Genomic DNA, 54,871 nt, shown 5'->3' on the forward strand with positions numbered 1-54,871 from the left:
CACGGGACCACCTTCATTCGCGACTGCGGGGCTCGCAAACCCGGCTCACTCCTCGCGCTCATCGAGCCACCTTCATTCGCGACTGCGGGGCTCGCAAACCCGGCTCACTCCTCGCGCTCATCGAGCCACCTTCATTCGCGACTGCGGGGCTCGCAAACCCGGCTCACTCCTCGCGCTCATCGAGCCACCTTCATTCGCGACTGCGGGGCTCGCAAACCCGGCTCACTCCTCGCGCTCATCGAGCCACCTTCATTCGCGACTGCGGGGCTCGCAAACCCGGCTCACTCCTCGCGCTCATCGGGTCCGGCCCAGCAGTCGGATGGCCTGCTTGAGCAGGACCGGCACCGGTGGGACCTCACCGTCGATGGACTCCGCCACCGCGGCCACCGCCTGGTCGGCCTGCCCCGCCGTCCACCCGAGCCCGACCAGCGCCTGCCGGACCTGCTCCGGCCAGCCGCCCCCGGTCACCCCGGCCGCGCCGTCGGCACCCACCGGAACCGGACCGATCCGGTCCCGCAGCTCCAGCACCAGACGCTCGGCGCCCTTCTTGCCGATCCCCGGCACCCGGGTCAGCGCCGCCGTGTCGGCGTTCGCGATCGCCTTGCGGACCGCGTCCGGGGTGTGCACGGCGAGCACCGCCTGGGCCAGCCGCGGGCCGACCCCGCTGGCGGTCTGCAACAACTCGAAGAGCTGCTTGGCGTCGTCGTCGGCGAAGCCGTAGAGGGTGAGCGAGTCTTCCCGGACCACCAGGCTGGTGGCGAGCCGGGCCGGCTGCCCGACCCGCAGGTCGGCGAGCGTCCCCGGAGCGCACTGCACCGCCAGGCCCACCCCGCCGACCTCGACCACGGCATGGTCGGGGCCGGTCGCGGTCACCACGCCGCGCACGCTGGCGATCATCGGACTCCTCCTCGTCGTACCCGGTCCGCCGCGGCGGCCAGCTTGGAGCGCGTGCCGCCGCGCCACACGTGGCAGATGGCCAGGGCCAGGGCGTCGGCGGCGTCGGCCGGGCGGGGCGGCTCCGCCAGGCGCAGCAGCCGGGTGACCATCGCCGTCATCTGCTTCTTGTCCGCCTGACCGGAGCCGGTGACGGCCGCCTTCACCTCGCTCGGCGTGTACGTCTGCACGGGCAGCCCGGCGCGGGCCCCGGCGAGCACCGCGATCCCGCTCGCCTGGGCGGTGCCCATCACGGTGCGGACGTTGTGCTGGCTGAACACCCGCTCGACGGCGACGCTGTCCGGACGGTGCTCGGCCACCAGTTCGGTGAGGGTGCGGTCCAGGTGCAGCAGGCGCACCGGCAGGTCGTCGCCGGGGTCGGTGTAGACCACGTAGTAGGCGACCAGCGTGCAGGGGCGGCCCGGCACGCCCTCGACCACGCCGACCCCGCACCGGGTCAGCCCCGGGTCGACGCCCAGCACGCGCACGCCGCCTCCTCCCCACCCGTCGGCAGTACGTGTGTTCGACACCCTACTGGTGCCCCGGAACGCCCGTCGTCCGGGACACGCCGTACCCGCGCGGTCCGAAGGCAGGTCGCAGCCGGCCACACACGCTGAGGGTCGAGTATGTGTCGCCGCCCCATGTGCCTCCGGCCACACAGCTCGTAACTTCTTGCGCCATGACGGCAGAACCCGTGGGGGTCCCCCACGTCGTGCATGTCGACCTCGCAGGTCGTACCGCCCTGGTGACCGGGGGCGGCAGTGGCATCGGCCGGGCGTGCGCCCTACGGCTGGCCGCCGCCGGGGCCGAGGTCCTGGTGGTGGACCGCAACACCGAGGCCGCCAAGGTGGTGGCGGCCGAGGCCGGCGGGCGGGCCGAGGGTGTCGACCTCGCCGACCCGGCGGCGGTGGACCGGCTCGACGCCGACATCGACATCGTGGTGAACAACGCCGGGCTCCAGCACGTGGCACCGGTGCAGGACTTCTCCCCGGAGCGGTTCTCCTACATCCACCGGGTGATGGTGGAGGCACCGTTCCTCATCGTCCGCCGGGCGCTGCCGCACATGTACGCGCGGGGCTGGGGCCGCGTCGTCAACATCTCCTCCGTGCACGGGCTGCGTGCCTCGCCGTACAAGGCGGCGTACGTGTCGGCGAAGCACGCCCTGGAGGGTCTGTCCAAGGTGATCGCGCTGGAGGGTGCCGCGCACGGGGTGACGGCCAACTGCATCAACCCGGCGTACGTGCGCACCGCGCTGGTGGAGAGCCAGATCGCCGACCAGGCGGCCACCCACGGCATCCCGGAGAGCGAGGTGGTCGAGAAGATCATGCTCGCCCGGGCCGCGATCAAGCGCCTGATCGAGCCGGAGGAGGTGGCGGAGCTGCTCGCGTACCTCTGCTCCCCGCCGGCGGCGTTCATCACCGGCGCCTCGATCGCCCTCGACGGGGGCTGGACGGCGAACTAGTGGCACCCCGCACAATGTCGGTCATGTCGTCGCCGGTGGAGTTCCTGGAACTGCTCGCCCGCGAGGCGGCGGCGGTGGAGTTCGAGGGACCCCTGGTGGCCGCCCGCGCCGCCGGCCTGCCCGCGGACCGCCTGGCGGAGCTGGAGCAGGCGAAGACGGTGGCGCTGCGGGTCCGCGCGCTGCTGGAGCGCCGCCGCCGCCGGGAGACCGAGCTGTCCGGCCTGTACGACACGGTCAGCGACCTGGCCGGGCTGCGCGACGTGGACGACGTGCTGCGTGCGATCGTGCACCGGGCGCGCACCCTGCTCGGGGCCGACGTCGCCTACATGACCCTCAACGACGACGAGCGCGGCGACACGTACATGCGGGTGACCGACGGCTCGGTCTCGGCGCGGTTCCAGCGGCTGCGGCTGCCGATGGGCGCCGGTCTCGGCGGTCTGGTGGCCCAGTCCGGCGCCCCGTACGTCACCGCGAACTACCCGGAGGACGACCGGTTCCACCACACCCGGGAGATCGACGCGGGGGTCGGCGAGGAGGGCCTGGTGGCGATCCTCGGGGTGCCGCTGCGGCTGGGCTCCACGTCGATCGGCGTGCTGTACGCGGCGAACCGCTCGGCGCGGCCGTTCGCCCGCGAGGAGGTGGCCCTGCTGGTCTCCCTCGCCGCGCACGCCGCGGTCGCCATCGACACCGCCCGGCTGCTGGCCGAGACCCGCGCGGCGCTGGAGGAGCTGTCCGCCGCCAACACCACCATCCGGGCGCACAGCACGTCGGTGGAGCGGGCGGCGGCGGCGCACGACCGGATGACCGCGCTGGTGCTGCGCGGTGGCGGCGCGGAGGACGTGGCCGCCGCAGTGACCGAGGTCCTCGGCGGTGCGCTGCTGGCGCTGGACGCGGACGGGCGGCTGCTGGCCCGGGTCGGGGAGATCGACGAACCGGACCGGGCGGACATCGTGGAGGCGGTGGCCGCGTCGCGTACCGAGGGGCGCAGCGTCCGCCGGGGTCACCTCTGGTACGCGGCGGTGGTGGCCGGCGCCGAGAACCTGGGCGCGCTGGTGCTGCGCCCCGACGACGAACTGGTCGACGCCGACCAGCGGATCCTGGAGCGCGCGTCGTTCGTGACCGCGCTGCTGCTGCTGTTCCGTCGTACCGTCGCCGAGGCGGAGGGGCGGGTCCGGGGCGAACTGCTGGACGACCTGATCGCCCGTCCGCTGCGGGACACCGACGCGCTGCGCAGCCGCGCCCGGCGCCTCGGCGTGGACCTGGACGCCCCGCACGTCCTGGTGGCGGTGGGCGACGACGCGATCGCCGCGACCGGTTCGGCCCGGCTGCGGGTGCTGTCGTGGGCCACGACGTACGCCTTGACCCGGGGCGGTCTGGCCGCGGCGCGGGACGGCCGGGTGGTGCTGATGCTGCCGGGCCGGGACGCGGGCGGCAGCGCCCGCGCGGTGGCCCGGGACCTGTCGCGGATCACCGGGCGGCCGGTGACGGCCGGCGCGAGTGGGCCGTCGACCGGGCCGGCGTCGCTGGCCGCGACGTTCCAGGAGGCCGACCGGTGCCTCACCGCGCTGGGCGCGCTGGGCCGGGCCGGGCAGGGCGCCAGCACCGCCGAGCTGGGCTTCGTCGGCCTGCTGCTCGGGGCGGTGGGCGACGGCGGGGACCGGGACGTGGCCCGGTTCCTGACCGCGACCGTCGGTCCGGTGGTGGACTACGACGCCCGGCGGGGCACCGCGCTGGTGCGGACGCTGGAGTCGTACTTCGGGGTGGGCGGCAGCCTGGCCCGGGCGGCCGAGCAGCTGCACGTGCACGTCAACACGGTCACCCAGCGGCTGGAGCGGGTCGGGCACCTGCTCGGCGCGGACTGGCAGAAGCCCGAGCGGGCGCTGGAGGTGCAGTTGGCGCTGCGCCTGCACCGGCTGCGGACACCGCAGGGCTGACCGCGGCCGGCCCGCGCCTCAGTCGGGTGCGCGGATCCCGGCGAGGACGGTGTCGACGACCCTCTCGGGCATGGTCGCCTCGTCCAGGCCCGGGTGCCACCGCAGCACGCGTTGCAGGAGCATCGGGCCGGTGAGCAGCGCCATGACCAGCTCGACGTCGAGGTCGGCGCGCAGCTCGCCGCTGCGCATCCCACGCCGGAGGACGTCGCGCATCAGCTGCCGTCGCGGCTCGACGATGTCCTGGTAGAGCTCGTACTGCTCCGGGCTGCGGTTCACCTCCGGCACCAGGCAGGGCATGATGCGGGCCGCCCGGGGGTCGATGTGGTGCCCGACCGCGCCGACCAGCAGCGCCAGGTCGTCGCGGACCGACCGGCCGACCGGCGTCGGCGGGGTGCCCTTGAGCGTACGCAGGGCGTCGCGCAGCAGCGCGTCCTTGCCGGGCCAACGGCGGTAGATGGTGGCCTTGCCGACTCCCGCCCGGCTCGCGATGGCCTCGATGGAGATCGCCTCCACCGTGCTGCCCTCGGCGAGCAGGTCGAGCGTGGCGTCGACGATCGCCTCGTCCGCGCGGACGCTCCGCGGCCGGCCGGGCGACCGCGGAGCGTCGGCGGTGGAAGTCATGTCGCTATTCTCCCCGACGTCAGGCCGTACCGGCCAACTCGGGTTCAGCCACTGGGGGAACGACCACCGGGGTGGCGGGACGGCCGGGCATCCAGCGCAGCACGACGAGGACGCCGAGTCCGGCGACCACCGCGGCGACGACCGCCGCCGTGTGCATCGCCGAGACGAACGCCTCGTTGGCCACCGCGATCAGCTGCGGGCCCGCCGGGCCGAGCTGTCCGGCCGCGGCGTACGCCCCGGACACCGACTCGCCCGCCGCCTCGCGCGCCCCGGCGGGCAGGTCGCGCAGCGCACCCTCGACGTCGGCGCGGTACACCGCGGACAGCACCGAGCCGAGCACCGCCACACCGAGCGCCCCGGCCACCTGCCGGACGGTGTTGCTGACCGCCGAGCCGACCCCGGCCTTCTCCCGGGGCACCGCCGACATGATCGACTCCATGGCCGGCGGCATGATGTTCGCCATCCCGACGCCCTGCACGAAGAAGGCCACCAGGATCACCCAGATCGCGGTGGTCTGGTCGACCACGGCGAACACCGCGAGGGCAGCCGTGGTCAACGCCAGGCCGACCGCCGAGACGGCCTTGCCGCCGTACCGCTGGACCATCCGGGCGCTGCGCGGCGCGAACGCGAGCTGCGCCACGGCGAACGGCAGGAAGAGCAGACCGGTCTCCAGCGGGCTGTAGCCGCGCACCAGTTGCAGGTAGAACGAGCTGAAGAACATCACGCCCATCGCCGCGAAGAACACCAGCCCGATCATCGCCACCGGCGCGGCGAAGCGGGGCACCCGGAACAGCCGCACGTCCAGTGACGGGTGGTCGCTGCGCCGCTCGTGCACGACGAACCAGGTCAGCACCGCCAGGCCCCCGACGATCGCGCCCCACACCACCGGCCGACCGAAGCCGTGCTCGCCGCCGTCGATGATGCCGTAGGAGAGGGCGACCAGGCCGACCACGGACAGCACCACGCCCGGCACGTCGACGCGCCCCGGCTTCGGGTCACGCGACTCGGGCACCAGCAGGGTCACCAGGATCAGGCCGGCCACGACCACCGGCACGTTGATCAGGAAGACCGACCCCCACCAGAAGGTCTCCAGCAGCGCGCCGCCGAGCACCGGACCGATCGCCACCGCCAGGCCCACCGCTCCGGCCCACACACCGATGGCACGGCCCCGCTCCCGCGGGTCGAAGACGTTCGAGATGATCGACAGGGTCACCGGCATGATGGCCGCGCCACCCACACCCATCAGCGCGCGGGCCGCGATGAGCTGCGCGGGGCTCTGCGCGTACGCCGAGAGCAGCGACGCCAGACCGAACAGCGCCAGGCCGACCAGCAGGAACCGCTTGCGCCCGGCCCGGTCCCCGAGCACACCGAAGGTGAAGAGCAGCCCGGCGAACACCAGCGTGTAGGAGTTGATCGACCATTCCAGCTCGGCCTGGCTGGCCCCGAGTCCGTGCACCGGGTCGGCGAGGGTCCGGAGGGCGACGTTGAGGATCGTGTTGTCGAGGACGACCACGAGGAGGCTGATCACCAGCACTCCCAGGATCGCCCACCGCCTCGGATGTCCGGTGTTCTCGTACGGTTGCATGTCGACGCCCCGGCTCCCATTTCGATACGACTCAGACTCGTTATCTCGGGCCGAGCGTAGACTGCCTATTAACGATACGGAACCGATCCGTATCTAATGTGGTGGCGGTCACGCAGCCTCCGGCCAGACCTGCGCCGCCTGTCCGGATCGCCGCCCTGTCCGGGTCGCTGATTGATCGACTCGATGTCGGTGACATCGGGGTGTCCGGGTGGGCGGGATGACCCGATGTCGCCGACACGGAGTGGATCTCGGCCCCGGTGACCTGGGCGCGGCGTCCGGGAGTGGACACGATGTCCGGTTTCGGGGTGTGACCGGGGGCATCCCGGTGGCGGAATCGTGGCCGCCCGGGGGTCGTTACATCGTTACATCAGGTGGACGATCGAGCAGGACGCGCCGCCCCCGGCGCGGGTCGTAGCCCCGGAATGATGGTGGCCGGCCGGTCGTTACACCCTCCGGCACCGCAGACGAGCACCCCCCTGCTCGGTTGTGCCGATCCCCCGAAAGTCTTTCCAGCGCCTGATGGTGCCGCGCACCCCTTGTGTCGCCGATCCCCCTCGGCGTGGTGGTGCTGACCCCCGAAGGAGCTTCGTGATGAACACGATCCTGCGTAAGAGCGTTCTCGGTATCGCTGGGCTGGCCTTCGCCGGTGGCATCTACGCCGGCCCCGCCACCGCCACCCCGACCGTGGAGACCACCCCGGTCACCGTCGCGGTCCAGGCCGACAACAAGGCCGACAAGGCCGACCGCAGCACGCTGATTCCGCACGGTGTGCAGGGCAAGCAGTCCCGCATCGACCTGAACGACGAGCAGACCGCCAACGTCAAGGCCATCATCGCCGCGACGAAAAAGGCCGACATGGACCAGCGCGCCGCCGTGGTGGCGATCGCCACCGCGTTGCAGGAGTCGAAGCTGGAGAACCTGGGTCACCTGGGTGAGCGCAACGACCACGACTCGCAGGGCCTGTTCCAGCAGCGCCCCAGCTCGGGTTGGGGCACGGTCGAGCAGATCACCGACCCGGAGTACTCCACGATGGCGTTCCTGAAGGGCCTCAAGCAGGTCGACGGCTGGCAGGACATGCCGCTGACCAAGGCCGCCCAGACCGTCCAGGTCTCCGCCTACCCCTTCCACTACGCCCAGTGGGAGCAGCAGGCCGCCGACCTGGTGGCCGAGCACTGGAACAGCTGACAATCACAGACCTTCCTCCAAGGGGGAACCAAGCCGCTGGCCGGCACCCGAACACCGGGTGCCGGCCAGCGGCGTCTCAGCGACGGGCTGAGGTCAGGCACGTCGTGACGGCGCCGGGGAGGCTCCCCAGGTGGGTCGCCGGAGCGATCAGCGGCTCGATCCAACCGGGCCCCGCGCCGTACACCCGCACCGACGGGAAGTCCCGGGCGAACCGCACCAGCCGGTACGCGCGGCCGGTGACCGGCGTCTGCGACCAGACCACGACGGTGTGCGGGCGCGCGCGGCGTACGGCGCTGGCCAGCGCCACCCAGGGCAGGGCCGGCCCGAGCAGCAGACTGCCCCGGCCGCGCTCCCGCAGCGCGGCGGCGAGGGCGTGCAGGCCGAGGCAGTGTGTCTCGTGCTCGGCACCGGCGAGCAGCACACCGTCGGCGGGCAGTGGTCGGACCGGCTCGCGCAGGTGCACGTCGAGGCCCACCCGTACGCCCTCGGAGAGCGCGTGTTCGACGGCGATCTCGGTGGCGGTGTGGCCGGACAGGCCGGCGAGCATCGGGACGCAGACCCGCTCCCACAGCGCGGGCACGCCCCACTGCCCGGCGAAGTCGGCGATCAGCGCGGCGACCCGGTCGCCGTCCAGGTCCTCCGCGGCGAGCGAGAGACGTTTGCGCACGATCTCGACGGCGTCGGCCGGAGCCCCTTCTGTCAACACCAGACGTACCCCCGGGTAGACAATCACTACCAGGGGGTTCGCCGGAAGGGTGCGTCCCGGATGCGCCCCGGGTGGGATTGCCTGCGGCGGGATGTCCACCAGCGCAGCGCGAGGGCGGACGGGGCGCCCCGGACTCAGGAGGTCAGCGCGTCGAGCGCCAGGTCGACGTCGGCCTCGGTGGAGTAGACGTGGAACGAGGCCCGGACCCGACCCGCGCGGACCGCCGCCCGCACCCCGGCCCGTTCCAGCCGCTCCTGCGCACCGGGCACCTCCACCGTGACGATCGCGCTGTCCCCCGGTGGCCGGCCCAGCCCGACCAGGAACCGGTTGGCCAGCGCGACGTCGTGGGCGTGGATGGCCGACAGCCCGATCTCGGCGACCAGTTCCAGGGCGGGGGCCGCGCCCACGTAACTGAACCAGGCCGGCGAGATGTCGAACCGCCGGGCGTCCTCGGCCAGCCGCAGCGGCGGGCCGTAGTAGGAGGTGTGCGGGTCCACGCCCGCGTACCAGTTGGCGGCGTCCGGGCGCAGCCGGTCGCGCAGCGCCGGGGCCAGGTAGGCGAACGAGGCGCCGCGCGGCGCCATCAACCACTTGTACGCCCCGACCACGACCACGTCGGCCCGTGTCCCGTCGAAGGGCAGCCAGCCGCAGGCCTGGGTGGCATCCACCGCCACGAGAGCGCCGTGGGCCCGGGCCGCCGCGACGATCTCCTCGTACGCGGCGACGGTGCCGTCGGACGACTGCACGAGGCTGAACGCGACCAGGTCCGTGTCGGCGTCGACCGAGTCCGCCAGCTTGTCCAACGGAACGGTACGGACGTGCACGCCGCGCGGCTCCTGGGCCAGCCACGGAAACAGGTTGGAGGTGAACTCGACCTCGGGCACCACCACCGTGGCGCCGGCCGGCAGGGCGGCGGCGACCGGGGCGAGCAACTGCGAGGCGGTCGCACCGATCGTCACGTCGGCGACCGGTACCCCGATCAGCCGGGCGAATGCCGCCCGGGACCGCTGGGTCGCCCCGTCCCAGCTCTCCCAGGACGTACGCCCGACCCGCCAGTCGGCGAGTGCCGCCTGCAACGCCGTCCACGCCGGTTCCGGCGGCAGCCCGTACGAGGCGGTGTTCAACCAGCCGGGCTCGGGCTGCCACAACGTCTGTGCCTGCTCAATGTCCACGCCGCCGACGCTAACCGCGCCGGCCCGATGGCCGGCACAGCCAATCCCGCACTCGCGGCCCGGCAGCCTTGGGTGCCGCTGAGGACTGTCGGGCTGATGTCGTCGACGAGTCAGCTCGACAGCGCCGTCGACCTTCTGCACCTCGTCGTCACTATGCGCAACGGGCGCGCCGGAACCACCCCGGGCCGTGGCCGCGGTCAGGTCACGTTGGCGGGGCCGAGGACGCTCTTCAGGTCGCCCATCAGTGCCGTGGTGGCGGCCACCCGGAACGGGCCGAGCCGCAGCGTGGTCACCTTGCCGCCGTTGAGCAGCTTGACGTGCACCTCGGTGTCACCGGGGTGCAGCACCAGGGTCTCCTTGAGGCGTTCCACCAGCGGCGGCGTGCAGCGGTGCACCGGGATGGTCAACGTGATCGGCTTGGTGCCCGGGTTGCTGCTGACGTCCGGCATCGACATGTCCATCGCCATGATGCGCGGGGTGTCGTCGCGCCGGTCGACCCGCCCCTTGACCACCACGATGGCGTCCTCGGCGATGTACTGCCCGATGACCTCGTAGGTGTTGGGGAAGAACAGCGTCTCCACCCCACCGGCCAGGTCCTCCAGGGTGGCCGACGCCCAGGCCCGGCCCTGCTTGGTGACCCGGCGCTGCACGCCGGAGAGGATGCCGGCGAGGGTGACCACCGCCCCGTCCGGGACGGTCCCCTCCTCGGAGAGCGCGGCGATGGTGCAGTCGGCGGCCGCGCCGAGCACGTGCTCCAGGCCGAACAGCGGGTGGTCGGAGACGTAGAGGCCGAGCATCTCCCGTTCGAAGGCGAGCTTGTCGCGCTTGTCCCACTCCCCCTCGCCGATCACCGGCATGACGGTGGTGCTGCCGCCGGTGTCCGCCTCGCCGAAGCCGGCACCGAAGAGGTCGTACTGACCGACGGCCTCCTTGCGCTTGACGTCGGCGTACGCGTCGATGGCGTCGGCGTGCACGGTGAGCAGGCCCTTGCGGCTGTGCTGGAGCGAGTCGAACGCCCCGGCCTTGATCAGCGATTCGATGGTCTTCTTGTTGCAGACGACCGCGTCCACCTTGGACAGGAAGTCGTAGAAGTCGGTGTAGCCGCCCTTCTCCTCGCGGCACCGCATGATGGCGGCGACCACGTTCGCGCCGACGTTGCGGATCGCGCCCAGGCCGAAGCGGATCTCCCGGCCCACCGGGGTGAACGGCCCGGCGGAGATGTTCACGTCCGGCGGCAGCACCTGGATGCCCATCCGCCGGCACTCCGACAGGTAGAGCGCCATCTTGTCCTTGTCGTCGCCGACGGAGGTGAGCAGCGCCGCCATGTACTCGGCCGGGTAGTGCGCCTTCAGGTACGCGGTCCAGTACGACACGAGCCCGTACGCGGCCGAGTGCGCCTTGTTGAAGGCGTACCCGGCGAACGGCACCAGGACGTCCCACACCGCCTGGATCGCCTCGTCGGAGTAGCCGCGCTCGCGGCAGCCGTCCCGGAACGGGATGAACTCCTTGTCGAGGATCTCCTTCTTCTTCTTGCCCATCGCCCGGCGCAGCAGGTCCGCCTGGCCGAGGGTGTAGCCGGCGAGGATCTGCGCGGCGCGCTGCACCTGCTCCTGATAGACGATCAGGCCGTGGGTGGGGGCCAGGATCTCCCGCAGCGGCTCCTCCAGCTCCGGGTGGATCGGGGTGATCTCCTGGAGGCCGTTCTTGCGCAGCGCGTAGTTGGTGTGCGAGTCCACGCCCATCGGGCCGGGCCGGTACAGGGCCAGGACCGCCGAGATGTCCTCGAAGTTGTCCGGCTTCATCAGCCGCAGCAGCGAGCGCATCGGCCCGCCGTCGAGCTGGAACACGCCGAGCGTGTCACCGCGGGCCAACAGGTCGTACGCCGCCTTGTCGTCCAGCGACAGCCCCAGCAGGTCGAGGTCCTTGCCGTGGTTGAGCTTGATGTTCTTGACCGCGTCGTCGATGATCGTCAGGTTGCGGAGGCCGAGGAAGTCCATCTTCAGCAGCCCGAGCGACTCGCACGTCGGGTAGTCGAACTGGGTGATGATCACGCCGTCGGAGTCGCGGCGCATCAGCGGGATGTGCTCGATGATCGGCTCGGCGGACATGATGACGCCGGCGGCGTGCACGCCGGTCTGCCGGATCAACCCCTCGATGCCCTTCGCGGTGTCGATCACCTTGCGCACGTCGGGGTCGGACTCGTACAGGCCACGGATCTCACCGGCCTCGGCGTACCGGGGGTGCTGGGGATCGAAGATGCCGGTGAGCGGGATGTCCTTGCCCATCACGGCCGGAGGCATGGCCTTGGTGATCCGGTCGCCGACCGCGTACGGGTAGCCGAGGACCCGGGCCGAGTCCTTGATCGCGGCCTTCGCCTTGATCGTGCCGAACGTCGCGATCTGGGCAACCTTGTCCTCGCCCCACTTGTCGGTCACGTACTTGATGACCTCGCCGCGCCGACGCTCGTCGAAGTCGATGTCGACGTCGGGCATGGAGACCCGCTCGGGGTTGAGGAACCGCTCGAAGATCAGCCCGTGCGGGATCGGGTCCAGGTCGGTGATGCCCAGCGCGTACGCGACGAGGGAGCCGGCGGCCGAGCCACGGCCCGGACCCACCGCGATGCCCTGGTTCTTCGCCCACTGGATGAAGTCGGCGACCACGAGGAAGTACGACGGGAAGCCCATCTGGATGATGACGCCCAGCTCGTACTCGGCCTGGACGACGTGGCCCTCGGGGATGCCCCCGGGGAACCGCCGGGCGAGGCCCTTGAAGGTCTCCTTGCGGAACCAGGACTCCTCGGTCTCCCCGTCGGGCACCGGGAAGCGCGGCATCAGGTTGTGGAACTCGAACATCCCGGTCGGGTCGACCCGCTCGGCGACCAGCAGGGTGTTGCGGCAGCCCTCCAGCCAGACGTCCGAGCCGTCGACGGCGCGCATCTCGTCGGCGGACTTGATGTAGTAGCCGCTGCCGCCGAACCGGAACCGGTTGGGGTCGGCGACGTTGCTGCCGGTCTGCACGCACAGCAGCACGTCGTGCGACTCGGACTGCGCCTCGTGCGTGTAGTGCGAATCGTTGGTGACCACCGGCGGGATGCCGAGCTTGCGGCCGATCTCCAGCAGCCCGTCGCGGACCCGCTTCTCGATGTCGAGGCCGTGGTCCATCAGCTCCAGGAAGTAGTTCTCCCGGCCGAAGATCTCCTGGTACTTCGCCGCGGCCTCCCGGGCCTGCGCGTCCTGGCCCAGCCGCAGCCGGGTCTGCACCTCGCCGGACGGGCAGCCGGTGGTGGCCATCAGGCCGTCGGAGTACTCCGCGAGCAGCTCGGTGTCCATCCGGGGCCACTTGACGAAGAAGCCGTCGGTGTACGCCTTGGAGGTGAGCGTGAACAGGTTGTGCAGGCCGGTCTTGTTGCGCGCCCAGATCGTCTTGTGGGTGTAACCGCCGCTGCCGGAGACGTCGTCGCTCTTCTGCTCCGGCCGGCCCCAGCGCACCCGAGACTTGTGGAACCGCGACTCCGGCGCCACGTACGCCTCGATGCCGAGGATCGGGGTGACCCCGGCGGCCATGGCCTGCTTGTAGAAGTCGTTCGCGCCGTGCATGTTGCCGTGGTCGGTCATCGCCACCGCCGGCATCCCCTGCCGCTTGACCTCGGCGAAGAGGTCCTTGAGGCGGGCCGCACCGTCGAGCATCGAGTACTCCGTGTGCACGTGCAGATGCGCGAACGAATCGCCCATGCGGTGGCCCCCCCGGGTCGGATCATGGGATGGTCGAGGTCGGTCGGCCTACCCTATCCCCGCCCTCGGCGGCGCCTCCAGCAGCCGCGCGGAGGACCCGCGACGGGTGGTGTGGATCTCCTCCGCCCGGCGCGCGGCGCCGGCGGTCGGCAGTCGGCTGCCGGACTCGCCCGCCGCGGCGGGGCGTCGGCGACCGTAGCCTGGAGCCAGGGAACACCGGCGAGCATGGGACGACCTGATGCCCCTTCCGGACGGCACCGACGAGCTGGCCCGTTCCGCCTCCCACGGCGACGCCGCCGCACTCGACGCGCTGCTGGCCGTGGTGCGGCCGGAGGTGCTGCGGCTCTGCGCCCGCCTGCTGCCGCACCGCGAGGACGCCGAGGAGGCCTGCCAGGACGCGCTGCTCGCACTGGCGGTGGGCATCACCCGGTTCGAGGGCCGGTCGTCGTTCCACACCTGGCTCTACCGGCTCACCGCGAACCGCGCCCGGTCCACCTACCGGGTGCTGCGCCGGCGCTGGCTGGTGGAGGCCGCCGGCGTGCCGCTGCCGGAGGTGCCCGACCCCCGGCGCACCAGCGTGGTCGCCGGCACCCGGCTCGACCTGCTCGACGCGCTCGACGCGGTCCGGCCCGACCTGGCCGAGGTGGTCACCCTGCGCGACGTGCTCGGCCTCGACTACCGCGAGATCGCCGCCGTGGTCGGCGTGCCCGAGGGGACCGTGAAGTCCCGGATCCACCAGGCCCGCCAGCAGGTCCGGCAGCGGATGTCCGATGGCTGAGCGGAGGCGGGCGACCCCCCGGTCGGCCGCCGCCATCTCCCTCCTCGCCCTGCTGGCCGGGGTCGCGGCCTGCGGCGACGCCCCCGTCGCGCCGCTGCCGGTCCAGCCACCCGCGCCGTCCACCGCCACGCCCGGCGGGTCGGCGACGGTCACCGCCCCGACCCCGCCGTCGCCGGCCCCGCCCACGGCGGCGACGACGACCGCGACGACGCGCCGGCCGCCCGCGTCGGGCGCTCCCATCCGGACGCCCCGCAGGAGTACGCCACCACCGTCCCCGACCACGCTGCCGGACGCCTGTCTCGGTGCGGTCCGCTACGACCTGGTTCTCGCCGAGACCGAACTGGCGCTGGTGCGGTCGCTGTGTTTCGCCACCGGTGGGGTGCTGCGCATCCGGGGCATCGGGCCGGGCGAGGTCACCGTGGACCGCGAGGACCTGGTGTCCCGCAGCTACGAGGCCGGGGTGGTGGACATCCGTTTCGTCCGCGTGGGCACCGTGGTCGTGACGATCCCGCAGAACGGCACCGCGTACCCGATCACCGTGGTGGTGGTGTGACACCCGGCTAGCGGGCCCGCACCCCGGCGAGCAGCCCGTCGACGAACTCGTCGTCGCCGCCCGGCGGGGGCACGACCTGCACGTAGAGCAGGCCGGCGGGGCCGGCCGCGCGCCCGACCGCCTCGACGATCACCGGTCGCCCGGCCGGGCAGGAGAACCGGGCCACCACCCAGTCGACGTCGTCCTGCCGGGTACGCCGCACCGGCGCGGCGACGCAGTCGGCGTGGGGGCGTTCGGCGAGGAACGCCTCGGGGGTGGCACGCCGGGCCGTACGGGCGGAGAGGCCGACGAAGGCGCCCGGCACGCTCGGGTCGGCCGCCCAGCGGTCCGGGTCCGGCGAGATGACCAGCGCCGGTTCGAGGCGGCCGTCGTCGCCGTACTGTCCGGCCCAGCCGGTGCCGGCGGCCCGCCACCCGGCCGGCAGCGTCACGGTGACCGGCCCGCTGGTGGCGGTGCGTGCGGTGCGGACGCCGGTGGCGGCGTCACCGGCCACGGCGATCAGCGCGACGAGCGCCACCAGGCCCGCCCCGACGGTGGCCGGCCGTCGTCGACGCACCGGCCGTTCCGCACCCGCCGGCCCGGCGGGCGGATGCGTCCCGGCCGGCAGCGCGGCGCGCCGCAGCGCCGCCCCGAACGCCGCCGCGTCCGGGTGGCGGTCTGCCGGGCGCGCGGCGGTGGCCCGCCGGAGGACCTCGGCCACCGGCGTCGGTACGCCGGCCCGCAGCCGGACCGCCGCACCGTGCGGGTGAGTGGTGTCGCCGAGCAGCCGGAGACCGAGCCGGCCCAGCCCGAACACGTCCGCCCGGGTGTCCACGACCGCGAGCGGGTCGTCCTGCTCGGGGGCCATGTAACCGGGTGTCCCCGCCCGGGCGGTCAGCCCGGAGGCGGCGGCGAGTGCCTTGGCCAGCCCGAGGTCGGCCACGAGCACCCGCTCGCCCTCGGGGTCGGACCGGAAGAGGATGTTGCCGGGGGTGAGGTCGCGGTGCACCACGCCGTGCCGGTGCAGCATCGCCACCCCGGCGGCGATCTCGTCGAGCAGCGCCACGGCGGACGCCACCGGCAGCGGCCCGTGCGCCAGCCGGTCCCGCAGGCTGCCGCCGTCCGCCCAGGCCAGCACGGAGTACGGACGACCGTCAGCCAACTCGCCGACCGCGTGCACCCGGATCAACCGCTCGTGCTCCAGCCGCCGCAGCAGCCGCGCCTCGTCGAGGAACCGTTCCCGGACCCGCAGATCGTGGCTCCAGTTCTCGGCCAGCACCTTGATCGCCACCCGGGCGTCGAGGACCGGGTCGTACGCGAGCCAGACGGTGGCGAACGAGCCCGCACCGAGCAGCCGCTCCACGCGGTAGGAGCCGATCGACGCCGGTGCGGTCATCGCATCACCTCCGGATCGGCGGCGTTCCGGCCGGCCTTCCCCGCTCGACGGTAACCGTCCCGCCGCGCGGCGGCACTCCCCACGGGGCTGCGCCACCGGCCCGCATCCGGTCGGGAACCCGACGAACCAGAACGCCTGCGCCGGAGACCAACAGGACAGGAGAACCACACACCGAGGAGACCCGTCATGAACCGTCTCTCGTCCACCGTCCTCACCGGCGTCCTGGCCCTCACCGCCGTCGTTCCGGTGACCGTCGCCTCCCCGGCCGTCGCCGGCGTCCGGGCCACCGCCGTCACGGCCTCCCCGTCGGAGTTCGCCGCCACCCGGATCACTGCGGCGCCGCGCACCGACCAGCACGCCCACCCGGAGATCCTGAGCGTCCGCGGCGCCGGCCCGTTCCGGATCGGCGCCCGGTTCGACCGGCTCTCCGCGGCCGGTCTGATCGACTGGGTCGCGCCCGGGTGCACCGGCGTGGTCCACGCCGGTGTCACCGGGGACTGGGCCGGGGTGATCCTGCTGGCCTTCCGGGACGGCCGGCTGGTGGAGGTCGGCACGGCGACCGTCCCGCCCCGCTCCCCCTCGGGGGCGTCCGTCGGGATGTCCTTCGACCAGCTGGAGGAGATCTACGGCCCGCGCGGCTCGCTGATCTGGAACGACGCCGGTGACGAGTCGGCGTACCTGGTCCGGTTCGGCAGCCGGGTGGAGCTGTTCACCGGTCACCCGATCCGGTCCGGCGTCGGCTACTTCCAGGTCGGGCCGGCGTCCTTCGTGGAGCGCACCTTCCGGCAGGGCCGGTCCTGCTGAGGTGGCGCGGGCGGGAGGCGCGCGGTCGACCCGCGTCCCTCCCGCTCGCGATCTCGTTCCGGCACGATGATGTATTGCTAGACAATGGTGTGTGCCGCACAGTATCGTGTGACGCATGGTCAGCGACGAGATCCTTCGGACACACCTCCAGGAGCTGCGACGGGGCACGGTCGTGGTGGCGAGCCTCGTCGCCCTGCGTCGCCCCGACTACGGCTACGCCCTGCTGCAACGCCTGACCGACCACGGCTTCCCGGTGGACGCCAACACCCTCTACCCGCTGCTGCGCCGCCTGGAGGACCAGGGGCTGCTGACCAGCGAGTGGAACACCGAGGAGAGCCGACCGCGCAAGTTCTACCGGACCAGCGCGGAGGGCGATTCGTTGCTCGACCGGCTCCTCGCCGACCTGTCCGCCGTACAGACCTCCGTGACCGGCCTCATCGAAGGAGTGGACCGATGACCTCCCTGACCGACCGCTACGTCGCCGCGACCCTGCGCGCGGTGCCGGCGCCGCGACGTGACGAGATCGCCAGCGAGCTGCGCGCCTCGATCGAGGACATGGTCGAGGGCCGCTCCACCGACGGCCGGGACACCGTCACGGCCGAGCGTGAGGTGCTCACCGAGCTGGGCGACCCCGCGCAGCTCGCCGCCCGCTACACCGACCGCCGGTTGCAGCTCATCGGCCCGACCTACTACCTGGTGTGGGAGCGGCTGCTGAAGCTGCTGCTCTCGTTCGTGCCGGCCACGGTGGGCATCATCGTCGGCCTGCTGGAGGCGACCGACGGGGAGAACGCCGGTGGGGCCGTCGGCGAGGGGGTGGCGACCGCGCTCACGGTGGCCGTCCAGATCACCTTCTGGGTCACCCTGGTCTTCGCGGTGCTCGAGCGGACCAACACCTCGTTGAACCTGCCGTCGTGGACCGTCGACCAGCTCCCGGAGGGCCCGGTCGACCGGCAGATCACGCTGACCGACACCGCCGCTGCGATCGGCTTCCTGGCGCTGTTCATCGTCTACCTGCCGATCCAGCACGTCCGGTCGTTCGTCCCCGCCGACGGCGACGACAACCTGCCGATCCTCGACCCGGCGCTGTGGGGCTTCTGGCTGCCGTTCCTGATCGCCGTGCTGGTCGCCAGCGTGGCGCTGGAGATCGCCAAGTACCGGGCCGGACGCTGGACCTGGCGGCTGGTCGCGGTGAACGCCGTGCTCAATCTGGCGTTCGCGGTGCCGGTGATCTGGCTGATGTCGACCGACCGGCTGCTCAACCCCGACGTCGTGGCCCGCTTCGAGTGGCTGGGCGAGGGCGACAACCTGACCACCGTCGCCACCGTCGTCGTGGTCAGCACGATCCTGATCGTGCTCTGGGACATCGCGGACAGCGTGGTCAAGGCCGTGCGCGCCCGCCACTAGGGCGTCGCTCCGACTCCGGCCCGGCATCCACGGAGGTGCCGGGCCGGCGCACGTCCGGCGACCGACTACGGGAGTCGGGAGCCGCACCCGCAGACAGTGCTACCCGTCGCCGCCGGGCCGCAGGACACCGGACCGGGCCGCGGCCACGAAGCCGGTCCAGGCCGCCGGGCCGAAGGCCAGCACCGGCCCGCCACGATCCTTGCTGTCGCGTACGCCGACCACGCCGGCCAGGTTCGTCGCCACCTCGACGCAGGTGGAACCGCCGTTGTCGCTACGGGTGGATTTCCGCCAGACCGCCGGGCTCAGGTCCATGACGCCGCCACCTCCCCGATGAAGCCGCCCGACTCCAGCGCCGCGTCGACCCGGCCGGCGAAGTCCTGCGAGGGTGTGCGGTGGCCGATCTCCACCATGCCCACAAGCGACGGCGAGTAGTTGATCCGTTGGGCCAGCTCCTCCTGGCTGAGCCCGCGCTCCCGCCGCGCCCGGCGCAGCTCGTCGCCCAGGAACTCCAGCGTGGACACGTCGCCCATCACACCTCCCTCACACCGGCCCCTGGTCACGCCACCGTCGGCCGGTGGACCGCCGACGCCTTCCGACCGTAGTCGTCGCACCGACAGAGTGTGAACATCCACGACGAGGGAGGTTCCCCATGGCACGGCAGCCGCAGCCGGTCCCCGGCACCGCCGGCACTCCCCCACCGGTCACCGGGAGCCGGCGGAACCGCCGGAGCGCCGGGCGGTCGGCGTACCCCGGGAGGAGCCGGCGGGGACCGACGGACGGCGCCCGACGGGGCGGCTGCGGTGAGCGGCGCGGTGCCGCGTCGGCGGCACGTCGCCGTGCGGCCGGTGTGGCTCTGCCGGGCCTGCGCCGCGCCGTGGCCCTGCCAGCCGGCGAAGCTGGCGCTGCGGGTGGAGTACGCGCACGACCCGGTGGGCCTGTCGGTCTACCTGTGCGCGCTGCTGCACGACGCCGCCGTCGACTGGCTGCGCCTCCGGCCGGCCGCGCCCGATCCGGCCGAACTGTTCACCCGCTTCGTCGGCTGGACGCGCCCCGCCGTGTCGGCCGCCGCCCGCGGCCGGGTCGACGACCTGCTGCGACGCCGGGGCTGACACGACGAAGGCACCGCCGGTGGGCGGTGCCTTCGTCGCAGTCTCGGTTGATCAGCCGACGGCGGCCATGATCTCGTCGCTGACGTCGAAGTTCGCGTAGACGTTCTGCACGTCGTCGCAGTCCTCCAGGACGTCGATCAGCTTGAAGATCTTCCGCGCGCCCTCCTCGTCCAGCGGGACGTTGACGCTCGGGATCAGCGACGACTCGGCCGACTCGTACTCGATGCCGGCGTCCTGGAGCGCGGTGCGCACCGGGATGAGATCGGTCGGCTCGGAGACCACCTCGAACGCCTCACCGAGGTCGTTGACCTCCTCGGCGCCCGCGTCGAGGACGGCCATCATGACGTCGTCCTCGCTGGTGCCGGCCTTGGGGACGATCACCACGCCCTTGCGGGAGAACATGTACGACACCGAGCCGGCGTCGGCCAGCGAGCCGCCGTTGCGGGTCAGCGCCGTGCGCACCTCGGTGGCGGCACGGTTGCGGTTGTCGGTGAGGCACTCGATCAGCATCGCCACGCCGTTGGGGCCGTAGCCCTCGTACATGATCGTCTGCCAGTCGGCGCCGCCGGCCTCCAGGCCCGAGCCCCGCTTGACCGCGCGGTCGATGTTGTCGTTCGGGACCGAGTTCTTCTTGGCCTTCTGGATGGCGTCGTAGAGCGTCGGGTTGCCGGCCGGGTCACCGCCGCCGGTCCGCGCGGCGACCTCGACGTTCTTGATCAGCTTGGCGAACATCTTGCCGCGCTTGGCGTCGATGACCGCCTTCTTGTGCTTGGTCGTCGCCCACTTTGAGTGGCCGGACATCTGTTACCTCCGTTGCTACCCGCCGTCTGCATCGACCGCACCGCGCACGCCCCGCTCCCGCCGGCGCACGCGGTGGTGCCGGTCAGCTCTGGTGGAAGCCGTGGCGGGCAGATGGCCCTGCCGAATCTCGGCAATCCTACCGGCGACCAGCGGGCGACTGTCACGCACCGCACGCCGACAGCCCGCCCCGCCCACCCCGGAACGGGGCAGACGGGACGAAAGGCCCTGCCGCTCACCGCCGGCCTCGCACCTCCGCGGGGGCGGTTCAGGTTGCGGTGCGGACCAGTTCCACGAAGTACCCGTGCAGCCGCCGGTCGCCGGTCAGCTCCGGGTGGAACGAGGTGGCCACCAGGTTGCCCTGGCGTACCGCCACGATCCGGCCGTCGGCCGGCCCCTCGGTCACCGTGCCGAGCACCTCGACGCCGTCGCCGACCCGCTCGACCCACGGCGCGCGGATGAACACCGCGTGGAAGGGCTCGCCCTCGACACCGGCGATCTCCACCGGCGCCTCGAACGAGTCGACCTGCCGGCCGAAGGCGTTGCGGCGCACCGTCATGTCGATGCCGGCGAAGCCGCGCTGGTCCGGTCGGCCGTCGAGGACCTCCGTCGCGAGCATGATCATGCCGGCGCAGGAGCCGTAGACCGGCATCCCGCCGGCGATCCGCTTGTCGATCGGCTCGCGCATCTCGAAGATGTCGGCCAGCTTGCTGATCGTGGTGGACTCCCCACCGGGGATGACCAGCCCGTCGACCGCGTCCAGTTCCCCGGGACGGCGGACCGGGCGGGCGTCCGCGCCGGCCGCGGCCAGGGCCGCGACGTGTTCGCGTACGTCGCCCTGGAGGGCGAGCACACCGATCACGGGTGCCGTCACGTTCGTTCCTCTCCTGAGCGTTAAGAAGGGCCCCTTCCTCTGCACGAGGCGTTAACAAGGGGCCCTTCCTTTCACGTCACCAGCCGCGCTCGGCCAGGCGGTGGGGCTGCGGGATCTCCTCGACGTTGATGCCGACCATCGCCTCGCCGAGGCCCCGGGAGACCTTGGCCAGCACGTCCGGGTCGTCGTGGAAGGTGGTGGCCTTGACGATCGCGGCGGCGCGCTGCGCCGGGTTGCCGGCCTTGAAGATGCCGGAGCCGACGAACACGCCCTCCGCGCCGAGCTGCATCATCATCGCGGCGTCGGCCGGGGTGGCGATGCCACCGGCGGTGAAGAGCACCACCGGCAGCTTGCCGGTCTCGGCGATCTCCTTTACCAGCTCGTACGGCGCCTGCAGCTCCTTGGCGGCCACGAACAGCTCGTCGGCGGGCAGCGACTGGAGGCGGCGGATCTCCTGGCGGATCTTCCGCATGTGGGTGGTGGCGTTGGAGACGTCACCGGTGCCGGCCTCACCCTTGGAGCGGATCATCGCCGCGCCCTCGGTGATCCGGCGCAGCGCCTCGCCGAGGTTGGTCGCGCCGCAGACGAAGGGGACGGTGAACGCCCACTTGTCGATGTGGTTGGCGTAGTCGGCCGGGGTCAGCACCTCGGACTCGTCGACGTAGTCCACGCCGAGCGACTGGAGGATCTGCGCCTCCACGAAGTGACCGATCCGGGCCTTGGCCATGACCGGGATGGAGACCGCGTTGATGATGCCGTCGATCATGTCCGGGTCGCTCATGCGGGACACCCCGCCCTGGGCGCGGATGTCGGCGGGCACCCGCTCGAGCGCCATCACGGCGACGGCGCCGGCGTCCTCGGCGATCCTGGCCTGCTCGGCGTTGACCACGTCCATGATCACGCCGCCCTTGAGCATCTCGGCCATGCCGCGCTTGACCCGGGCGGTGCCGGTGACGGGGGTGGCGGTGGCGTTCCGGGAGGTGGTTTCGGACACGGGTTATCGCTCCTCGAACGGGCTTCGGGGGGTGGCTGCGGAAAGGCTACGGCGGGTTCGCACACCGTCCGACAGCCAATCGCACCCACGGTGGCCTGCACTGTGGCCACCGTCACCCGGCCCCGGCCCCGGCCCCGGCCCTGGCCGGGCCCCTGCCCTGGCCCGGCGCCGGCCCTTGGTCCACTCGATGTCATGGACATCGGGGTATCAGCGGACGTGGACACCCCGATGTCCACGACATCGAGTCGATCAACAAATAGGGCGGCCGACCGGACCGGTCCGGTAGCAGGTGGTCGGTCAGCCGGCGGGAACGTCGGCCGCGGCGACGAGGGTGGGGTCGTCGATGTCGAAGTAGCGCGGCCACTCGTGGCGGCGCCCCATCCGCAACAGGCGTACCAGTGGACGGCTCCGCGCCGTGCGGGCGTCCCGGACCAGGTCGGTGTGCACCTGTCGGGCCAGGGCGAGCCGTCGGCTGGCGGCGATGACCGCCTCGCAGTCCGGATCGGTCGGGTCGAGCCGAACCGCACGCAACTGCCGGGTGAGGTCGTTCTCGGCGGCCTCCCGCTCGTCCGGCCCGACGTCGAGCGCGATCCGCGCGGCCGAGTACAGCTCGACGCCGTACCGTCGCTCGGCCAGGACCGCGGCGGCGGCCGCGCGGCGCAGCAGGTGGGCGTCGAGCGCCCGGGCCGCCAGCTCCGCCCGGGACTGCAGCCGGTCGACACGGCCGGCGGTCCACAGGAGGTACGCCGAAACCAGCGCGACGACCAGCGCCGCGCCCACCACCCACCACATGCCCGGCATCGTAGTGCTGCTCCGTCTCCTCCGGCCCCGGCCGGTCCCCGACGGTGGTCACCGCCGCACCACTGGCACCACCGGCGTCCCAGCGGCACCGGTGGTCAGCCCAGTCCCGCCCACTCCTGGTCGATGACCCGCCCGTCGGTGGCCTCGATCGCCGCTGCGTATACCTCCAGAACACGGCGGGCAACCACCGGCCAGTCGAAATTCGCCACGACCTGGTCCCCGCAGGCGGTCAGGTCCGCCCGGCGGGCCGGATCGTCGAGCAGGTCGACGAGGGCGGACCGCAGCGCGCCCGGGTCACCGGTGCGGAAGAGCCGACCCGCCCGGCCGCCGTCGAGGACCCGGCGGAACGCGTCGAGGTCGCTGGCGACGACGGTCGTACCCGCCGCGAGGGCCTCGGTGAGGATCATGCCGAACGACTCGCCACCGATGTTCGGCGCCACGTAGAGGTGCACGCTGCGCAGCATCCGGGCCTTCTCCTGCTCCGAGACCAGGCCCAGGAAGGTCACCCGATCGCGCAGCGGGGCCGGGAACCGGTCGAACAGGTCGTCGGGGTCCCCGGGGCCGGCCACCAGCAGCCGCAGGCCGGGACGCTCCGGCGCCAGCGCGACGAAGGCGTCCCGGAGCACCGGGAAGCCCTTGCGGGACTCGGTGAAGCGCCCGAGGAAGCCGATCGTCCCGCCCTGCCCCGGCGCGCACTCCCCCGGCCAGCCCGGCAGCGGCTCCGCGTCGACGAACTTGGCCACGGCCACCCCGTTGGGGATCTCCACCGCCCCGCCGTCCATGTGCTCGACCTGCACCTTGCGCGCCAGGGCGCTGACCGCGATGCGGGCGGTGATCCGTTCCAGCACGATCTGGAGGGCGCCCTGGGCGGCGGCGAGCACCCGGGAGCGGGTCATCGCCGTGTGGAAGGTGGCGACCACCGGGCCACGGGCGGACAGTACGGCCAGCATCGACAGGCTCAGCGTCAGCGGCTCGTGCACGTGCAGCACGTCGAAGTCGCCCCGGGTGATCCAGCGGCGGACGCGCGTCGTGGACACCGGCCCGAACGCGATCCGGGCCACCGACCCGTTGTACGGCAGCGGGACGGCCCGCCCGGCCGACACCACGTACGGCGGGAGAGCGGAGTCCTCGTCGGCCGGGGCGAGCACGCTCACCTCGTGACCCAGCCCGATCAGTGCCTCGGCCAGGTCCATGACGTGGTTCTGCACGCCACCGGGTACGTCGAAGGAGTAGGGGCACACGATGCCGATCCGCACGTTGGCGCCCTCTCCCTCAGACCCGTCCGGTGGCCGGCGGCGGCTGCGCCGCGCCGTCCGCCGTGGCCCGCTGGTCCGGCCACATCCGTTGCAACATGTGCCAGTCTTCCGGATGCCGGGCGATGCCCGCCGCAAGTCCGTCGGCGATCCGCTGGGTCAGCGCCCGCGCCCGCTGGTCGAGGGGACCCTCCTCGGCACCGGGAACGGGGATCGGACCCTCCAGGGAGGCGCACGCCGCGTCCGGTTCGTACCACATCGAGGCGACGTAGAGGGGCGCCCCGGTGCGCAGCGCGAGCAGCGCCGGGCCGGGCGGCATCTTCGTCCGGGCCCCGAAGAAGTCGACCTCCACCCCGCGGGCGGAGAAGTCCCGGTCGGCGAGCAGCGGCACCACCGCACCGGCGTTGATCCGGTCGACCAGCACGTCGAAGGTGGGCCGGGGACCGCCGTGGGTGGGCAGGATCTCCATGCCGAGCCCCTGCCGGAAGGCGGCGAACCGCTCGTAGAGGCCCCCCCGCAGCCGCTCGGCCACCGTGGTCAGCGGCCAGCCGGTCGCCGCCACCCAGGCGCCGGCCGCGTCCCAGTTGCCGCCGTGCGGCAGCGCGACCACCGCGCCCCGGCCGGCGGCCACGTCGGCGGCGAGCAGTTCGTGGCCGTCGAGGCGGAACCCGGCCAGGATCTCCCGCCGGCTCAGCGACGGCAGCCGGAAGACCTCCATCCAGTACCGGGCGTACGACCGCAGGCCGGCCCGGACCAGCTCGTCCAGGTCCGTCTCGGGCAGGTCCGGGCCGACCACCCGGCGCAGGTTGGCGCGGAGTCGGGCCGTACCCGCGCCGCCGCGACGGTGCGCGCGGTCGGCGCCCGCCCGGAACGCCGCGGCCACGACGGGCCGGGGCAGCGCGCGGATGGCGCGCCAGCCGGCGACGTAGCCGAGTTCGGTGAGGTTCACCGGCGCCGGACCCCCGGCCCTGTGCCGCTCACCCCTGGCCGCCGGGGGCTGCGGGGACCTGCTGGGCCTGCCGGTAGACGTGGAGCATCCGCTGGCCCACCGTGAAGATGGACACGGCGGCGAGCAGCCAGAGCGCGACCTCCAGGGCCACGTCGACGCCGACACCGGTGAGCACACCGCCGACACCGACGATGAGCAGGCGCTCGGTGCGCTCGGCGATCCCGACGTTGCCGCTCATGCCGAGGCCCTCGGCGCGCGCCTTGACGTACGAGACGAGGCCGCCTGCGGCCAGGCAGAGCACCGCGGCGGCCACGCCCGAGTAATCGTGCTCGGTGGCCAGCCAGTACGCCACCGCGCCGAACACGGCGCTGTCGGCCACCCGGTCCATGGACGAGTCGAGGAAGGCCCCGAACCGGGTGGAACCGCCGCTCATCCGGGCCATCGTCCCGTCGAGCAGGTCGGTGAGGGCGAAGACCGTCACGATGAGCGCACCGGCGACGAGGTGCCCGCGGGCGCCGAAGCCGAGGGCGCCGACGAGCACCCCGAGGGTGCCCGCGACGGTGACCGCGTTGGGGGTGACGCCCGCTCGGAGCAGGCCGCGCGCGATCGGCTCGACGACGCGGGTCATCCCCGCGCGGGCCGTCACTTGGAAGATCTTCGCCATGGCGGTCCCACGATAACGGTCCCGGCCCCACCGCGATACGGCCGGTCAGGCGACCCGCCCGGGGAAAGCTTGTGCCGTCCGGGCAACGGGTGTGAGATCGAGCGTGGAGAGGTGAGCCAGCTCACCCGACCGACCGTCCCGTTCCCGCTCGGCAGCAGACCACCGGAGGATATCGCCGCGCACCCGCCCGAGCCGCACACTCCGCGCGCGGCGGTCGCCACCAACCACCGGCTGAGGGAGGTGCGCCCCATGGCGCAGAAGAGTCAGGAGAAAGGGGCCACCGGCGCGCCGGTGGTGACCGATCCCGCCAGGGTCCGCAACGTGGTGCTCGTCGGGCATTCCGGCTCCGGCAAGACGACACTCGTGGAGGCGCTGCTCGCGGCGACCGGCACGATCGGTCGCGCCGGGTCGGTCACCGACGGCACCACCGTCTGCGACCACGACCCCGCCGCCGTACGCCAGCAGCGCTCGGTCAGCCTCGCGTGCGCCCCGCTGGTGCACGACGGCATCAAGGTCAACCTGCTGGACACCCCCGGCTACGCCGACTTCGTCGGTGAGCTGCGCGCCGGCCTGCGGGCCGCGGACGCCGCGCTCTTCGTCGTCTCCGCCGTCGACGGCATGGACGCCGCCACCGCCGCCCTGTGGGAGGAGTGCGCGGCCGTCGACATGCCCCGGGCGGTCGCCGTCTCCCGGCTGGACCACCCGCGAGCCGACTTCGACGAGGCGGTGGCGCTGTGCCAGCGGGTCTTCGGCGACAACGTGATGCCGCTGTACCTGCCGATGCTCGGCGACGACGGCATCTCCACGGTCGGCCTGCTCGGTCTGATCACCCGTCGCGTCTTCGACTACACCGCCGGTCTGCCCGCCGACGTCCGGGAGCCGGACCCCGAGCACCTGCCCGCCATCGCCGAGTCCCGCAACGAGCTGATCGAGGGGATCATCGCCGAGAGCGAGGACGAGACGCTGATGGACCGGTACCTCGACGGCGAGGAGATCGGCACCGACGTCCTCATCGAGGACCTGGAGAAGGCGGTCGCCCGCGGTCACTTCCACCCGGTGGTGCCGGCCTGCGCGGAGACCGGCGTCGGCCTGGACGCGCTGCTGGAGGTGCTGACCGCCGGGTTCCCGTCGCCGCTGGAGCACGAGCTGCCGGCCGTCGCCGGGGTGGACGGCTCGCCCCGGCCGCCGCTGACCTGCGACCCGGACGGGCCCCTGGTCGCCGAGGTCGTCAAGACCACCGTCGACCGGCACGTCGGTCGGGTGTCCCTGGTCCGGGTGTTCTCCGGGACGCTGCGCCCCGAGCAGACCGTGCACGTCTCCGGTCACGGCCTGGCCGAGCGCGGCCACCCCGACCACGACGCCGACGAGCGGGTCGGGCACATCTACACGCCGCTGGGCGCCAGCCTGCGGGAGGTGGGTGCCTGCGTGGCCGGCGACATCTGCGCCATCACCAAGTCGGGCAGCGCGGAGACCGGCGACACCGTCTCCGCCCGGGACGAGCCGCTGCTCATCGCCCCCTGGGACATGCCGGAGCCGCTGCTGCCGGTGGCGATCGTGGCCCGTACCCGCTCCGACGAGGACGCGCTGGCCCGCAACCTGGCCCGGCTCGTCGCCGGCGACCCGACCATGCGGCTGGAACGCAACCCGGAGACCCACCAGCTGGTGCTCTGGTGCATGGGCGAGGCGCACGCCGACGTGGTGCTGGAACGGCTGCGTGCCGGCGGCGTCGAGCTGGACACCGAGCCGGTGCGGGTCCCGCTGCGCGAGACGTTCACCGTCGCCGCCCGCGGCCACGGCCGCCACGTCAAGCAGTCCGGCGGCCACGGCCAGTATGCCGTCTGCGACATCGAGGTCGAGCCGCTGCCACGCGGCACCGGCTTCGAATTCGTCGACCGGGTCGTCGGCGGCGCGGTGCCGCACAACTACATCCCGTCGGTGGAGAAGGGCGTACGGGCCCAGATGGAACGGGGCCTGGTCGCCGGCCACCCGGCGGTCGACCTGCGGGTGACCCTGGTCGACGGCAAGGCGCACAGCGTCGACTCGTCCGACGCGGCGTTCCAGACCGCCGGGGCCCTCGCGCTGCGCGACGCCGCCGAGAAGGGCCAGCCGACCCTGCTGGAGCCGGTGGACGAGGTGACCGTCCGGGTCCCCGACTCCTCGGTGGGCGCGGTCATGGGAGACCTGTCCGGGCGGCGCGGGCGGGTCCTCGGCACCGAGCCGGACACCGCCGCCGAGGGACGCACGCTGGTCCGCGCCGAGGTCCCCGCCACCGAGTTGCTGCGGTACGCGGTCGAGCTGCGGGCGATGACGTCCGGCACCGGCACCTTCCGCCGCCACTTCGTCCGCTACGACCCCATGCCCAGCCACCTGGCCGACCAGATCCGCAAGGAGAACACCCCGTAGACGGAACGTCAGGGGCGGGTGACGGGAAGCATCGGGCTGGGCCAGTGCGGGCGGTCGGCCGCCCGTAGCGCCGCCGCGCGCAGGGCGGCCAGTTGGCGTTCGACCTCGGCGAAGTGGTCCGGGGAGAGCGGGCCGCGGTGCAGGGCGGCGGCGTTCTCCTCGGCCTGGGCGACGGTACGGCAGCCGGGGATCGGGATCGTCCGCCCGCTGCGCGCCCAGATCCACCCCAGCGCGCCCTGCGCGAGGGTACGTCCGTCGGCGGTGAGCGCCGCGCGTACCGCACCGACCCGGCGCAGCCACTCCGGCGCCGGCCGGCCGCCCCGGAACCACTCCAGCCAGCCGGGGGCCATCCCGCGTACGTCGTCGCGGGGCAGCGTGGACCCGGCGGTGTACTTGCCGGTCAGCAGGCCCATGCCGAGCGGCCCCTGGTTGACGCTGGCCAGGTCGTACTTGTCGCAGACGGCGAGCAGGTCCGGTGCGTCACGCAGCACCGACAGGGTGTGCTGCACGGCGGTGGCGTGTCGGGCGCCGTGGCCGAACAGGGCCGCCCGGTCGGGCCGGTCGGTGCTCCACCCGTACGCGCGGATCAGCCCGTCGGCGACGAGGTCCTCGCAGGTGGCGATCAACGCCTCGGCGCGCGGCGCGGACAGGTCGGCCAGGTGCAGCTGGTAGAGGTCGATCCGGTCGGTGCCCAGCCGCCGCAGCGAGTCCGTGACGGCCCGGCGCAGGTACGCGGGCGAGGAGTCCTGCCCGGTGGCCCGCCGGGTGGCCTCGTCGAAGGTGTGGCCCCACTTGGTGGCGAGCACCGCCCCGTCCCGCCGACCCGCGAGCGCCCGGCCGAGGATCCGCTCGGAGTGCCCGGCCCCGTACGTGTCGGCCGTGTCGAAGAAGGTGATCCCAAGGTCCAGGGCGCGGCGTACCGCGCGGACCGACTCGTCGTCGTCGACCGCACCCCAGCCCAGCGGCTGCGCCCCCTCCGACCAGGGCCCACCGATCGCCCAGCACCCCATGCCGAGGGCGCTGACCTCGATGCCGCTGCGGCCCAGTGTCCGCGTGGTGAGTGCCATCGGCGCATCCTGCCACCCCTCCGGGTGGAAGGAAGGGCCCCCTCTTAACGCCTGGCGTTGTACAAGGGCCCCTTCTTAACGCCGCCGCCGTCAGCTGGGCCAGGCGCGGGCGAGGAGGTCGCGGGTGTCGGTGAGCAGTTGGGGCAGGACCTTCGTGCGGCCGATGACCGGCATGAAGTTGGCGTCGCCGCCCCAGCGGGGCACGACGTGCTGGTGCAGGTGCGCGGCGATGCCGGCACCGGCCACGCCGCCCTGGTTCATCCCCAGGTTGAAGCCGTGGGCGTTGCTGACCTTGCGGACGACCCGCATCGCGGTCTGGGTGAACACGCCCAGCTCGACCGTCTCGGCCGGGTCCAGCTCGGTGTAGTCGGCGACGTGCCGGTACGGGCAGACCAGCAGGTGACCCGGGTTGTACGGGTACAGGTTGAGCACCACGAAGACGTGCTCGCCGCGGGCCACGACCAGGCTCTCGTCCGCCGGCCGGCCGGGGGCCAGGCAGAACGGGCAGCCACTCGGCTTCTCGTAACCACCCTCCGGCCGGTCCTCACCGGAGATGTAGGTCATCCGGTGCGGCGTCCACAGCCGGTCCAGGCCGTCCGCCATCTCGCCACTGCCCGTGTGCCGTTCCTCCCCTGTCACGCCACCGATCCTACGTCCCGCCCGATGTCGCCCCACCGCCCCGGACCGTCGAATATTGACGAATGGATGCGTATCTATGAAACTTTCATCCAATCGATTGTGATGATCGTCGATGGGAGCTGACCGTGAAACGACGTACCCCCGTTCTCCACCGTCTCGGCCGGGCACTCGCCGCCTGCGTCCTGGCCGCCGTCGCCACCGTCGTGGCCGTGACGGCGACCGGCGGCGCCGCGCACGCCGACGGCTGCTACACCTGGGGCCGCATGCTCTCCTCCGGCATGACCGGGGAAGACGTCCGGCAGCTCCAGATCCGGGTCTCCGGCTACCCCGGCTACGGCGCCCGGATCACCATCGACGGGGCGTACGGCCCGGCGACCCGGTCCGCCGTGATCCGCTTCCAGCAGGCGTACGGCCTCCCCGCCGACGGCATCGCGGGCCCGCAGACCTTCAACCAGCTCTACGCCCTCCAGGACGACGACTGCACCCCGGTCAGCTTCAGCTACGCCGAGTGGAACCGGTGCAACAGCGACTGGTCCGGCGGGGCGGTCTCGGCGAGCACCGCGAGGTTCAACGCGCTGGTCTCGATGTGGAAGCTCCAGGCGATGCGGAAGGCCCTCGGCGACGTGCCGCTCTACATCAGCAGCGGATTCCGCAGCTACTCCTGCAACAACGCCGTCGGCGGGGCGGCCGGCAGCCGACACCTGTACGGCGACGGGGTGGACCTGGTCGGGTCGCCCTCCCTCTGCCGGCTCGCCCAGCAGGCGCGCAACCACGGCTTCAGCAACATCCTCGGCCCCGGCTACCCGGCCCACGACGACCACACCCACCTGGGCAACTCGGCGGGACAGTCCTGGTCCGCGCCGACCTGCGGCATCTGACCAACCCCACGTCCACCACCGCCGTCCACCCGGACGGGATGTTAAAAGGGGTCCCCTGTTATGCAAAAAGCGATAACAGGGGGCCCTTCCTTACACCTCGGCCGAGGGGCCGACGTTGGTGCGGGTGGAGACGACGTCGACGACGTGGGTGACGGCCTCGGCGATCGGCACCCCGTTGCGCTGGGAGCCGTCCCGGTAGCGGAAGGACACCGTGCCGGCGGCCACGTCGTCGTCGCCGGCGATGACCATGAACGGGATCTTCTGCTGCTGCGCGGTGCGGATCTTCTTCTGCATCCGGTCGTCACCGGCGTCCACCTGGGCGCGGATCCCCTCGGCACGCAGCGCCGCGACGAAGCCGTGCAGGTAGTCGGTGTGGTCCTCGCGGATCGGGATGCCGACCACCTGCACCGGGGCCAGCCAGGCCGGGAACGCGCCGGCGTAGTGCTCGGTGAGCACGCCGAAGAACCGCTCGATCGAGCCGAAGAGCGCCCGGTGGATCATGACCGGCCGCTGCCGGGTGCCGTCGGCCGCCTGGTACTCCAGGTTGAACCGCTCCGGCAGGTTGAAGTCGACCTGGATGGTGGACATCTGCCAGGTCCGGCCGATGGCGTCCTTGGCCTGAACGGAGATCTTCGGGCCGTAGAAGGCCGCGCCGCCCGGGTCGGGGACGAGGGCGAGGCCGGATTCCTCGGCGGCCGAGCGCAGCGCCTCGGTGGCCCGCTCCCAGTTCTCGTCGGTGCCGACGGACTTCTCCGGGTTTCGGGTCGACAGCTCCAGGTAGAAGTCGTCCAGGCCGTAGTCGCGCAGCAGGTCCAGCACGAACGACAGCAGCGACTTGAGCTCGCCGGCCATCTGCTCCTGGGTGCAGTAGATGTGCGAGTCGTCCTGGGTCATGCCGCGGACCCGGGTCAGGCCGTGCACCACGCCGGACTTCTCGAACCGGTAGACCGACCCGAACTCGAACAGCCGCAGCGGCAGCTCCCGGTAGGAGCGCCCCCGGGACCGGAAGATGAGGTTGTGGAACGGGCAGTTCATCGGCTTGAGGTAGTAGTTCGCGCCCTCCATCTCCATGGGCGGGTACATGCCGTCGGCGTACCACTGGAGGTGCCCGGAGGTCTCGAAGAGCTGCCCCTTGGTGATGTGCGGGGTGTTGACGAACTCGTACCCGGCGGCCTCGTGCCGCTTCCGGGAGTAGTCCTCCATCTCCCGGCGGATGATGCCGCCCTTGGGGTGGAAGACCGCCAGGCCGGAGCCGATCTCGTCGGGGAAGCTGAACAGGTCCAGGTCCGCGCCGAGCTTGCGGTGGTCGCGCCGGGCGGCCTCCTCCAACAGCTTCAGGTACGCCTTCAGCTCGTCCCGGGTCGGCCACGCGGTGCCGTACACCCGCTGGAGCTGCGGGTTCTTCTCCGACCCACGCCAGTATGCGGCGGCCGAGCGCATCAGCTTGAACGCGCCGATCAGCCGGGTGGTCGGCAGGTGGGGGCCACGGCACAGGTCCGACCAGCAGGCCTTGTCGTCGTTCGCGGCGAGGTTGTCGTAGATGGTCAGCTCGCCGCCGCCCACCTCCATGACCTCGTCGGTGTCGAGGCCCTCGCCCTTCACGTCGATGAGTTCCAGCTTGAACGGCTCGGCGGCCAGCTCCGCCTTCGCCTCGTCGAGGCTGCCGAAGCGGCGGCGGCGGAACCGCTGGCCGGACTTGACGATCTCCTGCATCCGCTTCTCGAGCTTCGCCAGGTCGTCCGGCTGGAACGGCTTGTCGACGGCGAAGTCGTAGTAGAAGCCGTTCTCGATGGGCGGGCCGATGCCGAGCTTCGCCTCCGGGAAGACGTCCTGCACGGCCTGGGCGAGCACGTGCGCGGTGGAGTGGCGCAGCACGTTCAGTCCGTCCGGACTGTCCAGGCTGACCGGCTCGACGCGGGTGTCCTCGGCCGGGGCCCAGTCCAGGTCGCGCAGCTGGCCCTGCGGGTCGCGGACGACGACGACCGCCTTCGGGCCGGACGCGGGCAGCCCGGCCGCGGCCACCGCGTCGGCCGCCGTGGTCCCGGCGGCGACGACGACGGGGTCGGCCACGGCGGGGGTACGGGGTGCGGACACGGTGACTCCTCCAGCAGGTACGGACGGTGAGATGCCGACGGGCGTTCCTGCCGATGCTATCGGTCGCCCGAGCACCGACGCCGCAGGGGAAAGGAAGGGCCCCCTCTTAACGCCTCCGGTAGAGGCGGGGCCCCCTCTTAACACCAAGCGACCAACACCAGCGGCCAACACCAAGCGGCCGACACCAGCGGCGTTGAACCTTTTCGACCTCCCGTCCGAACTACCGGGTGAGGCCGGAGCCGGTACCGGCCGCTGGAGACACGGATGGGAACCGACGATGGCGACAACGCGCGAGATCCGCGTCCGCCGGGCCGGGGTGGTGACCGCCCTGGTCACGCTGGCGGTGCTGGCCTGGCCCGGTGAGGCGTACGCGGCGGACGTGACGATCACCCCGAGCCAGGCCCGGCAGGGCGAGGCGGTGAAGGTGGAGTTCGTGGTGCCGGAGGACCGCGCCGGCACGAAGACCACGCGGATCGAGGTACGGCTGCCGGCCGACGCCCCGATCGCCGAGGTCTACCCGATGTCGGTCGCGGGCTGGGCGCCCCGGATCGACTCCCGCCTCCTCGACACGCCGGTCGCCGGCATCCACTCCACCCGGGTCACCACGGTCACCAGTGCGGTGACCTGGACGCGGATGCCCGGGGCGGCGGCCGGCCCGGCCCGTCTGGTGCTCTCCATGGGCCCGCTGCCGACGGCGGACCGGCTGGCGTTCGAGGTGCTCCAGACGTACGCCGACGGCACGGTGGTCCGGCGGACGGACGCCGCGGCGCCGGTGCTTACCCTGCTGCCCGCCGCTCCCGGGGCGGTGGCCGGCCACGGCGGGCACGGTGGCGCGCCGGCGGCGCCGCAGGGTCAGGTGGCCGACGGGCCGGCGGCCGGGACGGACGGCGACGGCGGCAGCCCGCAGGGCCTGCTCGTCGCCGGGCTGCTGGCCGGTCTGGGCGGCGGGCTCGTCGGCGGCTGGCTGCTCAGCCGGCGCCGCAAGAACGCACCGGACGCGCAGACCGACCTGCGAGCCGTCCTCGACGGCCCGGCCCCCGACGAGCCCCGGCCCGACGGCGAGGCCGACGCGACCGCGACGCCGAACGCGACCGCCACGCCCGACAGGCCCGCGACCGCCGAGCGGCGGGAGGAGCCGGCGCGGGCGGGGTGAGGAGTCAGCCCACCCAGTGCGGCAGGGGCTCGCGGGCGGTGAGCCAGGCGGTGGGCACGCCGCCCGGCGTGCCCACCCCCGTGTACGCGGCGACGACCGAGCCGACGATCGCCGCCGTGGTGTCCACGTCCCCGCCCGCCTCGACGCAGGTTCGGACGGCGGCCGGGTAGTCGTGCAGGTGGGTGGCGGCCACCCAGCAGGTGAAGCCGACGGTGTCCTGGGCGGTGACGCGGGCACCGTTGCCGAGCGCGTCCACGACGTCGGCGGTGGGCCGGCCGAGCAGGTCGGCGGCGCGCCGTACGCTCCGGTGCACCTCGGTCGCCGGGTCCAGCGCGGCCGCCACACCGGCGAGCAGCCGGGCCGGCTCCGGCCGGTCGCCGTCCAGGCGTGCCCGGGCGGCCAGCGCTGCCGCCACCGCCACCGCGACCGCCCCGGCGACGCCCTCGGGGTGCGCGTGGGTCACCTCGGCCGACGCCTGGGCCTGGGCGGCGGCCTTGCTGGTCGAGTCGGCGAAGTACGCGCCCAGCGGCCCCACCCGCATCGCCGCCCCGTTGCCGCAGGAACCCTGTCCGTCGAAGGCGGAGGCGGCGGCCACCGGCCACGGGGTGCCGGTGCGGATCAGCCGCAGGATGCGCACCGCGCCCGGCCCGTAGCCCCGGTACGGCTCACACCGCTCGGCGAAGGCGAGCGCGAGGGCGTCCCGGTCGACGCGGCCGGCCTCGGCCAGTGCCGCCACCACCGAGCAGGCCATCTCGGTGTCGTCGGTCCACGGCCACGGTGGCGGGGGCAGCCGACCGGCGGCCAGGTCGGCGGGACGCCGACCGGGGACGAAGAACTGGGAGCCGAGCGCGTCGCCGACCGACAGGCCGGCGAGGGCGTCCCGGGCGAGCGCCAGGCGACTGTCGGCGAAGAGCGTGAAGGGCATCGTCGTACCAGCTTGCCCGGTTGCGGGGTACGCCGCAACGCGATCAACTTGCCACGCCGAGTACGTTCTTGGGGTGGCCACCGTGCTCCTGGTCGAAGACGACCACGTCGTACGCGGCGCGATGCTGCGTTCTCTCGCCGACCGGGGCCATGCCGTGCACGCCGTGGGCACGGCGCTGGACGCGCTGCGGCGGGTGGCCGCCGAGACGCCGGACCTGGTGGTCCTCGACCTCGGCCTGCCCGACCTGGACGGTTCGGACGCGCTGCGGATGCTGCGCGGCATCACCGACGTGCCGATCATCATCGCCACCGCACGGGACGACGAGCAGTCCGTCGTACGGCTGCTGCGCGCCGGCGCCGACGACTACATGGTCAAGCCGTTCACCGGCGCGCACCTCGACGCCCGGATCACCACGGTGCTGCGCCGCGCCGGGCGCGCGAGCCGTACGGTCCAACCGGCGGTGCACACCGTCGGTGGGCTCCGGGTCGACGTGGGCGAACGCAGCGCCCTCCTCGACGGCGAGCCCCTCGCACTGACCCGCAAGGAATTCGACCTGCTGGCGTATCTCGCCGCGCGACCCGGGCGGGTAGTGTCCCGCCGGGAGCTTTTGGAGGAGGTATGGCGGCAGCCGTCGGTCGGCGAGGACCAGACCATCGACGTTCACCTGTACTGGCTACGCCGCAAAATGGGCGAGTCCGCGGCGAAGCCGCGCTACCTGCGCACCGTGCGGGGGGTGGGCTTCCGGCTGGTGGCGCCGGACTGAGGCGAACGCTTGCCCTGCTCACGGCCGGCATGTGCACCCTGGTCGCGCTGGCGTTCCTGGTCCCGCTCACGGTCAGCCTCGGTGACCGGGCCCGGGAGGACGCGATCGCCGACGCGGCCCGCCGCAGCGCCCTGGTCACCGGCGCCCTGGCGGTCAGCACGGACGCCGACGTGGTGCGGCGCGCCTCGGAGGCCACCGGTGACGACCCGGCGACCCGCCCGCTCGTGCGGGGGCTGGGCGGCGACGAGTCGTCCGGCCGGGCCACCGCCGCGGACCTGGACCAGGCCCGCGCCGACGGCCGGTCCCTGGTGGTGGACGTCGACGGCGGGTTGGTCCGCCTCGACCCGGTGGCGCTCGGGGACACGACGGCCGTGGTCGAGGTGTTCGTGCCGGAGTCCGCGCTCGGCGGCGTGTCCACCACGAGGTGGGTGCTGCTGCTCGGGGTGGCCACCGCCCTGGTGGGCGCCACGGTGCTGGTGGTCGACCGGGTCGCCGTCCGCGCGGTCGACTCGGCCCGCGGCCTGGTCCGCGCGGCGCTCGCGGTGGGCGACGGCGACCTGGGCGTACGCGTGGAGCCGACCGGCCCGCGCGAGCTGGCCGAGGCCGGGTACGCCTTCAACCGGATGGCGGAGCGGCTGGTGGCCGCCCGCGCCGACGAGCGGGAACTGGTCGCCGACCTGTCGCACCGACTGCGTACGCCGCTGACCGCGCTGCGGCTGGACGCCGAGGCGCTGGAGTCCGACGACACGAGCATCGGCACGTTCAGCCCCGCCGAGCTGGACCGGCTGCGCGGGATCCGCCGGATCCGGCAGGCGATCGCCACCCTGGAGGGCGAGGTCGACCAGATCATCAAGACCACCCGCAAGGCGGTCAGCCAGGAGACGGCCCCGGCGATGTGCGACGTCAGCGAGGTGGTCCGCGACCGCATGGTGTTCTGGTCGGCCCTCGCGGGGGACCAGAACCGGCCGCACCGGGTGCTCGGCGCGCAGCTGCGGATTCCGGCCCCGGTGCCCCGGGCCGAGCTGGCCGCCGCGCTGGACGCGGTGATCGGCAACGTCTTCCGGTACACGCCGCAGGGCACCGCCTTCGAGGTGGCGGTGTCCCGGCGGGACGGCTACGTGGCGATCCGGATCGACGACGCGGGTCCCGGCATCGCCAACCCGGACCGGGCGCTGCGCCGGGGTTCCAGCGGCCAGGGCTCCACCGGGCTGGGGCTGGACATCGCCAAGCGGGTGTCGTTGCAGGCCAGCGGTTCGGTCAGCATCGACCGGGCACGGCTCGGCGGTGCCAGCGTGGTGATGCTGCTCGCCGACCCGGAGGCCACGCCCCGGCAGGTCAGCCGGTTCGGGCTGGTCGGCCGGATGGCCCGGGACGCCCGCGACCAGAAGAACGGCGGCCGGCGCTGGCCCCGACCCCGCTCCACCGACGCCTGACGCTCCGCCGACCGGAGGCTGTGGGTCCCGTCAAGTCTTCCTTAGATCACGGTTAACCCCGGTGGCGTGCGGACCGGCAGCTGTCAGGATCGAACCAGAACCCATCAGTTCCGCCGGCCATCGCCCCAGGCACCCACCCACCCGGCCGGTGGAGCCGTGCGCGCGGCGGGAGAGAACGGTCCCCCACACCTGCTCCCGCCGCGCGCCACTCCCCTATCGGCCGGTGGCCACGTACGCGTCGATCTCCGCGCTGATCCGCTGCTTCCCGGCGGTGTCGAGGAAGGACGCGGACACGGCGTCCCTGGCCAGCGCCGCCAGGCCCTCCGGGCCGACGCCGAGCAGCCGGGCGGCCACCGCGTACTCGTCGTTCAGGGTCGTACCGAACATCGGCGGGTCGTCGGAGTTGACGGTGACCAGCACGCCCGCGTCGACCAGCCGGCGCAGCGGGTGCTGGTCGATCGTGGCGACCGCGCGGGTACGCACGTTGGAGGTCGGGCAGACCTCCAGGGCGATCCGGTGCTCCGCCAGGTACGCCAGCAGCTCCGGGTCCTCGGCGGCGGAGATGCCGTGCCCGATCCGCTCGGCGCCCAGGTCGCGCAGCGCGTCCCAGACGGTCTGCGGGCCGGTGGTCTCCCCGGCGTGCGGCACGGAGCGCAGACCGGCCGCCCGTGCCTGGTCGAAGTAGGGCTTGAACTGCGGGCGCGGCACGCCGATCTCCGGGCCGCCCAGCCCGAAGCTGATCAGCCCGTCCGGGCGCTCCTCCAGCGAGATGCGCAGCGTCTCCTCGGCCGCCGGCAGGCCGGCCTCGCCCGGGATGTCGAAGCACCAGCGCAGCTCGATGCCGAAGTCGGCGGCGGCCCTCTTGCGGGCGTCCTCGATCGCCTCGCAGAACGCGGGCGCGGGGATCCCCCGGTGTACGTGCGAGTACGGCGTCACGGTCAGCTCGGCGTAGCGGACCTGCTGGCGGGCCAGCTCCCGGGCCACCTCGTGGGTGAGGATCCAGACGTCCTCCGGGTCGCGGACGAGGTCCACGACGCTCAGGTACAGCTCGATGAAGTGCGCGAAGTCGCGGAACACGAAGTAGTCGGCGAGCGCCGCCGGATCGGCCGGCACCGGCGTACGACCCTCGTGCCGGGCGGCCAGCTCGGCGACGATCCGGGGTGAGGCGGAGCCGACGTGGTGCACGTGCAGCTCCACCTTGGGCATTCCGGCGATGAACGTGGGCAGGTCGGTCACTGGTTCTCCTCGGCACGGGCGCCGGTTCGGGCGACGACGAAGACGCGTCGGAACGGGAAGTACACCCGACCCTGCCGCGCCGGGTACGCCTCGGTGAGCCGTACGCCCAGCTCGGTCCGGAAGTCGGACCAGCCGGCGGCGTCCAGGGCCGCGCGGACCGGCCGGAGCGCGGTCCCCTCCATCCAGGTCAGGACGGGGTGGTCCGCGTCGGCGCGGGCCGGCAGCAGGTGCACGTAGGTAGTCTCCCAGGCGTCCACGGTGCAGCCGGCGTCGGTCAGCAGCGTGGCGTAGCCGACCGGGTCGTCGACCGGCGCCTCGCGCAGCAGCGGGGCGAGGGTGTCGCGCCAGGCGGACCGGGCGGCGACCTCGCGCAGCGCGCGGTGCGACGGCGCGTCGAAGTTGCCGGGCACCTGCACCGCGAGCCACGCGCCGGCGGGCAGCTCGGCGGCCCACCGGGTGAGCAGGCCCCGGTGGTCGGGTACCCACTGGAGCACCGCGTTGCAGACCACGACGTCGGTGTCGGCGTCGGGCCGCCAGTCCCGCACGTCCCCCTCGGCGACGTCGACCGTGGTGACGGCGGCGGCGACCATCGCCGCCGAGGAGTCCAGGCCCCGCACGCGGGCCGCCGGCCACCGCGCGGCGAGCGTCGCGGTCAACGTGCCGGGGCCGCAGCCCAGGTCGACCACCGCGCGGGGCCGGTCCGCCGCGACCCGGGCCACCAGGTCGTGGAAGGGGCGCGAGCGCTCGTCGCCGTAGCGCAGGTACGTCACGGGGTCCCACATGCCAACCTCCCAAACCGTACGTCCGTCTTGTTTACCGTACGGCCCGCCGCGCAGCCCGGCAAGCGGATCACTAGGCTCTGACCCATGGAGCAGCGAACCTTCCCCCGGCTCGGGCGGGACGTCGGGGTGATCGGGCTGGGCGCCTGGCAGCTCGGCGCCGACTGGGGCACGGTCACCGAGGCCGACGCGATGGGCGTGCTCGCCGCCGCGGTCGACTCCGGTGTCTCCTTCCTCGACACCGCCGACGTCTACGGCGACGGGCGCAGCGAACAGCTGATCGGCCGCTTCCTGCGCACCCGGGGAGACGCCGGCCTCACCGTGGCCACCAAGATGGGCCGCCGGGTGGAGCAGCGGCCCGAGGCGTACACCCTCGACCACTTCCGGCAGTGGACCGACCGCTCCCGGCGCAATCTCGGCGTGGACACCCTGGACCTCGTGCAGCTGCACTGCCCGCCGACGCCGGTCTTCGCCGACGACGCGGTCTTCGACGCCCTCGACACGCTGGTCGCCGAGGAGCGCATCGCCGGGTACGGGGTCAGCGTGGAGACGTGCGACGAGGCGCTCACCGCGATCGCGCGCCCCGGCGTGGCCAGCGTCCAGATCATCCTCAACGCCCTGCGGCACAAGCCCCTGGAGCGGGTGCTCCCCGCCGCCTCGGCCGCCGGGGTGGGCCTCATCGCCCGCGTGCCGCTGGCCAGTGGCCTGCTGTCCGGCCGGTACGACGAGCACACCACCTTCGCCTCCGACGACCACCGGTCGTACAACCGGCGGGGCGAGGCGTTCGACGTCGGCGAGACCTTCTCCGGTGTCGACTTCCACGAGGGTCTCAAGGCCGTCCGTCGGCTCGCGCCGCTGGTGGGGCCCGACCGTACGATGGCGCAGTTCGCACTCCGCTGGGTCGTCGACTCCCCCGGCGTCACCGTGGTCATCCCGGGGGCCCGCGACGCCGCGCAGGCCCGGGCCAACACCGCCGTGGCCGGGCAACCGCCGCTGTCCGAGCGGGAGCGGACCGTCGTGGCGGACGTCTACGACGAGTTGATCCGGCCGCAGGTGCACCACCGATGGTGAACGGGCGGACCGGCGCGGAACCTCCACGGAGGGAGAACGCGATGAAGGGGTGGCTGGCCCTCACTCTCGGCCTGCTCGCCGTGGTGCTCGGCGCGGTCTGGACCGTGCAGGGCCTCGGCTACGTCGAGGGCTCCGTGATGACCGACCAGCGGATCTGGGCGACCGTCGGCCCGGTCTTCGTCCTGGTCGGACTGGTGGTGATCTGGCTCGGCCTGCGCGCCCGCGCGCGCCGCTGACCACCGGCCGACTCCGAGGCGGGCACCCGCCACCCCGGACAGGGGAAAGCCCCGCATCCCGGGACGGGGGTACGGGGCTTCACTCAGATCCGGGGGGCCGGACCACCCAATGGCCGGCGGCTGCCGACCGGCACCGCTCAGATGGGGCGGACCTGCTCGGCCTGCGGACCCTTCTGACCCTGGGCGATCTCGAACTCCACCCGCTGGTTCTCCTCCAGCGTGCGGTAACCGCTGGTCTGGATGGCCGAGAAGTGGACGAACACGTCAGCACCCCCGCCGTCGACGGTGATGAAGCCGAAGCCCTTGTCAGCGTTGAACCACTTCACGGTTCCCTGCGCCATGTGTATCTCCTTCTAAAACTGGCGGCCGAGCACGCCGTGCGGCCGATTGGCCGTTTTCGAGCAGCGGCGTCTGAGGCGGCCCCCACAGAGGAGACTTCTCTCAACCCACGCCATCTCGCAACAGCGTGGATCAGCAAACCACGTGCGCAAAACTCTGCACAGACTAGCGGACGAAATTCTCCGACATGTGACCTGACGGCTGCCGAAGATCCGCTGGGCGGGCGCTCGGCACCACGCGAAAGGCCCCCTCACCGTCGATGCGGTGAGGGGGCCGGAAGGTCCCGCGGGTCAGTCCGGCCAGTGACCGGTGAACCGTCGTACGCCCACCGCTCCACCCCGGTCCACGGCCGCCCGCACGACCGAGAAGATCGCGCCCTGCAACGCCGCGGCGGCCAGGACCTCGCCCCAGCCGCGGTCCTCGTCGGTGGCGCTGGGGGCCTCGCCGTCTCCCGCGGTCATCTGCCACACCTGCCGGAAGATGGCGCCCGCGACGGCACCGGCGGCGATGCCCATCAGCACGCCGACCGGCCTGTACGCGGCCTTCCCGATCCGATTGCTCACCTGCGCCTCCGAATGATCATCAATACGACCACGGCGACGACCGCACCAGCCGCCAACGCCGCGAACGGGGTCGGGTTGCGCTGGACGACCTCGCCCCTCTCCCGTGCCTGCACCCGGGCCACCTGAGCCTTCTGCGCAGCCTGCCCGCGCACCCGGGCGACGGTCTGCGCGGCCTGTTCCCGCATCCGGTCCTTCGCCTGGTCGGCGGAGGACCGCAGGCGGGCCTTCACGTCCGCCTTCGCGGCCAGCGCCTCCACCGTCTCGCCCAGCTCGACCCGGGTCCGCCGGATCTCCTCGCGGAGCGCGTCGGTGTCACCGGGGCCCCGCCCGTTTCCCGTCATGCCCGTCCCCTGTCCTTCACCGCGGCGGTGACGGTGTCCACGTCCGCGCGGACGCTGCGCACCGTCGCCTCCGGCATCGGCGGGACCGCCTGGCTGACCTGCTTCTTGCCGACCAGCGCCAGTACGCCGGCCACCGCGAAGAGCACCACCGCGACGATCAGGGCGGCCGCCCAGGCGGGCAGGACCAGGTCCAGCAACAGGATCGCGGTGGCGACCAGGGCACCGAGGCCGTAGAGCGCCAGCGCACCGCCGCCGCCGAAGAGGCCGATGCCGATGCCGGCGTGCTTGCCCTTCTGGGTCAGCTCCGCCCGGGCCAGGGCCAGTTCGTCTCGGACCAGACGGGAGACCTGCTCCGTGGCCCGCTGCACCAGCTCGGCGGTGGACGGCTCGCTCCCGTTTCGGGATGTGCGGGTGTTCGCCACGTCAGCCATGCTGTCCTCCTTTCATCATCCCGCGCTGTATGCCCGGAGTCGCCCCCCGTCAATCCTTTCGCGACGGGCGGACCGCCGTGTTCCCGGTGCCGGTTCGCCGGCCCGGGCAGAAAGCAGAAGCGTCGCGCTGCAGGTCCCCACGAAACGCCCGGTCAAACTTCCCGGGCGGCCGTATCCCTCCCCCACCACACCAAACGCCCTCAGATCTCCAAGGTCACGCCTCTCCCCCTGGGGTGCGCTGTTCGGGGACGTGTGCCGGCGCCCTGTCGAGCTGATGTCGTAGACGGATCACCGGCCGGGACCAGCCGCCAGTCCGGCCGTGCGGCCGGCGGCTGGGCGGCTGGGCGGCCGGGAACGCTCTGGACGATCTCGGACGTCGGTGCCCGTGATGTCGTCGACGACTCAGCTCGACAGGGCGCGAACGGCGTCGGGGACCGCGGATGTGGGGCCCGGACCGGGGGCGTGCCCTTGTCCGGGCCCGCCGGAGGTCGCTCGCGCCCGGGGAAAGGCGGGAACCCCCCGCGCCGGAGGCGCGAGGGGTTCCGCGGATGCGAGGAGGGCGGGGCGGGCGTCAGCGGCGGGCTTCGACGTGCTCGTCGGGGCCGACGAAGGCCTCGCTGCGGGCGTCGCCGTCGTCGCTGCCGCCGAACACGCGGGCGCCGTCGGGCACCTCACCGTCGGTGCGGCGGCGGACCGGGCGGCGGGGCTGCACCCACTGCCAGGGCAGGTCGCCACCGGCGTCGCCGACCTCGGTACGCAGGCGCGGCATGGCCGTGGGCCGGTGGTCACGGACCCAGGCGACCAGGTGCTCGCGGACGAGGCAGCGCAGGTCCCACAGGCTGCCGGCGTCGGCGGCGCTGACCAGCGCGCGGACCTTGACCATGCCGCCGGTGGCGTCGGTGACCTGCAGGACGCAGACCCGCCCGTCCCACAGTTCGCTGCTCTCCACCAGCCGGCGCAGCTCCTCCCGCATGGCCTGCACGGGGATCGACCAGTCGACGTCGAACTCGGCCGTGCCGAGCACCGCCGCCTCGGTCCGGGTCCAGTTCTGGAACGGTTTGCTGGTGAAGTACGAGGTGGGCAGGATCAGCCGCCGGTCGTCCCAGATCTGGACCACCACGTAGCTGAGCGTCAGCTCCTCGATCCGGCCCCACTCCCCCTCGACGACCACCACGTCGTCGAGGCGTACCGCGTCGCTGAAGGCGAGCTGGAGACCGGCGAAGACGTTGCCGAGCAGGCTCTGCGCGGCCAGCGCGGCGACCACACCGACCACACCGGCACTGGTCAGCACACCGGCGCCGATGCCGCGGACGGCGGGGAAGGTCATCAGCATCACGCCGATGGTCAGCACGACGATCACGGCGATGGTCAGCCGGCGCAGTATCACCACCTGCGTCCGCACCCGCCGCGCGTGCCGGTTGTCCGGCACGTCCACCCGGAACCGGGCGAGCGCGGTGTCCTCGGCCACCACCAGCAGCGCGGCGACCAGCCACGCCGCGGTCGCGATCACGGCGAGCACCAGCAGGTGCAGGACCACCTGCCGCCACGGGGTGCCCACCGCGTACCCCGTGCTGAACCGGACGGCGAAGTGCACCGCCAGGACGGTCGCCGCCACCTGGAACGAGCGGTGCGCGTGCTGGGTGAGCTCGGTCATCAGCAGCGAGCGGCGGCCCAGACGCCGGATCACCCGGTGCACGACCTCCACCACGAACAGGGCGATCGCCGCCGAGGCGAGCACGGCGACGATCGTCCAGACGTACCTCTGCACGTGTTTCTCTCCCTCTTCGACCGGGCGACACTGCTTCGGGCAAAAGCCCCATGGTGCCCGGCGAACCCGGAATCGACCAGCCTCAGACCTTGCGGTACCGCGACTGGAGCAGGCAGAAGACACCGAAGGCGGCGATGCCGAGGGCGACGACGGTGAGCAGGATCTGCCCGTACGACTGCTCACGCAGCGTCCGCAGCGCGGCGTCGAGACCGCGGGCCTTCTCCGGGTCGTAGTTCACCGCGGCCAGGATGATCAGCAGGCCGGAGATGCCGTACGCGACGCCCTTCGAGACGTAGCCGGCGATGCCGAGCCGGCGGGTCACCTTGCGGGTCCTCGGGGCCATCTCACCGGTCTTCAGGTGCTTCTCGAAGCGCTTGACGACGCCGTAGATGACCAGGCCGACACCGATCGCGGCGAGCACCAGCCCGGCGAGGCCGACCAGCCAGCGACCGCCGGTGGACTCCATCGCCTTGCCGGTCAGCGCCTCCTGCTGGTCCGCGCTGTTGGAGCCGGCGTCCTTGAACACCTTGAACGCGGTCCACGCGAAGTAGAGGTAGACGATCGTGCGGCCGGCCGAGGCGAGCCGCTCCCAGACCCGCTCCCTGCCCCGCTCGACGCGGTGGCCCACGGCGGCCTCGAGGGCCTGCCAGATCGCCATGGCGAGCAGGCCGACGGCGATGGTGATGACGAGCACCTTGCCCAGCGGCTGGGCGGCGAGGGTCCGCAGCGCGCCGGACTGGTCGCCGTCGTCGGCGGGCTTCCCGAACGCGATCTGCAGGGCCAGCCAGGCGAACAGGAGGTGCACGACGCCGTAGCCGATGAAGCCGGCACGGGCCAGGAGTTCCAGCCACCTGCTGTTCGCCGTACGGGCGGCGGTGGCTTCGGCGTTCCGGGTCAGAGACATGGCGCCTCAATCTCCGGAAGCGAAGATTTCCAAACGTGGGCCACCGCCGCCCACCTGCTGGTCCAGTGGAATTACGGACGCGCCACGCGGATCGTGACGTTCTGGCCGGTGACGCTGTCGAGGGTCACGTTCAGGCCGGCCACCTCGGTGGCCTGCTGGCCGGTGGTCAGGGTCAGCTGCTCGCCGGCGACCTCGACGGTGACCTGGTCGTCCTGGGCACCGACGAGCTTGGCCTTGACACCGAGGACGTTCGCCTCGGCGTTGACGCCCCGGTCGAAGGTCACGGTGCAGGCGTCCAGGCCGCAGTCGGTCTCGGCGCCCTCGGAACTGCATCCGGCGAGCACGGCGACGCCGAGCGCCAGTCCGGCCAGCAGTCCGGCGGCCCGGCGGGTGGGGGTGAGCGGGGGGATCACGCGTCGGTTCGTCACGCCGCCAAGGGTACGAGACCGCCGCGACACGGTTAGGGTCCCGGAATGCCGTTCGACATCGCCCGCACCCGGGCCTCCTACCCCGCCCTGACCGAGGGCTTCGTCCACTTCGACGGCGCCGGCGGGACACAGACCGCCGCGCCCGTCATCGACGCGGTGACCGACGCGATGCGGACCGCGATCGGCAACCGCAGCGCCGCGTTCACCCCGGGCCGCCGCTCGCTGGAACTGGTGTCCGCCGCCCGCTCGGCGGTCGCCGACCTCCTCGGCGCGGAGCCGGACGGCGTGGTCCTCGGGCCGAGCGCGACCGCGCTGACGTACACCCTGGCCCGGACCCTCGGCGCGACGTGGCGGCCCGGCGACGAGGTGGTGGTCTCCCGGCTCGACCACGACGCGAACGTGCGGCCGTGGGTGCAGGCCGCCGAGGCGGCCGGCGCCGTCGTGCGGTGGGCGGAGGTCGACCCGGCGACCGGCGAGCTGCCGGCCGGGCAGTACGCCGACCTGGTCGGCGAGCGGACCCGCCTGGTCGCGGTGACCGCCGGCAGCAACGCGATCGGTACCGTCCCGGACGTGGCGGCGATCGCCATGACCGCCCACGCGGCCGGCGCGCTGGTCTGCGTCGACGGGGTGCACTCGGTCCCGCACGGCCCGACCGACCTGGCGGCGCTGGGCGCGGACGTGCTGGTCACCAGCGCCTACAAGTGGTCCGGGCCGCACCTGGCCGCGATGGTCGCCGACCCGGCCGTGTGGGACCGGCTCCGGCCGGAGAAGCTGCTGCCCTCCTCCGACGCGGTGCCGGACCGGTTCGAGTACGGCACGCCGAGCTTTCCGCTGCTCGCCGGTGTCGCCGCCGCGGTGGACCACCTGGCCGGGCTGGACCCGGAGGCCACCGGAGGGCGGCGCGAACGGCTGCGCGCCGGGCTGACGGCCTCCCAGGCGTACGAGGAATCGCTGCTGGAGCGGCTGCTCACCGGCCTGGCCGCGCTGCCCGCCGTGACCGTGCTCGGCTCACCGGCGCGACGCTGCCCGACCGTGTCCTTCCGGATCGAGGGGCGGTCGCCGCAGCACACGCAGCAGGCGCTCGGCGCGGCCGGGTTCTGCCTGTCGGCGGGCGACTACTACGCCTACGAGTACTTCCAGAGCCTGGGCCTGCGGGAGCGCGGCGGGGCCGTACGGGCCAGCATCTACCACTACAACACCGTCGACGAGGTCGACCGGTTGCTCACCGAACTTGACCGGCTGACCGACGGTGGGCGCACAATGGCCGGGTGAGCACCCTGGTCGAGGACAACCCCGCCAAGCACCGCTTCGAGATCCTGGTCGACGACGCGTTGGCCGGATTCACCGCCTACCTGCCCCGGGGCGAGGTGCTGGTCTTCACGCACACCGAGGTCGACGAGAAGTTCCAGAACATGGGCGTCGGCGCGGCCCTGGTCCGGGGAACTCTCGACCAGCTGCGGGAACGCGGTACGAAGCTGGTGCCGCGCTGCCCCTTCGTGGCGGCGTTCATCGAGCGCCACCCCGAGTACCGGGACCTCGTCACCACCCAGCCCTGAGGCGGCGTCGGCTCACCGTCCGCCGGTGAGGAGTTCGGCGGCGGCCCGGGCGCCGGCGCGGGTGGCGCCGTGGGTGGCCACGTGCACCGCACCGGTCACCAGCTCCGGTACGCCCAGCTCGACGACGACCGCGTCCGGCCGGGCGGCCAGCGCCCGGTCCACCGCCCGCCGCATCCAGGCGTGGCGGTGCAGGTCACGGACCACCAGCACCAGGGGGCGACCGTCGGCGCCGCCGGTGGGGTCGGTGGGCACCCCGGCCTCGGCGTACCGGGCGGTGGTGGTGCCGGGCCGCAGGTCGGCCAGCGGAGCGGCGAGACCCCACGGGGTCTCCGCGCCGATCGCGATGTTGCGCGGCGGCTCGAACTCCACCACGTGCGCCGGCCCGGCCAGCGGCAGCGTTCCGGCGCCCGCCGGCGCGGTGGTGACCCGGACGGCGCGGCGGGCGGCGGCCAGGCCGACGGAGGAGCACGGGTCCGTGCCGAGGGCGCGCAGCGGACGGTCCGTCCGGGCGGCCGCCGTCCACGCGGCGAGCTGGCCGACCCGCTTGGCGGCCTCGGTGAGGCGCTCCTCGGGCAGGTCACCGGAGACCACCGCGGCCACGATGGCGTCGCGCAGGCGTCGGGCCGCGTCCTCGTCGGCGTGCTCCCCGCCGACACAGATCGCGTCGGCACCGGCGGCCAGGGCGCGGACCGCCGCGCCGGTGAAGCCGTACCGGTCGGTGACGGCCCGCATCTCCACCGCGTCGGTGACCACGACGCCGGAGAATCCCAGCTCGTCGCGGAGCAGCCCGGTCAGGATGCGGCTGCTGAGGGTCGCCGGCAGCTCCGGGTCCAGGGCGGGCACCAGCAGGTGGCCGGTCATCACCGCCTGCACCCCGGCGGCCACGGCGGCGCGGAACGGCGCCAGCTCGACCGCGTCCAGGCGGGCCCGGTCGGCGGTGATCAGGGGCAGGTCGTGGTGGGAGTCGACGCGGGTGTCGCCGTGCCCGGGGAAGTGCTTGGCGCAGGCGGCCACCCCGCCGGCCTGGAGGCCGCGGACCCAGGCGGCGGTGTGCCGGGCCACCAGGGCGGGCTCGGCGCCGAACGAGCGGACGCCGATCACCGGATTGTCCGGGTTGGAGTTGACGTCGGCGTCCGGCGCGTAGTCCAGGGTCACCCCGAGCGCGGCCAGGTCGGTGCCGAGGTCCCGGGCGACCTCCTCGGTCAGCGCCGGGTCGTCGATGGCGCCGAGGGCGAGGTTGCCGGGCCGGGAGCTGCCCCGGGCCGACTCGATCCGGGTGACGTCACCGGCCTCCTCGTCGATGGCGACGATGACGTCCGGGCGTTCGGCGCGCAGGGTGGCGGTCAGGGCGGCCACCTGCGCCGGGTCGACCACGTTGCGGGCGAACAGCACCACCGAGCCGAGCCCCTCGCCGAGCCACCGGCAGACCCAGGGCGGCGGGGTGGTGCCGACGAACCCGGGTTGCAGGACGGCGGCGGCGAGTGACGCGAGGTTCCCCGCGCTCACGCTCCCACCTCGCCGCGCTGACGGAATCGCTCGCCCATGCCGTCGTACCCCCGTCTTCTCCGCGCCCCGGGTGGGCCCGCCACGCGGCGGTGCAGTCATGGTCACACCGTGCGATCAAATAGTCAATAAACCTTACAGTTGCTGGGACGGCCTGCGCTGGGGAGAGTGCGGGGATGGATTCCGTGCTGCTGGCCGACGCGACGAGCCCGGCCGACATCCCCGGCGTACGCCTGCTCGGTCTGGTGGTCGGCGGCCTGCTGCTGCTGGCCGCGATCCGCGCGATGTTCCGCCGCTGACCCCCGCCCCGGACGCCGCGCCGGGCGACGCCGTGGCCGCCGGCCGGGTTCGACGACCACGTCCCGGGTACGGCTGCATCGTTGGACCGGTGCGTACGGCGAAGGGGACGAGATGAAGATCGGGTACTTTCTGTCCAGCGAGGAGTTCACGCCCGCCGAGCTGGTCGAGCAGGCACGCGGCGCCGAGCGGGCCGGGTTCGAGGCGCTGTGGATCTCCGACCACTACCACCCCTGGACCGACGCGCAGGGGCAGAGCCCCTTCGTGTGGTCCGTGATCGGCGCGCTCAGCCAGGTCTGCCGACTGCCGGTCACCACCGCCGTCACCTGCCCGACGGTCCGCATCCACCCGGCGGTGCTCGCCCAGGCCGCGGCGACGAGCGCGGTGCTGCACGAGGGCCGTTTCGTCCTCGGCGTCGGCTCCGGCGAGGCGCTCAACGAGCACATCTTCGGCTACGCCTGGCCGCAGGCCGACGTGCGGCTGGAGATGCTGGAAGAGGCTGTCGCGGTGATGCGCGAGCTGTGGCAGGGCGGCTTCGTCAACCACCACGGCAAGCACTACACGGTCGAGCACGCCCGGATCTACACCCTGCCGGACACGCCCCCGCCGGTCTACGTCTCGGGCTTCGGGCCGAAGGCCATCGACCTGGCCGCCCGGATCGGCGACGGATACGTCAACGTCGCGCCCGAGGCGGAGATGGTGCAGCGGTTCCGGTCCGGCGGTGGGGGCGACAAGCCGTGCCAGGCCGGCTTCAAGGCGGCGTACGCCGACAGCGAGGACGAGGGGATGCGCATCGCGTACGAGCGCTGGCCCAATGCCGGCGTCCCCGGTGAGCTGTCCCAGGTGCTGCCGTCGCCGCGCCACTTCGAGCAGGCCGGCCAGCTGGTGCAGCCGGAGATGATGAAGGAGGCGTTCGTCTGCGGGCGGGACGCGGACGCGCACGTCGCGAAGCTGGAGGAGTACGCGAAGGCCGGGTTCGACGAGGTCTACGTCGCCAACACCGGCCCGCACTGGCAGGGACTACTCGACCTCTACCAGCGCGAGGTCCTGCCCCGCGTGCGGTGAGCGGTACGGGCCCGCGGCGGGCGTCCCGTCGGCGAGCGTGGCTCGACGCGGGTCGTCCGTCACGGGCCGGTGGCGGTTTCGCCGCTGATCACCCGGGGTACCTCCGGCCCTCGATGAAGCTGTCCACGCACTCGATGACCCTGCGCCGCGCGGCGAAGAACCTCTTCGGCTGGACCGCGCTGCGGCCGAACCAGCTGGCCGCGATGCGCGCGGTGATGAAACGCCGCGACGCCCTGGTGGTTCTCCCCACCGGCGCCGGCAAGTCGGCGATCTACCAGATCCCGGCCAGCCTGATCCCCGGCCCGACCGTGGTGATCTCGCCGCTGCTCGCCCTCCAGCAGGACCAGATCGCGGCGCTCAACGAGCGCCAGCGACCCGAACTGCGCGCCGTGCGGATCAGCTCCGACGAGTCGCCGGCCCAGCAGGCCCAGGCGATCGCCGAGATCCGCGAGGGGCGGGCGGAGTTCCTCTTCATCACTCCGGAGCAGCTGACCAACCCGGACCGCATGGCCGAGGTGAGATCGCTCAAGCCGGCGCTGGTGGCAATCGACGAGGCGCACTGCATCTCCGCCTGGGGCCACGACTTCCGTCCCGACTACCTGGCGCTGGGCCACCTCATCGAGGGCATCGGCCGGCCTCCCGTGGTGGCGCTGACCGCCACCGCCTCGCCGCCGGTCCGCGACGACATCATCGCCCGGCTGCGCCTGCGCGACGCCGAGGTGGTGGTCTCCGGGCTGGACCGGCCGAACCTGTTCCTGGAGGTCGCGCACTGCCCCACCGAGGACTACCGGTGGCGGCGGCTCATCGCGCTGCTGCGGGACGACCGGCGGCCGGGCATCATCTACGTGCCCACCCGGCGCTCCGCCGAGGACCTGGCGGCGCGGCTCACCGACGCCGGATTCCCGGCGCAGTACTACCACGGCGGGATGGCCACCGGCGCCCGTCACGAGCTGCACGAGGCGTTCCTCGCCGACCAGGTGCCGATCATGGTCGCCACCTCCGCGTTCGGGATGGGCATCGACAAGCCCAACATCGCCTGGGTGGTGCACACGGCCCTGCCCGACTCCCCGGACAGCTACTTCCAGGAGATCGGGCGGGCCGGGCGCGACGGCGAGCCGGCCCGGGTGCTGCTGCTCTGGCGGGCCGAGGACGTCGGGCTGCAACGATTCTTCAGCGGCGGCCTGCCGGACGAGACCGAGCTGCGCGACCTGTCCGCGCTGCTGCGCAAGCAGGCCCGGACGAAGAAGGAGCTGCGCGAGGTGACCGGCCTGGGGCCGCGCAAGCTCGGGCAGTACCTCGCCCTGCTGGAGCAGGTCGGCGCCGCCGAGCCCCGGTCGAAGCAGCGCCTCGGCGCACCGCGCTACTCCCCGCAGCCGGTGGACGCCGCCGCGGCCGCCGTCGCCGAGGCCGAGCGGCAGCAGAACGTGACCCGGTCGCGCACCGACATGATGCGGGCCTTCGCGGAGACCACCGCCTGTCGGGGCCAGACGCTGCTGGCGTACTTCGGCGAGCAGATGACCGAGGTGTGCGGGCACTGCGACAACTGCCATGCCGGCACCAGCACAGCCGACGACGGCGCGGTCGGGCCGTTCCCCGTGCACAGCCAGGTCCGGCACCCGGAATGGGGGTCCGGCCTGGTGCTCAGCTACGAGGAGGACCGGATGACGGTTCTCTTCGACGAGGTCGGGTACAAGACGCTGTCCGTCAGCGTGGTGTCCGAACAGGGCCTGCTGACCCTGGACTAGCCTGAACCGGCCCCGCGGCATCGACGTCGACCACCGGGGCGGGACGTGAACGACGAGCAGGAGGACGTTGCCGTGATCGAGCAGCCGGCGTACACCGGATTCGGTTTCACCGACGAGGAGTGGGGGCTGCTGGTCGGCCTCCCGCAGTCGGTGCTCACCGCGGCGAGCGCCGCCGAGTCCGACGGCACCCGGCGCACCATGGCCGAGAGCGCGGCCGGGCTGGAGACCATCTCCGCCGGTCGGGAGTCGGCGAACCCGCTCGTGGCGGCCGTGGCCGAGGAGATCGTCGCACGGGTGGGTGACCCGGAGGCGGGGGCGGAACTGCCGGTCATCGCGCCGTCCGACCCCCGGGCCCTCGCCGAGGACGTGCTCGGCCGCGCCAAGGCCGCGGCGGCGCTCCTCGCGGCCAAGGTGGACGAGGGCGAGGCCGGGGCGTACAAGCACTGGCTGGTGGCGATCGCCGAGCAGGTGGTGGGCGCGGCGTCCAGCGGCGGGCTCCTGGGCCTCGGCGGGGACGTGGTCAGCGACTCCGAGCGGCGGTTCCGGGACCGGCTCTCCCAGGTGCTCAACGACTAGTCGCCCCACGACGCGCCGGGGCCGCCCTCTCTCCGCAGAGGACGGCCCCGGCGCGGTACGGGCGGGCAGCTCATCCGACGCGACGGCGGAACAGGACCCCGGCCAACGCCACCGAGACGACCAGGATGCCCAGGCACCAGGCCACCGCGCGAGCCGGCGCGGATCCGGCGGGGGTGCCCAGCAGCAGCGCCCGCAGCGTCTCGATGACCGGGGTGACCGGCTGGTGGTCGGCGAAACCCCGCAACCAGGACGGCATCGTCTCCACCGGCACGAAGGCGCTGGAGGGGTAGGGCAGGAACATCACCAGGAAGGTGAAGCCGTTGGCCGCCTCCGGAGTACGGGCGAGCAGCCCGAACGCGGCGGACAGCCACGAGACCGCCAGCAGGAACAGCAGCAGCACCCCGGCGGCGGCGAGCCACCGCAGCGGGTCGACGACCGGCCGGAAGCCGATCGCCACCGCGACCGCCAGCACCAGCACGGTGGAGACCGTGTTGCGCACGACGCTCGCCGCGACGTGCCCGAAGAGGATCGCGGTGGCCCCGACGTCCATCGTCCGGAACCGTTCCACCACCCCGTTGGTCAGGTCGGTGGTGACGCTGACCGCTGTCGACGCCGCCCCGAAACCGGCGCACAGCAGCAGCACCCCCGGGACGACGTAGGTGACGTACGCGCTGCCGGTGTCGATCGCGCCGCCGAACAGGTAGACGAAGAGCAGCATCAGGATCACCGGCAGCAGCAACGAGGTGAGCAGCGCGTCGGTGTTGCGGCGGGACAGCCGTACGCAGCGCCCCACCAGGACCAGCGTCTCGGCCGGCCGGACGGTCAGCTCAGACACCGGCCACCTCCCGGTCGGCCGGGCCCGCCTGCCCGGTCAGGCTGAGGAAGACGTCGTCGAGGGTGGCCGTACGGACGCCGAACCGGGTGATCGCGCGCCCGTCCGGGTCCACCTCGTCGAGCAGGCGGCGCATCTGCGGGGCGCTGCCGTCGGTGGTGACGCCCAGCTCCAACCGGGCCGGGTCGCGGTGGGTGACCCGGTCGCCCAGGCGGCGGGCCACCTCGGCGAAACGGTCCGCGTCGCACAGCGTCAACTCCAGGCGGTGATCGCCGAACCGGCGCTTCAACTCGGTCGCGGTGCCCTCCGCGGCGAGCCGGCCGCCGTGCAGCACGGCGATACGGTCGGCGAGCCGGTCGGCCTCCTCCAGGTACTGCGTGGTCAGCAGAACCGTCACCCCCGCACCGGCCAGCTCGCCGACCACCTCCCACAGCCCCTGCCGGCTGCGCGGGTCGAGCCCGGTGGTGGGCTCGTCCAGGAAGATCACCGACGGCTCACCGACCAGACTGGCGGCGAGGTCGAGCCGGCGGCGCATCCCCCCGGAGTAGGTCACCACCCGCCGGCCGGCGGCCGACGTCAGGTCGAAGCGCTCCAACAGGTCGCTCGCACGCCGCCGCGCCGCCGTCCGGGAGAGCCCGGCCAGCCGGGCCATCATCTCCAGGTTCTCCGTGCCGGTCTGGTGGTCGTCCAGGGCCGCGTGCTGGCCCGCGAGACTGATCGTCCGGCGTACCCGGCGTCGGTCGCGAACCACGTCGTGACCGTCCACCCGGGCCGTGCCTCCGTCCGGCGCGACCAGCGTGGCCAGGATCCGCACCGTGGTGGTCTTGCCCGCGCCATTGGGGCCCAGCAGCGCGTGGACGCTTCCCCGGGCGACCCGCATGGTCAGGTCGTCGAGCACCCGCACACCGGCGAAGGACTTGCGCAGCGCGACGATCTCCACCGCCGCCCTCGGCATCGTGTCCATGCCCATCCCACCCTCCTTTCTGCGTATGACGTACGCTTAACTGCGTGCACCATACGCAGAAGCTAGGATGGCGGTCAACACCCCGACCGAGAGGCACGGATGGACGAGCAGGACGTCGACCTCCCCGAGAGCGTCGAGATCGCCTGGGGCCTGCGGGAACGGCCCGGCAAGGGGCCGAAGCGCAGCCTGACCCTGGAGCGGGTGGTGGCCGCCGCCATCGGGGTGGCCGAGGCCGACGGGCTGGGCGCGGTGTCGATGAGCCGGGTCGCCGGGGCGCTCGGCGTGGCTACGATGTCGCTGTACCGCTACGTCCCGGCCAAGAACGACCTGCTGGACCTGATGGTCGACGCGGCCTACGGTGACCCGCCCGCACCCCGCGGCACGGACGAGGGCTGGCGGCCGGCGCTGGCCCGCTGGGCGTGGGCCAACGTCACGACCATCCACCGGCACCCGTGGATTCGGCACGTCCCCATCAGCGGGCCGCCGATGGGGCCCTGCCAGGTCCGCTGGATGGAGCACGCGCTGGCCGCCCTGGACGGCACCGGCCTGCGCGGCAGCGAACGGCTCTCCACCGTCATGCTGGTCAGCGGGTACGCGCGCAACTGGGCCACCCTGACCGCGGACCTGGCCGAGGCGGCCGGCCGGGCCGGACAGACCCCGGACGAGGTCGGCGTCCGCTACTGGCAGCAGCTCGCCCTGCTGACCCGGGACGGTCCCTACCCGGCGATCCGGAAGCTGTTGACCGACGAGTCGCTCGACCCGGAGGAGGAGTTCGACGCGGAGTGGAGCTTCGGCATCGACCGCATCCTCGACGGCGTGGAGGCGCTGATCCGGAGCCGCTCGCAGACCTGACCCGGGAGGCGGTCCGCCACCGGGTCGTCCACAATGTCGGGCACGGGGAGGTGTGGGATGAGTGTCCTGCGCGCGGAGGTCATGGACACCACCGTGGTGCCACCGGCCGACCGGTGGCCGCTCTTCCTCGACATGTCGTTCCGCGCCTCGGCGCCGATGAGCATGTCCAGCGACCACGTGTCCGACTTCCGGGCCACCTCCCGTTCCGTGCACCTCGGTGGCCTGCAACTCGTCCGGTTCCGCTACCAGTCGCTGACCGGCCAGCGCACCCCCCGGCTGATCCGCCAGGCGGACCCGGAGCTGTACCAGGTCGCGCTGACCGTCAGCGGCGCCAGCGCGATCAGC

58 protein-coding genes (2 of these 58 running past the window's edge) are annotated in these 54,871 nt (G+C 73.1%); 24 read left to right on the forward strand and 34 right to left on the reverse strand.

What is annotated here, in order from left to right:
- The 3 genes from ruvB to ruvC all read right to left on the reverse strand — a co-directional run.
- Nucleotides 1-3: the start of a Holliday junction branch migration DNA helicase RuvB gene (gene ruvB / locus ACTMSW_RS27135; protein ID WP_441183525.1), read on the reverse strand. It extends 1,068 nt beyond the left edge of the window; only the first 3 of its 1,071 coding nucleotides appear in the window; its start codon is at nt 1-3; its stop codon lies beyond the left edge, outside the window.
- Between the two features lie 291 nt (nt 4-294).
- Nucleotides 295-897, reverse strand: coding sequence for a Holliday junction branch migration protein RuvA (gene ruvA / locus ACTMSW_RS27140; RefSeq protein WP_441183526.1), 603 nt, complete (start codon nt 895-897; stop codon nt 295-297).
- Nucleotides 894-1,421, reverse strand: coding sequence for a crossover junction endodeoxyribonuclease RuvC (gene ruvC, locus ACTMSW_RS27145; RefSeq protein ID WP_441183527.1), 528 nt, complete (start codon nt 1,419-1,421; stop codon nt 894-896). Before ruvC ends, ruvA begins: the two co-directional genes overlap by 4 nt.
- Before the next feature lie 191 nt (nt 1,422-1,612).
- Between ruvC and ACTMSW_RS27150 the strand changes: the two genes are divergently transcribed.
- Complete coding sequence (locus ACTMSW_RS27150; RefSeq protein WP_441183528.1) at nt 1,613-2,395, forward strand: 3-hydroxybutyrate dehydrogenase; 783 nt, start codon at nt 1,613-1,615, stop codon at nt 2,393-2,395.
- Between the two features lie 14 nt (nt 2,396-2,409).
- A complete protein-coding gene (locus ACTMSW_RS27155; RefSeq protein WP_441183587.1) occupies nt 2,410-4,329 on the forward strand; it encodes a helix-turn-helix domain-containing protein in 1,920 nt (639 codons plus the stop codon).
- Nucleotides 4,330-4,347: 18 nt separating this feature from the next.
- On the opposite strand, the gene ACTMSW_RS27160 is transcribed toward ACTMSW_RS27155, so the two are convergent.
- Together ACTMSW_RS27160 and ACTMSW_RS27165 are read right to left on the reverse strand one after the other, a co-directional pair.
- A complete protein-coding gene (locus tag ACTMSW_RS27160; RefSeq protein WP_441183529.1) occupies nt 4,348-4,950 on the reverse strand; it encodes a TetR/AcrR family transcriptional regulator in 603 nt (200 codons plus the stop codon).
- 19 nt (nt 4,951-4,969) lie between these two features.
- Nucleotides 4,970-6,535 (reverse strand): MFS transporter, encoded by a 1,566-nt coding sequence (locus ACTMSW_RS27165; RefSeq protein WP_441183530.1) that lies wholly within the window; start codon nt 6,533-6,535, stop codon nt 4,970-4,972.
- Between the two features lie 591 nt (nt 6,536-7,126).
- Here ACTMSW_RS27165 and ACTMSW_RS27170 point away from each other — a divergent pair.
- Entirely contained in the window at nt 7,127-7,720 is a 594-nt protein-coding gene (locus tag ACTMSW_RS27170; protein WP_441183532.1) for a hypothetical protein, read from the forward strand.
- Nucleotides 7,721-7,796: 76 nt separating this feature from the next.
- Here the strand turns inward: ACTMSW_RS27170 and ACTMSW_RS27175 are convergent, their stop codons facing one another.
- The 3 genes from ACTMSW_RS27175 to dnaE all read right to left on the reverse strand — a co-directional run bounded on the left by ACTMSW_RS27175 (nt 7,797) and on the right by dnaE (nt 13,329).
- Nucleotides 7,797-8,426: a transcriptional regulator gene (locus tag ACTMSW_RS27175; protein ID WP_441183534.1), complete on the reverse strand. Its 630-nt coding sequence runs from the start codon at nt 8,424-8,426 to the stop codon at nt 7,797-7,799.
- A 134-nt stretch (nt 8,427-8,560) separates the two neighbouring features.
- Nucleotides 8,561-9,598, reverse strand: coding sequence for an aminotransferase class V-fold PLP-dependent enzyme (locus ACTMSW_RS27180; protein WP_441183535.1), 1,038 nt, complete (start codon nt 9,596-9,598; stop codon nt 8,561-8,563).
- Between the two features lie 197 nt (nt 9,599-9,795).
- Complete coding sequence (gene dnaE / locus ACTMSW_RS27185) at nt 9,796-13,329, reverse strand: DNA polymerase III subunit alpha (RefSeq protein WP_441183536.1); 3,534 nt, start codon at nt 13,327-13,329, stop codon at nt 9,796-9,798.
- Nucleotides 13,330-13,567: 238 nt separating this feature from the next.
- Here dnaE and ACTMSW_RS27190 point away from each other — a divergent pair, with 238 nt between their 5' ends.
- Together ACTMSW_RS27190 and ACTMSW_RS27195 are read left to right on the forward strand one after the other, a co-directional pair.
- Nucleotides 13,568-14,107 (forward strand): RNA polymerase sigma factor, encoded by a 540-nt coding sequence (locus tag ACTMSW_RS27190; protein ID WP_441183537.1) that lies wholly within the window; start codon nt 13,568-13,570, stop codon nt 14,105-14,107.
- Nucleotides 14,100-14,660: a hypothetical protein gene (locus ACTMSW_RS27195; RefSeq protein WP_441183538.1), complete on the forward strand. Its 561-nt coding sequence runs from the start codon at nt 14,100-14,102 to the stop codon at nt 14,658-14,660. Before ACTMSW_RS27190 ends, ACTMSW_RS27195 begins: the two co-directional genes overlap by 8 nt.
- Nucleotides 14,661-14,667: 7 nt before the next feature.
- Here the strand turns inward: ACTMSW_RS27195 and ACTMSW_RS27200 are convergent, their stop codons facing one another.
- Nucleotides 14,668-16,035: a serine/threonine-protein kinase gene (locus tag ACTMSW_RS27200; RefSeq protein ID WP_441183539.1), complete on the reverse strand. Its 1,368-nt coding sequence runs from the start codon at nt 16,033-16,035 to the stop codon at nt 14,668-14,670.
- A gap of 186 nt (nt 16,036-16,221) precedes the next feature.
- Here ACTMSW_RS27200 and ACTMSW_RS27205 point away from each other — a divergent pair, with 186 nt between their 5' ends.
- From ACTMSW_RS27205 to ACTMSW_RS27215, 3 genes are all read left to right on the forward strand, one after another.
- A complete protein-coding gene (locus ACTMSW_RS27205) occupies nt 16,222-16,839 on the forward strand; it encodes a hypothetical protein (RefSeq protein WP_441183540.1) in 618 nt (205 codons plus the stop codon).
- Nucleotides 16,840-16,954: 115 nt separating this feature from the next.
- Entirely contained in the window at nt 16,955-17,296 is a 342-nt protein-coding gene (locus ACTMSW_RS27210; RefSeq protein WP_441183541.1) for a PadR family transcriptional regulator, read from the forward strand.
- Nucleotides 17,293-18,243 (forward strand): HAAS signaling domain-containing protein, encoded by a 951-nt coding sequence (locus ACTMSW_RS27215; RefSeq protein ID WP_441183542.1) that lies wholly within the window; start codon nt 17,293-17,295, stop codon nt 18,241-18,243. Before ACTMSW_RS27210 ends, ACTMSW_RS27215 begins: the two co-directional genes overlap by 4 nt.
- A 99-nt stretch (nt 18,244-18,342) precedes the next feature.
- On the opposite strand, the gene ACTMSW_RS27220 is transcribed toward ACTMSW_RS27215, so the two are convergent.
- Nucleotides 18,343-18,555, reverse strand: a complete 213-nt coding sequence (locus ACTMSW_RS27220) for a DUF397 domain-containing protein (protein ID WP_441183543.1) — start codon at nt 18,553-18,555, stop codon at nt 18,343-18,345.
- Complete coding sequence (locus tag ACTMSW_RS27225) at nt 18,546-18,773, reverse strand: helix-turn-helix domain-containing protein (protein WP_441183544.1); 228 nt, start codon at nt 18,771-18,773, stop codon at nt 18,546-18,548. The genes ACTMSW_RS27220 and ACTMSW_RS27225 overlap by 10 nt, the downstream gene beginning before the upstream one ends.
- Nucleotides 18,774-19,043: 270 nt before the next feature.
- On the opposite strand from ACTMSW_RS27225, the gene ACTMSW_RS27230 reads away from it, so the two are divergent.
- The gene (locus tag ACTMSW_RS27230; protein ID WP_441183545.1) at nt 19,044-19,352 is read left to right on the forward strand and encodes a hypothetical protein; all 309 of its coding nucleotides are present in this window, start codon (nt 19,044-19,046) and stop codon (nt 19,350-19,352) included.
- Between the two features lie 51 nt (nt 19,353-19,403).
- On the opposite strand, the gene ACTMSW_RS27235 is transcribed toward ACTMSW_RS27230, so the two are convergent.
- The 7 genes from ACTMSW_RS27235 to pgsA all read right to left on the reverse strand — a co-directional run bounded on the left by ACTMSW_RS27235 (nt 19,404) and on the right by pgsA (nt 25,685).
- Nucleotides 19,404-20,153 carry a YebC/PmpR family DNA-binding transcriptional regulator gene (locus ACTMSW_RS27235; protein WP_441183546.1) on the reverse strand — a complete coding sequence of 250 codons (750 nt, stop codon included), beginning with the start codon at nt 20,151-20,153 and terminating at the stop codon, nt 19,404-19,406.
- A 265-nt stretch (nt 20,154-20,418) separates the two neighbouring features.
- The gene (gene pdxT / locus ACTMSW_RS27240; RefSeq protein WP_441183547.1) at nt 20,419-21,024 is read right to left on the reverse strand and encodes a pyridoxal 5'-phosphate synthase glutaminase subunit PdxT; all 606 of its coding nucleotides are present in this window, start codon (nt 21,022-21,024) and stop codon (nt 20,419-20,421) included.
- A gap of 76 nt (nt 21,025-21,100) precedes the next feature.
- Complete coding sequence (gene pdxS / locus ACTMSW_RS27245; protein WP_441183548.1) at nt 21,101-22,018, reverse strand: pyridoxal 5'-phosphate synthase lyase subunit PdxS; 918 nt, start codon at nt 22,016-22,018, stop codon at nt 21,101-21,103.
- 297 nt (nt 22,019-22,315) lie between these two features.
- Nucleotides 22,316-22,819 (reverse strand): hypothetical protein, encoded by a 504-nt coding sequence (locus ACTMSW_RS27250; RefSeq protein WP_441183549.1) that lies wholly within the window; start codon nt 22,817-22,819, stop codon nt 22,316-22,318.
- 95 nt (nt 22,820-22,914) lie between these two features.
- Nucleotides 22,915-24,075: a glycosyltransferase family 4 protein gene (locus ACTMSW_RS27255; protein WP_441183550.1), complete on the reverse strand. Its 1,161-nt coding sequence runs from the start codon at nt 24,073-24,075 to the stop codon at nt 22,915-22,917.
- 16 nt (nt 24,076-24,091) lie between these two features.
- Complete coding sequence (locus ACTMSW_RS27260) at nt 24,092-25,021, reverse strand: phosphatidylinositol mannoside acyltransferase (RefSeq protein WP_441183551.1); 930 nt, start codon at nt 25,019-25,021, stop codon at nt 24,092-24,094.
- 28 nt (nt 25,022-25,049) lie between these two features.
- Nucleotides 25,050-25,685 carry a phosphatidylinositol phosphate synthase gene (gene pgsA, locus ACTMSW_RS27265; RefSeq protein WP_441183552.1) on the reverse strand — a complete coding sequence of 212 codons (636 nt, stop codon included), beginning with the start codon at nt 25,683-25,685 and terminating at the stop codon, nt 25,050-25,052.
- 249 nt (nt 25,686-25,934) lie between these two features.
- On the opposite strand from pgsA, the gene ACTMSW_RS27270 reads away from it, so the two are divergent.
- Entirely contained in the window at nt 25,935-28,088 is a 2,154-nt protein-coding gene (locus ACTMSW_RS27270) for an elongation factor G-like protein EF-G2 (protein ID WP_441183588.1), read from the forward strand.
- 8 nt (nt 28,089-28,096) lie between these two features.
- Here ACTMSW_RS27270 and ACTMSW_RS27275 read toward each other — a convergent pair whose 3' ends face one another.
- Both ACTMSW_RS27275 and ACTMSW_RS27280 read right to left on the reverse strand, forming a co-directional pair.
- Nucleotides 28,097-29,155 (reverse strand): aldo/keto reductase, encoded by a 1,059-nt coding sequence (locus ACTMSW_RS27275; protein ID WP_441183553.1) that lies wholly within the window; start codon nt 29,153-29,155, stop codon nt 28,097-28,099.
- Between the two features lie 90 nt (nt 29,156-29,245).
- A complete protein-coding gene (locus ACTMSW_RS27280; RefSeq protein WP_357034078.1) occupies nt 29,246-29,758 on the reverse strand; it encodes an HIT family protein in 513 nt (170 codons plus the stop codon).
- 161 nt (nt 29,759-29,919) lie between these two features.
- On the opposite strand from ACTMSW_RS27280, the gene ACTMSW_RS27285 reads away from it, so the two are divergent.
- A complete protein-coding gene (locus ACTMSW_RS27285; RefSeq protein ID WP_441183554.1) occupies nt 29,920-30,672 on the forward strand; it encodes a D-Ala-D-Ala carboxypeptidase family metallohydrolase in 753 nt (250 codons plus the stop codon).
- Nucleotides 30,673-30,762: 90 nt separating this feature from the next.
- Here ACTMSW_RS27285 and thrS read toward each other — a convergent pair whose 3' ends face one another.
- Entirely contained in the window at nt 30,763-32,766 is a 2,004-nt protein-coding gene (gene thrS, locus ACTMSW_RS27290) for a threonine--tRNA ligase (protein ID WP_441183555.1), read from the reverse strand.
- Between the two features lie 277 nt (nt 32,767-33,043).
- Between thrS and ACTMSW_RS27295 the strand changes: the two genes are divergently transcribed.
- Complete coding sequence (locus ACTMSW_RS27295; protein WP_441183556.1) at nt 33,044-33,919, forward strand: DUF1775 domain-containing protein; 876 nt, start codon at nt 33,044-33,046, stop codon at nt 33,917-33,919.
- A gap of 4 nt (nt 33,920-33,923) precedes the next feature.
- On the opposite strand, the gene ACTMSW_RS27300 is transcribed toward ACTMSW_RS27295, so the two are convergent.
- On the reverse strand, nt 33,924-34,844 hold the full coding sequence (locus ACTMSW_RS27300) for an ADP-ribosylglycohydrolase family protein (RefSeq protein ID WP_441183557.1): 921 nt from the start codon (nt 34,842-34,844) through the stop codon (nt 33,924-33,926).
- A gap of 73 nt (nt 34,845-34,917) precedes the next feature.
- On the opposite strand from ACTMSW_RS27300, the gene ACTMSW_RS27305 reads away from it, so the two are divergent.
- Nucleotides 34,918-35,607, forward strand: coding sequence for a response regulator transcription factor (locus tag ACTMSW_RS27305; RefSeq protein ID WP_441183558.1), 690 nt, complete (start codon nt 34,918-34,920; stop codon nt 35,605-35,607).
- Between the two features lie 29 nt (nt 35,608-35,636).
- Nucleotides 35,637-37,040: an ATP-binding protein gene (locus ACTMSW_RS27310; protein WP_441183559.1), complete on the forward strand. Its 1,404-nt coding sequence runs from the start codon at nt 35,637-35,639 to the stop codon at nt 37,038-37,040.
- A gap of 213 nt (nt 37,041-37,253) precedes the next feature.
- Here ACTMSW_RS27310 and ACTMSW_RS27315 read toward each other — a convergent pair whose 3' ends face one another.
- Together ACTMSW_RS27315 and ACTMSW_RS27320 are read right to left on the reverse strand one after the other, a co-directional pair.
- Nucleotides 37,254-38,276, reverse strand: a complete 1,023-nt coding sequence (locus ACTMSW_RS27315; protein WP_441183561.1) for an adenosine deaminase — start codon at nt 38,274-38,276, stop codon at nt 37,254-37,256.
- Nucleotides 38,273-39,058, reverse strand: a complete 786-nt coding sequence (locus tag ACTMSW_RS27320) for a trans-aconitate 2-methyltransferase (protein WP_441183562.1) — start codon at nt 39,056-39,058, stop codon at nt 38,273-38,275. Before ACTMSW_RS27320 ends, ACTMSW_RS27315 begins: the two co-directional genes overlap by 4 nt.
- Nucleotides 39,059-39,142: 84 nt before the next feature.
- On the opposite strand from ACTMSW_RS27320, the gene ACTMSW_RS27325 reads away from it, so the two are divergent.
- Nucleotides 39,143-40,126, forward strand: a complete 984-nt coding sequence (locus ACTMSW_RS27325) for an aldo/keto reductase (protein WP_441183563.1) — start codon at nt 39,143-39,145, stop codon at nt 40,124-40,126.
- Nucleotides 40,120-40,362: a hypothetical protein gene (locus ACTMSW_RS27330; protein WP_441183564.1), complete on the forward strand. Its 243-nt coding sequence runs from the start codon at nt 40,120-40,122 to the stop codon at nt 40,360-40,362. The genes ACTMSW_RS27325 and ACTMSW_RS27330 overlap by 7 nt, the downstream gene beginning before the upstream one ends.
- A 137-nt stretch (nt 40,363-40,499) precedes the next feature.
- Here the strand turns inward: ACTMSW_RS27330 and ACTMSW_RS27335 are convergent, their stop codons facing one another.
- From ACTMSW_RS27335 to ACTMSW_RS27365, 7 genes are all read right to left on the reverse strand, one after another.
- Nucleotides 40,500-40,703, reverse strand: a complete 204-nt coding sequence (locus ACTMSW_RS27335) for a cold-shock protein (RefSeq protein ID WP_007075740.1) — start codon at nt 40,701-40,703, stop codon at nt 40,500-40,502.
- 288 nt (nt 40,704-40,991) lie between these two features.
- A complete protein-coding gene (locus tag ACTMSW_RS27340) occupies nt 40,992-41,264 on the reverse strand; it encodes a DUF4235 domain-containing protein (protein WP_441183565.1) in 273 nt (90 codons plus the stop codon).
- On the reverse strand, nt 41,261-41,605 hold the full coding sequence (locus ACTMSW_RS27345) for a DUF3618 domain-containing protein (protein WP_441183567.1): 345 nt from the start codon (nt 41,603-41,605) through the stop codon (nt 41,261-41,263). The genes ACTMSW_RS27340 and ACTMSW_RS27345 overlap by 4 nt, the downstream gene beginning before the upstream one ends.
- Nucleotides 41,602-42,036 carry a phage holin family protein gene (locus ACTMSW_RS27350; RefSeq protein ID WP_357036248.1) on the reverse strand — a complete coding sequence of 145 codons (435 nt, stop codon included), beginning with the start codon at nt 42,034-42,036 and terminating at the stop codon, nt 41,602-41,604. Before ACTMSW_RS27350 ends, ACTMSW_RS27345 begins: the two co-directional genes overlap by 4 nt.
- Before the next feature lie 571 nt (nt 42,037-42,607).
- Nucleotides 42,608-43,804, reverse strand: coding sequence for a mechanosensitive ion channel family protein (locus ACTMSW_RS27355; RefSeq protein ID WP_441183568.1), 1,197 nt, complete (start codon nt 43,802-43,804; stop codon nt 42,608-42,610).
- Nucleotides 43,805-43,886: 82 nt separating this feature from the next.
- On the reverse strand, nt 43,887-44,708 hold the full coding sequence (locus tag ACTMSW_RS27360) for a DUF1206 domain-containing protein (protein ID WP_441183569.1): 822 nt from the start codon (nt 44,706-44,708) through the stop codon (nt 43,887-43,889).
- 71 nt (nt 44,709-44,779) lie between these two features.
- Nucleotides 44,780-45,136 (reverse strand): hypothetical protein, encoded by a 357-nt coding sequence (locus ACTMSW_RS27365; RefSeq protein ID WP_441183570.1) that lies wholly within the window; start codon nt 45,134-45,136, stop codon nt 44,780-44,782.
- A 45-nt stretch (nt 45,137-45,181) separates the two neighbouring features.
- On the opposite strand from ACTMSW_RS27365, the gene ACTMSW_RS27370 reads away from it, so the two are divergent.
- Nucleotides 45,182-46,408 (forward strand): cysteine desulfurase-like protein, encoded by a 1,227-nt coding sequence (locus tag ACTMSW_RS27370; protein WP_441183571.1) that lies wholly within the window; start codon nt 45,182-45,184, stop codon nt 46,406-46,408.
- Nucleotides 46,405-46,692: a GNAT family N-acetyltransferase gene (locus ACTMSW_RS27375; RefSeq protein WP_357036233.1), complete on the forward strand. Its 288-nt coding sequence runs from the start codon at nt 46,405-46,407 to the stop codon at nt 46,690-46,692. The genes ACTMSW_RS27370 and ACTMSW_RS27375 overlap by 4 nt, the downstream gene beginning before the upstream one ends.
- A 12-nt stretch (nt 46,693-46,704) precedes the next feature.
- On the opposite strand, the gene ACTMSW_RS27380 is transcribed toward ACTMSW_RS27375, so the two are convergent.
- On the reverse strand, nt 46,705-48,198 hold the full coding sequence (locus tag ACTMSW_RS27380) for a glycoside hydrolase family 3 protein (RefSeq protein WP_441183572.1): 1,494 nt from the start codon (nt 48,196-48,198) through the stop codon (nt 46,705-46,707).
- Between the two features lie 173 nt (nt 48,199-48,371).
- Here ACTMSW_RS27380 and ACTMSW_RS27385 point away from each other — a divergent pair, with 173 nt between their 5' ends.
- From ACTMSW_RS27385 to ACTMSW_RS27400, 4 genes are all read left to right on the forward strand, one after another.
- Nucleotides 48,372-48,494, forward strand: coding sequence for a hypothetical protein (locus tag ACTMSW_RS27385; protein ID WP_357033281.1), 123 nt, complete (start codon nt 48,372-48,374; stop codon nt 48,492-48,494).
- 112 nt (nt 48,495-48,606) lie between these two features.
- Entirely contained in the window at nt 48,607-49,557 is a 951-nt protein-coding gene (locus tag ACTMSW_RS27390; RefSeq protein WP_441183573.1) for a TIGR03557 family F420-dependent LLM class oxidoreductase, read from the forward strand.
- Nucleotides 49,558-49,670: 113 nt separating this feature from the next.
- Complete coding sequence (locus ACTMSW_RS27395; RefSeq protein ID WP_441183574.1) at nt 49,671-51,302, forward strand: RecQ family ATP-dependent DNA helicase; 1,632 nt, start codon at nt 49,671-49,673, stop codon at nt 51,300-51,302.
- Between the two features lie 72 nt (nt 51,303-51,374).
- Entirely contained in the window at nt 51,375-51,878 is a 504-nt protein-coding gene (locus tag ACTMSW_RS27400) for a hypothetical protein (RefSeq protein ID WP_441183589.1), read from the forward strand.
- A gap of 70 nt (nt 51,879-51,948) precedes the next feature.
- On the opposite strand, the gene ACTMSW_RS27405 is transcribed toward ACTMSW_RS27400, so the two are convergent.
- Nucleotides 51,949-52,713 carry an ABC transporter permease gene (locus ACTMSW_RS27405; RefSeq protein ID WP_441183575.1) on the reverse strand — a complete coding sequence of 255 codons (765 nt, stop codon included), beginning with the start codon at nt 52,711-52,713 and terminating at the stop codon, nt 51,949-51,951.
- Complete coding sequence (locus tag ACTMSW_RS27410) at nt 52,706-53,680, reverse strand: ATP-binding cassette domain-containing protein (protein WP_441183576.1); 975 nt, start codon at nt 53,678-53,680, stop codon at nt 52,706-52,708. The genes ACTMSW_RS27405 and ACTMSW_RS27410 overlap by 8 nt, the downstream gene beginning before the upstream one ends.
- 93 nt (nt 53,681-53,773) lie before the next feature.
- Between ACTMSW_RS27410 and ACTMSW_RS27415 the strand changes: the two genes are divergently transcribed.
- Together ACTMSW_RS27415 and ACTMSW_RS27420 are read left to right on the forward strand one after the other, a co-directional pair.
- The gene (locus ACTMSW_RS27415; RefSeq protein ID WP_441183577.1) at nt 53,774-54,526 is read left to right on the forward strand and encodes a TetR/AcrR family transcriptional regulator; all 753 of its coding nucleotides are present in this window, start codon (nt 53,774-53,776) and stop codon (nt 54,524-54,526) included.
- A 57-nt stretch (nt 54,527-54,583) separates the two neighbouring features.
- On the forward strand, nt 54,584-54,871 hold the 5' end (the start) of the coding sequence (locus ACTMSW_RS27420) for a helix-turn-helix domain-containing protein (RefSeq protein WP_441183578.1). 714 nt of this gene lie beyond the right edge of the window; only the first 288 of its 1,002 coding nucleotides appear in the window; it begins with the start codon at nt 54,584-54,586; its stop codon lies beyond the right edge, outside the window.

Origin of the sequence: Micromonospora sp. BQ11, assembly GCF_052068135.1 — a bacterium.
Classification (GTDB): Bacteria; Actinomycetota; Actinomycetes; order Mycobacteriales; family Micromonosporaceae; genus Micromonospora.

Coding starts and splice junctions, on each gene's coding strand:
- ACTMSW_RS27280 (WP_357034078.1), bottom strand. CDS start 29,758: ATGGCGGACGGCCTGGACCGGCTGTGGACGCCGCACCGGATGACCTAC.
- ACTMSW_RS27395 (WP_441183574.1), top strand. CDS start 49,671: ATGAAGCTGTCCACGCACTCGATGACCCTGCGCCGCGCGGCGAAGAAC.
- pgsA (WP_441183552.1), bottom strand. CDS start 25,685: ATGGCGAAGATCTTCCAAGTGACGGCCCGCGCGGGGATGACCCGCGTC.
- ACTMSW_RS27320 (WP_441183562.1), bottom strand. CDS start 39,058: ATGTGGGACCCCGTGACGTACCTGCGCTACGGCGACGAGCGCTCGCGC.
- ACTMSW_RS27170 (WP_441183532.1), top strand. CDS start 7,127: ATGAACACGATCCTGCGTAAGAGCGTTCTCGGTATCGCTGGGCTGGCC.
- ACTMSW_RS27160 (WP_441183529.1), bottom strand. CDS start 4,950: ATGACTTCCACCGCCGACGCTCCGCGGTCGCCCGGCCGGCCGCGGAGC.
- ACTMSW_RS27310 (WP_441183559.1), top strand. CDS start 35,637: ATGTGCACCCTGGTCGCGCTGGCGTTCCTGGTCCCGCTCACGGTCAGC.
- ACTMSW_RS27155 (WP_441183587.1), top strand. CDS start 2,410: ATGTCGGTCATGTCGTCGCCGGTGGAGTTCCTGGAACTGCTCGCCCGC.
- ACTMSW_RS27300 (WP_441183557.1), bottom strand. CDS start 34,844: ATGCCCTTCACGCTCTTCGCCGACAGTCGCCTGGCGCTCGCCCGGGAC.
- ACTMSW_RS27410 (WP_441183576.1), bottom strand. CDS start 53,680: ATGGGCATGGACACGATGCCGAGGGCGGCGGTGGAGATCGTCGCGCTG.
- ACTMSW_RS27335 (WP_007075740.1), bottom strand. CDS start 40,703: ATGGCGCAGGGAACCGTGAAGTGGTTCAACGCTGACAAGGGCTTCGGC.
- ACTMSW_RS27330 (WP_441183564.1), top strand. CDS start 40,120: ATGGTGAACGGGCGGACCGGCGCGGAACCTCCACGGAGGGAGAACGCG.
- ACTMSW_RS27215 (WP_441183542.1), top strand. CDS start 17,293: ATGACCTCCCTGACCGACCGCTACGTCGCCGCGACCCTGCGCGCGGTG.
- ACTMSW_RS27325 (WP_441183563.1), top strand. CDS start 39,143: ATGGAGCAGCGAACCTTCCCCCGGCTCGGGCGGGACGTCGGGGTGATC.
- ACTMSW_RS27150 (WP_441183528.1), top strand. CDS start 1,613: ATGACGGCAGAACCCGTGGGGGTCCCCCACGTCGTGCATGTCGACCTC.
- ACTMSW_RS27275 (WP_441183553.1), bottom strand. CDS start 29,155: ATGGCACTCACCACGCGGACACTGGGCCGCAGCGGCATCGAGGTCAGC.
- dnaE (WP_441183536.1), bottom strand. CDS start 13,329: ATGGGCGATTCGTTCGCGCATCTGCACGTGCACACGGAGTACTCGATG.
- ACTMSW_RS27350 (WP_357036248.1), bottom strand. CDS start 42,036: ATGGCTGACGTGGCGAACACCCGCACATCCCGAAACGGGAGCGAGCCG.
- ACTMSW_RS27225 (WP_441183544.1), bottom strand. CDS start 18,773: ATGGGCGACGTGTCCACGCTGGAGTTCCTGGGCGACGAGCTGCGCCGG.
- ACTMSW_RS27415 (WP_441183577.1), top strand. CDS start 53,774: ATGGACGAGCAGGACGTCGACCTCCCCGAGAGCGTCGAGATCGCCTGG.
- ruvA (WP_441183526.1), bottom strand. CDS start 897: ATGATCGCCAGCGTGCGCGGCGTGGTGACCGCGACCGGCCCCGACCAT.
- ACTMSW_RS27165 (WP_441183530.1), bottom strand. CDS start 6,535: ATGCAACCGTACGAGAACACCGGACATCCGAGGCGGTGGGCGATCCTG.
- ACTMSW_RS27345 (WP_441183567.1), bottom strand. CDS start 41,605: ATGACGGGAAACGGGCGGGGCCCCGGTGACACCGACGCGCTCCGCGAG.
- ACTMSW_RS27390 (WP_441183573.1), top strand. CDS start 48,607: ATGAAGATCGGGTACTTTCTGTCCAGCGAGGAGTTCACGCCCGCCGAG.
- ACTMSW_RS27360 (WP_441183569.1), bottom strand. CDS start 44,708: ATGTCTCTGACCCGGAACGCCGAAGCCACCGCCGCCCGTACGGCGAAC.
- ACTMSW_RS27235 (WP_441183546.1), bottom strand. CDS start 20,153: ATGTCCGGCCACTCAAAGTGGGCGACGACCAAGCACAAGAAGGCGGTC.
- ACTMSW_RS27200 (WP_441183539.1), bottom strand. CDS start 16,035: ATGACCGCACCGGCGTCGATCGGCTCCTACCGCGTGGAGCGGCTGCTC.
- ACTMSW_RS27385 (WP_357033281.1), top strand. CDS start 48,372: ATGGATTCCGTGCTGCTGGCCGACGCGACGAGCCCGGCCGACATCCCC.
- ACTMSW_RS27190 (WP_441183537.1), top strand. CDS start 13,568: ATGCCCCTTCCGGACGGCACCGACGAGCTGGCCCGTTCCGCCTCCCAC.
- ACTMSW_RS27250 (WP_441183549.1), bottom strand. CDS start 22,819: ATGCCGGGCATGTGGTGGGTGGTGGGCGCGGCGCTGGTCGTCGCGCTG.
- ACTMSW_RS27295 (WP_441183556.1), top strand. CDS start 33,044: ATGGCGACAACGCGCGAGATCCGCGTCCGCCGGGCCGGGGTGGTGACC.
- ACTMSW_RS27370 (WP_441183571.1), top strand. CDS start 45,182: ATGCCGTTCGACATCGCCCGCACCCGGGCCTCCTACCCCGCCCTGACC.
- ACTMSW_RS27270 (WP_441183588.1), top strand. CDS start 25,935: ATGGCGCAGAAGAGTCAGGAGAAAGGGGCCACCGGCGCGCCGGTGGTG.
- ACTMSW_RS27210 (WP_441183541.1), top strand. CDS start 16,955: ATGGTCAGCGACGAGATCCTTCGGACACACCTCCAGGAGCTGCGACGG.
- ACTMSW_RS27220 (WP_441183543.1), bottom strand. CDS start 18,555: ATGGACCTGAGCCCGGCGGTCTGGCGGAAATCCACCCGTAGCGACAAC.
- ACTMSW_RS27205 (WP_441183540.1), top strand. CDS start 16,222: ATGAACCGTCTCTCGTCCACCGTCCTCACCGGCGTCCTGGCCCTCACC.
- ACTMSW_RS27195 (WP_441183538.1), top strand. CDS start 14,100: ATGGCTGAGCGGAGGCGGGCGACCCCCCGGTCGGCCGCCGCCATCTCC.